The 56,539-nt window shown below is 63.9% G+C and carries 50 protein-coding genes, 1 other RNA gene and 1 pseudogene (2 of these 52 cut by a window edge); 36 read left to right on the top strand and 16 right to left on the bottom strand.

All coding sequences use genetic code 11. The features are described from left to right. The 8 genes and pseudogenes from AC06DU_RS02700 to glnE form a co-directional block, all read left to right on the top strand. Window positions 1–1,289: pseudogene (locus AC06DU_RS02700) on the top strand (hypothetical protein) (its annotated part extends 502 nt beyond the left edge of the window); the annotation flags it as partial. 419 nt (window positions 1,290–1,708) lie between these two features. Then, window positions 1,709–2,218 (top strand): sigma-70 family RNA polymerase sigma factor, encoded by a 510-nt coding sequence (locus tag AC06DU_RS02705; RefSeq protein WP_065032200.1) that lies wholly within the window; start codon window positions 1,709–1,711, stop codon window positions 2,216–2,218. A gap of 9 nt (window positions 2,219–2,227) precedes the next feature. Beyond that, window positions 2,228–3,277 carry a FecR domain-containing protein gene (locus AC06DU_RS02710; protein ID WP_478203476.1) on the top strand — a complete coding sequence of 350 codons (1,050 nt, stop codon included), beginning with the start codon at window positions 2,228–2,230 and terminating at the stop codon, window positions 3,275–3,277. A gap of 118 nt (window positions 3,278–3,395) precedes the next feature. After that, window positions 3,396–5,927, top strand: coding sequence for a TonB-dependent siderophore receptor (locus AC06DU_RS02715; RefSeq protein WP_478203477.1), 2,532 nt, complete (start codon window positions 3,396–3,398; stop codon window positions 5,925–5,927). Between the two features lie 64 nt (window positions 5,928–5,991). After that, complete coding sequence (locus AC06DU_RS02720; RefSeq protein WP_478203478.1) at window positions 5,992–7,590, top strand: PepSY-associated TM helix domain-containing protein; 1,599 nt, start codon at window positions 5,992–5,994, stop codon at window positions 7,588–7,590. After that, complete coding sequence (locus AC06DU_RS02725) at window positions 7,587–7,910, top strand: hypothetical protein (RefSeq protein ID WP_104646867.1); 324 nt, start codon at window positions 7,587–7,589, stop codon at window positions 7,908–7,910. The genes AC06DU_RS02720 and AC06DU_RS02725 overlap by 4 nt, the downstream gene beginning before the upstream one ends. After that, window positions 7,898–8,248 carry a DUF3325 domain-containing protein gene (locus AC06DU_RS02730; RefSeq protein WP_478203479.1) on the top strand — a complete coding sequence of 117 codons (351 nt, stop codon included), beginning with the start codon at window positions 7,898–7,900 and terminating at the stop codon, window positions 8,246–8,248. The genes AC06DU_RS02725 and AC06DU_RS02730 overlap by 13 nt, the downstream gene beginning before the upstream one ends. 1,036 nt (window positions 8,249–9,284) lie before the next feature. After that, a complete protein-coding gene (glnE, locus tag AC06DU_RS02735; RefSeq protein WP_478203481.1) occupies window positions 9,285–12,116 on the top strand; it encodes a bifunctional [glutamate--ammonia ligase]-adenylyl-L-tyrosine phosphorylase/[glutamate--ammonia-ligase] adenylyltransferase in 2,832 nt (943 codons plus the stop codon). Between the two features lie 135 nt (window positions 12,117–12,251). Here the strand turns inward: glnE and AC06DU_RS02740 are convergent, their stop codons facing one another. The 4 genes from AC06DU_RS02740 to AC06DU_RS02755 form a co-directional block, all read right to left on the bottom strand. Next, on the bottom strand, window positions 12,252–12,809 hold the full coding sequence (locus AC06DU_RS02740) for a VUT family protein (RefSeq protein ID WP_024937878.1): 558 nt from the start codon (window positions 12,807–12,809) through the stop codon (window positions 12,252–12,254). A 505-nt stretch (window positions 12,810–13,314) separates the two neighbouring features. Then, window positions 13,315–13,818, bottom strand: coding sequence for a hypothetical protein (locus tag AC06DU_RS02745; RefSeq protein ID WP_016902864.1), 504 nt, complete (start codon window positions 13,816–13,818; stop codon window positions 13,315–13,317). Continuing rightward, window positions 13,815–14,678 (bottom strand): DUF2145 domain-containing protein, encoded by an 864-nt coding sequence (locus tag AC06DU_RS02750; protein ID WP_478203482.1) that lies wholly within the window; start codon window positions 14,676–14,678, stop codon window positions 13,815–13,817. Before AC06DU_RS02750 ends, AC06DU_RS02745 begins: the two co-directional genes overlap by 4 nt. 50 nt (window positions 14,679–14,728) lie before the next feature. Next, window positions 14,729–15,676, bottom strand: coding sequence for a mitochondrial fission ELM1 family protein (locus AC06DU_RS02755; protein ID WP_228911817.1), 948 nt, complete (start codon window positions 15,674–15,676; stop codon window positions 14,729–14,731). A gap of 136 nt (window positions 15,677–15,812) precedes the next feature. Here AC06DU_RS02755 and AC06DU_RS02760 point away from each other — a divergent pair, with 136 nt between their 5' ends. Together AC06DU_RS02760 and AC06DU_RS02765 are read left to right on the top strand one after the other, a co-directional pair. Continuing rightward, a complete protein-coding gene (locus tag AC06DU_RS02760) occupies window positions 15,813–16,403 on the top strand; it encodes a malonic semialdehyde reductase (protein ID WP_478203483.1) in 591 nt (196 codons plus the stop codon). 229 nt (window positions 16,404–16,632) lie between these two features. After that, window positions 16,633–17,364, top strand: a complete 732-nt coding sequence (locus AC06DU_RS02765; protein WP_478203484.1) for a YceI family protein — start codon at window positions 16,633–16,635, stop codon at window positions 17,362–17,364. Window positions 17,365–17,532: 168 nt separating this feature from the next. Here AC06DU_RS02765 and AC06DU_RS02770 read toward each other — a convergent pair whose 3' ends face one another. After that, window positions 17,533–18,321 carry a siderophore-interacting protein gene (locus AC06DU_RS02770; protein WP_478203485.1) on the bottom strand — a complete coding sequence of 263 codons (789 nt, stop codon included), beginning with the start codon at window positions 18,319–18,321 and terminating at the stop codon, window positions 17,533–17,535. A gap of 358 nt (window positions 18,322–18,679) precedes the next feature. Continuing rightward, window positions 18,680–19,222 (bottom strand): PadR family transcriptional regulator, encoded by a 543-nt coding sequence (locus AC06DU_RS02775; RefSeq protein ID WP_102580392.1) that lies wholly within the window; start codon window positions 19,220–19,222, stop codon window positions 18,680–18,682. A gap of 193 nt (window positions 19,223–19,415) precedes the next feature. On the opposite strand from AC06DU_RS02775, the gene mdcA reads away from it, so the two are divergent. The 9 genes from mdcA (at window position 19,416) to AC06DU_RS02820 (ending at window position 28,256) form a co-directional block, all read left to right on the top strand. After that, window positions 19,416–21,062: a malonate decarboxylase subunit alpha gene (mdcA, locus tag AC06DU_RS02780; RefSeq protein WP_478203486.1), complete on the top strand. Its 1,647-nt coding sequence runs from the start codon at window positions 19,416–19,418 to the stop codon at window positions 21,060–21,062. A gap of 9 nt (window positions 21,063–21,071) precedes the next feature. Then, window positions 21,072–21,389: a malonate decarboxylase acyl carrier protein gene (mdcC, locus tag AC06DU_RS02785; protein ID WP_016902872.1), complete on the top strand. Its 318-nt coding sequence runs from the start codon at window positions 21,072–21,074 to the stop codon at window positions 21,387–21,389. Window positions 21,390–21,513: 124 nt separating this feature from the next. Further along, entirely contained in the window at window positions 21,514–22,416 is a 903-nt protein-coding gene (locus AC06DU_RS02790; RefSeq protein WP_478204352.1) for a biotin-independent malonate decarboxylase subunit beta, read from the top strand. Then, window positions 22,407–23,111, top strand: coding sequence for a biotin-independent malonate decarboxylase subunit gamma (gene mdcE / locus AC06DU_RS02795; protein WP_478203487.1), 705 nt, complete (start codon window positions 22,407–22,409; stop codon window positions 23,109–23,111). Before AC06DU_RS02790 ends, mdcE begins: the two co-directional genes overlap by 10 nt. 2 nt (window positions 23,112–23,113) lie before the next feature. After that, window positions 23,114–23,755: a malonate decarboxylase holo-[acyl-carrier-protein] synthase gene (gene mdcG, locus AC06DU_RS02800; protein ID WP_478203488.1), complete on the top strand. Its 642-nt coding sequence runs from the start codon at window positions 23,114–23,116 to the stop codon at window positions 23,753–23,755. 362 nt (window positions 23,756–24,117) lie between these two features. After that, window positions 24,118–24,918, top strand: a complete 801-nt coding sequence (mdcB, locus tag AC06DU_RS02805; protein WP_478204354.1) for a triphosphoribosyl-dephospho-CoA synthase MdcB — start codon at window positions 24,118–24,120, stop codon at window positions 24,916–24,918. Window positions 24,919–25,096: 178 nt separating this feature from the next. After that, window positions 25,097–26,017: a malonate decarboxylase subunit epsilon gene (mdcH, locus tag AC06DU_RS02810; protein WP_478203489.1), complete on the top strand. Its 921-nt coding sequence runs from the start codon at window positions 25,097–25,099 to the stop codon at window positions 26,015–26,017. 84 nt (window positions 26,018–26,101) lie between these two features. Continuing rightward, entirely contained in the window at window positions 26,102–27,457 is a 1,356-nt protein-coding gene (locus AC06DU_RS02815) for an SLC13 family permease (protein WP_024937865.1), read from the top strand. A gap of 79 nt (window positions 27,458–27,536) precedes the next feature. Next, complete coding sequence (locus tag AC06DU_RS02820) at window positions 27,537–28,256, top strand: GntR family transcriptional regulator (RefSeq protein ID WP_478203491.1); 720 nt, start codon at window positions 27,537–27,539, stop codon at window positions 28,254–28,256. Window positions 28,257–28,409: 153 nt separating this feature from the next. Here the strand turns inward: AC06DU_RS02820 and AC06DU_RS02825 are convergent, their stop codons facing one another. From AC06DU_RS02825 to AC06DU_RS02840, 4 genes are all read right to left on the bottom strand, one after another. Next, window positions 28,410–29,033, bottom strand: coding sequence for an HAD hydrolase-like protein (locus AC06DU_RS02825; RefSeq protein ID WP_478203493.1), 624 nt, complete (start codon window positions 29,031–29,033; stop codon window positions 28,410–28,412). 241 nt (window positions 29,034–29,274) lie between these two features. Then, window positions 29,275–29,694 (bottom strand): STAS domain-containing protein, encoded by a 420-nt coding sequence (locus AC06DU_RS02830; RefSeq protein ID WP_005923815.1) that lies wholly within the window; start codon window positions 29,692–29,694, stop codon window positions 29,275–29,277. Then, a complete protein-coding gene (locus tag AC06DU_RS02835; protein ID WP_039523217.1) occupies window positions 29,691–30,122 on the bottom strand; it encodes an ATP-binding protein in 432 nt (143 codons plus the stop codon). Before AC06DU_RS02835 ends, AC06DU_RS02830 begins: the two co-directional genes overlap by 4 nt. Further along, window positions 30,122–32,071 (bottom strand): SpoIIE family protein phosphatase, encoded by a 1,950-nt coding sequence (locus AC06DU_RS02840; protein WP_202397483.1) that lies wholly within the window; start codon window positions 32,069–32,071, stop codon window positions 30,122–30,124. The genes AC06DU_RS02835 and AC06DU_RS02840 overlap by 1 nt, the downstream gene beginning before the upstream one ends. Window positions 32,072–32,368: 297 nt before the next feature. On the opposite strand from AC06DU_RS02840, the gene AC06DU_RS02845 reads away from it, so the two are divergent. The 9 genes from AC06DU_RS02845 (at window position 32,369) to AC06DU_RS02885 (ending at window position 44,477) form a co-directional block, all read left to right on the top strand. Then, window positions 32,369–32,968, top strand: a complete 600-nt coding sequence (locus AC06DU_RS02845) for a hypothetical protein (RefSeq protein ID WP_047126145.1) — start codon at window positions 32,369–32,371, stop codon at window positions 32,966–32,968. Beyond that, a complete protein-coding gene (locus AC06DU_RS02850) occupies window positions 32,965–34,287 on the top strand; it encodes an XVIPCD domain-containing protein (RefSeq protein ID WP_226426903.1) in 1,323 nt (440 codons plus the stop codon). Before AC06DU_RS02845 ends, AC06DU_RS02850 begins: the two co-directional genes overlap by 4 nt. 85 nt (window positions 34,288–34,372) lie before the next feature. After that, window positions 34,373–34,448, top strand: a non-coding RNA gene (locus AC06DU_RS02855) — sX9 sRNA. A gap of 922 nt (window positions 34,449–35,370) precedes the next feature. Then, complete coding sequence (locus AC06DU_RS02860) at window positions 35,371–36,372, top strand: arabinogalactan endo-1,4-beta-galactosidase (RefSeq protein WP_024937856.1); 1,002 nt, start codon at window positions 35,371–35,373, stop codon at window positions 36,370–36,372. Between the two features lie 411 nt (window positions 36,373–36,783). Next, on the top strand, window positions 36,784–39,471 hold the full coding sequence (aceE, locus tag AC06DU_RS02865) for a pyruvate dehydrogenase (acetyl-transferring), homodimeric type (RefSeq protein WP_024937855.1): 2,688 nt from the start codon (window positions 36,784–36,786) through the stop codon (window positions 39,469–39,471). A 48-nt stretch (window positions 39,472–39,519) separates the two neighbouring features. Next, complete coding sequence (locus tag AC06DU_RS02870; RefSeq protein ID WP_478203495.1) at window positions 39,520–40,467, top strand: sce7726 family protein; 948 nt, start codon at window positions 39,520–39,522, stop codon at window positions 40,465–40,467. Further along, the gene (locus tag AC06DU_RS02875) at window positions 40,439–41,377 is read left to right on the top strand and encodes a sce7725 family protein (RefSeq protein WP_478203496.1); all 939 of its coding nucleotides are present in this window, start codon (window positions 40,439–40,441) and stop codon (window positions 41,375–41,377) included. Before AC06DU_RS02870 ends, AC06DU_RS02875 begins: the two co-directional genes overlap by 29 nt. Continuing rightward, window positions 41,370–42,389, top strand: a complete 1,020-nt coding sequence (locus AC06DU_RS02880; RefSeq protein ID WP_478203498.1) for an RES family NAD+ phosphorylase — start codon at window positions 41,370–41,372, stop codon at window positions 42,387–42,389. The genes AC06DU_RS02875 and AC06DU_RS02880 overlap by 8 nt, the downstream gene beginning before the upstream one ends. 819 nt (window positions 42,390–43,208) lie before the next feature. After that, a complete protein-coding gene (locus tag AC06DU_RS02885; RefSeq protein ID WP_478203500.1) occupies window positions 43,209–44,477 on the top strand; it encodes an HNH endonuclease in 1,269 nt (422 codons plus the stop codon). A 25-nt stretch (window positions 44,478–44,502) separates the two neighbouring features. Here AC06DU_RS02885 and AC06DU_RS02890 read toward each other — a convergent pair whose 3' ends face one another. Next, a complete protein-coding gene (locus tag AC06DU_RS02890) occupies window positions 44,503–45,201 on the bottom strand; it encodes a transposase (protein WP_478203502.1) in 699 nt (232 codons plus the stop codon). Window positions 45,202–45,580: 379 nt separating this feature from the next. Here AC06DU_RS02890 and AC06DU_RS02895 point away from each other — a divergent pair, with 379 nt between their 5' ends. The 3 genes from AC06DU_RS02895 to AC06DU_RS02905 all read left to right on the top strand — a co-directional run bounded on the left by AC06DU_RS02895 (window position 45,581) and on the right by AC06DU_RS02905 (window position 46,762). Next, window positions 45,581–46,060 (top strand): hypothetical protein, encoded by a 480-nt coding sequence (locus AC06DU_RS02895; RefSeq protein WP_478203503.1) that lies wholly within the window; start codon window positions 45,581–45,583, stop codon window positions 46,058–46,060. A gap of 9 nt (window positions 46,061–46,069) precedes the next feature. After that, window positions 46,070–46,255 (top strand): hypothetical protein, encoded by a 186-nt coding sequence (locus AC06DU_RS02900; RefSeq protein ID WP_478203505.1) that lies wholly within the window; start codon window positions 46,070–46,072, stop codon window positions 46,253–46,255. Window positions 46,256–46,360: 105 nt separating this feature from the next. Continuing rightward, window positions 46,361–46,762 (top strand): hypothetical protein, encoded by a 402-nt coding sequence (locus tag AC06DU_RS02905; protein WP_478203507.1) that lies wholly within the window; start codon window positions 46,361–46,363, stop codon window positions 46,760–46,762. 758 nt (window positions 46,763–47,520) lie between these two features. Here AC06DU_RS02905 and AC06DU_RS02910 read toward each other — a convergent pair. The 3 genes from AC06DU_RS02910 to AC06DU_RS02920 all read right to left on the bottom strand — a co-directional run bounded on the left by AC06DU_RS02910 (window position 47,521) and on the right by AC06DU_RS02920 (window position 50,524). Further along, window positions 47,521–47,829, bottom strand: coding sequence for a hypothetical protein (locus tag AC06DU_RS02910; RefSeq protein ID WP_478203509.1), 309 nt, complete (start codon window positions 47,827–47,829; stop codon window positions 47,521–47,523). A gap of 239 nt (window positions 47,830–48,068) precedes the next feature. Beyond that, entirely contained in the window at window positions 48,069–49,256 is a 1,188-nt protein-coding gene (locus AC06DU_RS02915) for an XVIPCD domain-containing protein (RefSeq protein ID WP_478203510.1), read from the bottom strand. 557 nt (window positions 49,257–49,813) lie between these two features. Next, the gene (locus tag AC06DU_RS02920; RefSeq protein ID WP_184457290.1) at window positions 49,814–50,524 is read right to left on the bottom strand and encodes a hypothetical protein; all 711 of its coding nucleotides are present in this window, start codon (window positions 50,522–50,524) and stop codon (window positions 49,814–49,816) included. A gap of 717 nt (window positions 50,525–51,241) precedes the next feature. On the opposite strand from AC06DU_RS02920, the gene AC06DU_RS02925 reads away from it, so the two are divergent. From AC06DU_RS02925 to AC06DU_RS02945, 5 genes are all read left to right on the top strand, one after another. Then, window positions 51,242–51,658: a SymE family type I addiction module toxin gene (locus tag AC06DU_RS02925; protein WP_184615809.1), complete on the top strand. Its 417-nt coding sequence runs from the start codon at window positions 51,242–51,244 to the stop codon at window positions 51,656–51,658. 86 nt (window positions 51,659–51,744) lie between these two features. Next, window positions 51,745–52,374 (top strand): hypothetical protein, encoded by a 630-nt coding sequence (locus tag AC06DU_RS02930; RefSeq protein ID WP_026007170.1) that lies wholly within the window; start codon window positions 51,745–51,747, stop codon window positions 52,372–52,374. Window positions 52,375–52,388: 14 nt separating this feature from the next. After that, entirely contained in the window at window positions 52,389–53,855 is a 1,467-nt protein-coding gene (locus tag AC06DU_RS02935; protein ID WP_478203512.1) for an XVIPCD domain-containing protein, read from the top strand. A 59-nt stretch (window positions 53,856–53,914) separates the two neighbouring features. After that, window positions 53,915–54,400 (top strand): hypothetical protein, encoded by a 486-nt coding sequence (locus AC06DU_RS02940; protein ID WP_311540098.1) that lies wholly within the window; start codon window positions 53,915–53,917, stop codon window positions 54,398–54,400. A gap of 217 nt (window positions 54,401–54,617) precedes the next feature. Continuing rightward, window positions 54,618–54,956 carry a hypothetical protein gene (locus AC06DU_RS02945; RefSeq protein WP_181142448.1) on the top strand — a complete coding sequence of 113 codons (339 nt, stop codon included), beginning with the start codon at window positions 54,618–54,620 and terminating at the stop codon, window positions 54,954–54,956. 110 nt (window positions 54,957–55,066) lie between these two features. Here AC06DU_RS02945 and AC06DU_RS02950 read toward each other — a convergent pair whose 3' ends face one another. Both AC06DU_RS02950 and AC06DU_RS02955 read right to left on the bottom strand, forming a co-directional pair. Then, the gene (locus tag AC06DU_RS02950; protein WP_478203514.1) at window positions 55,067–55,867 is read right to left on the bottom strand and encodes a hypothetical protein; all 801 of its coding nucleotides are present in this window, start codon (window positions 55,865–55,867) and stop codon (window positions 55,067–55,069) included. A 63-nt stretch (window positions 55,868–55,930) separates the two neighbouring features. Continuing rightward, window positions 55,931–56,539 carry the final stretch of an ankyrin repeat domain-containing protein gene (locus AC06DU_RS02955; RefSeq protein ID WP_184615807.1) on the bottom strand. 1,500 nt of this gene lie beyond the right edge of the window, so 609 of the gene's 2,109 nt are visible here — the last part of the coding sequence; the start codon falls outside the window, past its right edge; it ends in the stop codon at window positions 55,931–55,933.

Consider the following 56,539-nt stretch of genomic DNA (forward strand, 5'->3'; position numbering starts at 1 on the left):
AACTGCAGGTGGAGCAGGACATGCGCCTGCAGGTGAGCATGCCCGAGCCGGCCGATGCCGGGCTGACCCTGGATGCGGATCTGCGCGTGCAGGGCCGGCAGCTGCCGCTGCAATCGATGCGCAGCCTGCTGCCGCGCACCTCCGGGCATGCGCGCCTGCACTGGCAGCTGTCTTCGCTGAGCTGGATTCCTGCGCTGTTCCCGGACGTGGACTGGCTGACGCTGGACGGCGACGGACTGGTGGATGCGGATCTGCGCATCGATCGCGGCCAGCTCGGTGCCGGCAGTCGCCTGCAGGTGCCGCACGTGCGTGCGCATGTCGGCGTGATGGGGCATGCGATCGATGGGCAGGCCAGTGCCGACCTGCGGGTGAGCGCCGATGCGAGCGGGCAGCTGCTGCCGGCACTTGCCTTGCAGATGCAGCAGTTCTCCATTGCGCACAGCGATGCGCCCACGCGCCCGTTCGTGCAGGGCCGCGATCTGCGTCTGGATCTGCAGACGCGCGCCGATGCACGCAACCTGGCCACGCTGCGCGACGCCACGCGCGCGCATCTGGTGTTCGCCAATGCGCGCGTGCCGGATCTGCGTGCCTACAACCGCTATCTGCCGCAGCAGCAACTGCGTTTCGATGGCGGCAACGGTGTGCTCAGTGGCGATCTGCAGATCGAACCCGGCGGGCGTATCGGCAAGGGCGGCCTGCGTATCGGTGCGCGTGCGGCGCGGCTGCAGTTTGCCGGCCTGGCACTGCGTGGCGATGTGGATGCGGATCTGCGCTTGCAACGCGGCAATCTGCGTGCGGAAAACTTTCGCCTCGACGCCAGCACCATCCAGCTGCGCAATATCGGATTCACCGGGCCGGATGGTCAGCGGCGCGATGGCTGGTGGGCGCGCATCGTGCTGGAGGACACCCGCATGCAATGGCACCAGCCGGTTGGTGTGGATGGACGCGTGCGCATCCAGGTGCGCGATCTGGCGTTCCTGATGGCGCTGTACGCGCGCGACCGTTCGATTCCGAACTGGATGCTGCGGCTGGTGGATGCAGGCCAGGCGCAGGTGACCGGGCGCGTGCATTGGCAGGGCGACACCGTCATCGTCGATCGTTTGCAGGCGCGCAACCAACGCTTCCAGGTGGATGCGCGCCTGCGTTTGCAGGGCAGCCAACGCAGCGGCAGTCTGCTCGCGCGCTGGGGCATGTTGAGCGCAGCGGTGGGGTTGCGCGGCCAGACCCCGGAATGGCATCTGCTGCGTGCACCGGAGTGGTACCAGGCCCAGCCCGATCTGCTGCGCTGAGGTCGCCGCGCGCCAGTGCGGTGTGAAGGAAAAAGCGCCAGTTCTGTACTGCCTGGTGTTGTTTTGCAGTGCAGCGTGCAAGTGGCGTTCGGGGCGCGCACTATGATCCTGCATCCCGACGTGGGGGAGGGAGCAAAGCCCGCTGGCAGTTCGCTGCAAGCGGGCTTTTTTATTGCCTGAAGCCTGGCCAGTCAAGCCACTTGGCCTCCGCTCATCGCACGAAACACCCAGATATTGAAGGCTTGGCCAGGCCACTGCCGGGTCGCCGTGGGCGTCAACGCCCCCAAGTCCTCGACTTGCGCGACGGGAGTGGCCGGCGGCCGCGCCTGCATACGTCGCCGGCTTCCGCTAGAATGAGATCAATTCTCATTTATCGCCGGGCGCGTTTCCGCCTGGGTCCAGCCGTCCAGGAGGTCATCGTGTCGGTCACGCAAGGCGCGCTTCATCAGCAGGTGGAGCGCCTGTACACCGACCACCATGGCTGGCTGCAGGGCTGGCTGCGGCGCAAGCTGGGCGACGCGTTCGTGGCTGCCGACCTGGCGCAGGACACCTTCATCAGCGTGATCAGCGCGGGCGCCGCCGACGAGATCCGCGAGCCGCGCCCGTTCCTGGCCACCATCGCGCGCCGGCTGATGGCGCACCGGCAGCGGCGCAAGTTGCTGGAAACCAGCTACCTGGAACTGCTGGCTGCGCTGCCGGAGGAATTGGCGCCGTCGCCGGAGCTGCAAGTGCTGGCGCTGGAAGCGGTGCAGCAGGTGGACCAGGCGCTGGATGGCCTGCCGCCCAAGGTGAAGGAAGCCTTTTTGCTGGCGCATCTGCAGGAGCTGAGCTACGCGCAGATCGCGCAACGGCTGGGCGTGTCCAGCAGCTCGGTCAAGCAATACCTCACGCGTGCCAACCGGCATTGCCTGTTCGCCCTGTCGGCGTGAGCTGCACGGATGGCTGATGCCGCTTCACCTCGTGCGCGCACCGCTGCCGGCCAGCGCGCGCCGCTGGCCGGCGGGCAACCGATCAGCGCCGAGGTCGCCGACCAGGCCGCGCAATGGCTGACGGTGCTGATGTCCGGCACCGCGAGCCAGGCGCAGCTGCAGCGCTGGCAACAGTGGCGCGATGCGCATCCGGACCACGCGCGGGCGTGGGCGCATATCGAGGCGGTGACCGGGCGGCTGAAGACGCTGACCCCGCAGGCGGCCTATCGCAGCCTGTCGCCGTATGCGGGCAGCAACGGCCAGGCATCGCCTGGCCGGCGCAAGGCGCTGAATCTGCTGCTGTGGGGCGGGGTAGCCGGGGCCACCGGCGTGCTGGCCTCGCGCACCGAACGCTGGCAGCGCGCCACCGCCGATTACGCCACCGCGACCGGCCAGCGCCGCGAGGTGCAGTTGCAGGACGGCAGCCGCATCACCCTCAACACGCGCAGCGCCATCGATGTGCGGTTCGACGCACAGCAGCGGCTGCTGCAGCTGCTGGCCGGCGAGATCATGGTGACCACCGCGCATGCGCTGGGCGCGGATCACGACGCGCGCCCGCTGCTGGTGCGCACCGCGCAGGGCGATATCCGTGCATTGGGCACGCGCTTTTGCGTGCGCCAGGACGAACACGACACCCGGCTGAGCGTGCTGGAAAGCGCGGTGGAGGTGCGGCCACATGCGGCCGCGCAGGCCGTCGGGCGCGTGCAGGCAGGGGAGCAGTGTCGGTTTACGGCCGACGCGCTTGGTGCCATCGCGCCGGTCGATGCACAGGCCGCGGCCTGGGTACGCGGGCAGCTGATCGCCGACGAGTGGCGCCTGGATGCCTTCATCGCCGAACTCGACCGTTATCGCGCCGGGCTGCTGCGCTGCGACCCGCAGGTGGGCAGCCTGCGCGTCTCCGGCGTGTTCCCGCTGGACGACACCGACCGCATCCTGGCAATGCTGCCCAGCGTGCTGCCGGTGCGGGTGAGCCGGCGCAGCCGTTACTGGGTGACGGTGCAGGCGGCCGGGCAGGGTTGAGGCGCTGCCAGCCGGCACGTCGCCGAAAAAAGTTTGCATCCGGGCTGCCCGATCGCCGCAGTTGTGGCACCTCCCCAATGACGGTGTCAGTGCGACACCAAACCTTTGTGGGAACAGCATGTCGATCACTGCCCGCCGCCGCGGCCAACTTTCCTCTTCGTCGTTGCAGCGCAACGCCCTGGTGCAGGCCGTGCAGCGGCCGCTCGGCGCCGCCGTGGCGGTTGCGCTCTGCAGCCTGGGCGTGTGTGCGGGGATGCCCGACGCCATCGCCCAGACCACGCCTGCCACGCAGGATGCACGCCAGGCCTATCGCATCCCCGCCGGCCCGTTGGCGCCGGCGCTGCGTGAACTGGCCGGTTCGGCCAACCTGTTGCTGAGCTTCACCGCCGCGCAGACCGACGGCAAGACCACCGCCGGGCTGGATGGCAGCTACACCGCACCGGCCGCCCTGGCTGCGCTGCTGGCTGGCAGCGGCTTGCAGGCCGTGCCGTTGCAGACCGGCGGCTACGTGTTGCGCGCCGCGCCGCAGCTGAGCGCGAACAATAGCGAGGTGGACGCGTGGCTGCTGCCTACCGTCAAGGTCACCGCGCAGGCCAACCGCAGTGCGGCCACCAGCGGCACCGGCAGCTATACCGCGCGCGCGGTCAGCATCGGCCGCGGTGAGCAGGCGCTCAAGGACATCCCGCAGTCGATCAGCGTGGTCACCCGTCAGTTGATGGACGAGCAGAACATCACCTCGGTCTACGACGCGCTGGCCAGCACCACCGGCATCACCATCGTGCAGAGCCCGCAGGGCGGCAAGTACATCTATTCGCGCGGGTTCGACATCACCACGGTGCAGTACGACGGCGTGCCGCTCAATCGCGGCATGTATGGCCGGGCAAGCAACTACAGCGCCAACATGGGCATCTACGATCGCGCCGAAGTGCTGCGCGGTGCGGCCGGCCTGCTGCAGGGCGCAGGCAATCCCGGTGGCGCGGTGAACCTGGTGCGCAAGCGCCCGCTGGATGTGCCGGGCGTGAGCGTGATGGTCCAGGGCGGCAGCTGGGATCGCTACGGCGCGCTGATTGATGGCAGCGCCAACCTCAGCGCCGATGGCGCATTGCGCGCGCGCGGAGTGATCGACTACCAGGACCAGCGCTCGTTCGTCGATGGGGTCACGCGCCGCACGCCCACCTATTACGGCACGCTCGACTACACGTTCTCGCCGCAGACCCAGCTCAGCCTGGGCGTGAGCTACGAACAGGTGGAAGGCCGGCCGTTCTTCGGCGGTCTGCCCAGTTTCAGCGATGGCCGCGATATCGGCCTGCCGCGCCACACCAATCTGGGTGCGGCATGGAACCGGCAGTCCTCGTCCAATCGCGGGCTGTATCTGGACCTGGACCATCGCTTCAATGCCGACTGGGTGTTCAAGCTCAGTGCGGTGCAGGTGCGCGAGCTGCACGATCTGAAATACGCCAGCTCCAGCCGCGCGATCAATCCGGCCAACGGTACCGGCGCGCTGCTGGCCGCGCGGACCATTTTCGATGCGGATGCCTTCGGCTTCGACGCCAATGTGATCGGGCAGTTCAATGCATTGGGGCGAAGGCACGAGTTGGTGATCGGCAGCAACTTCGCCGAGACCACCGTGGATACGGTCTACGGCAACAAGAACAACTTCCAGACCTTCAATGTGTTCAATCTGCAGCGCAATGTGCGGGCGATCGGCGATGCGGAAATCTTCGCCAATGCACGCGAGGCCCGGCATGGCACCTCGCGCGAATTCGGCCTGTACGGCGCACTGCGCTGGCAGCTGACTGATCCGTTGAGGGCCATCGTCGGCACCCGCGTGAGCTGGCACGACACCCTGTGGAACACCACCACCACCGGACTGTCGCCATCGCAATCGATCGAGCACACCCGCGAGACCGGGCAGGTCACGCCGTATGCCGGCCTGTTGTACGCCTTGAGCCCGACCTGGTCAGCCTACGCCAGTTATGCGGACATCTTCCAGCCGCAGAACGCGCAGACCGAAGCCGGCGAGATGCTCAAGCCGATGACCGGTGCCAACTACGAGCTGGGCATCAAGGGGGAGTGGCTGGACAGGCGCATCAACAGCGCGTTTGCGCTGTTCCAGATCGAGCAGAAAAACCGTGCCCAGGCCGACCTGACCACCAGCCCCACCTGCCGCAACAACGATTTCTGCTACATCGACAGCGGCAAGGTGCGCAGCCGCGGGTTCGATGCCGAAGTCAGCGGCGAGGTGCTGCGCGACTGGAACGTGTTTGCCGGTTACACCTTCAACCGCACCACCTACCTGCAGGACGTCAGCAGCCAGGGCCAGACCTTCAACAGCTACACGCCCAAGCATTTGCTGCGGGTATGGACCACCTACCGTCTGCCGGGCGTGCTGCAGGACGTCACCGTCGGTGGCGGTGTCAGCGCGCAGAGCGCGGCGTATCGGCAGATCGGCACTGCCACCGCGCCGATCCAGGGGCGTGCGGTCTGGAATGCATTGGCGCGGTACCAGGTCAACCGGCAATGGTCGGTGGCGGTCAATCTCAACAACGTGTTCGACAAGCACTACTACAACACCTTGTCGAGCTTCGTTAACGGGCGCTATTACGGCGAACCGCGCAACGTGATGGTGACCCTGCGCGGCGCGCTGTGATGCGGGCACCAGCGCTGCGGTGGCGCATGGCGCGTGCCGGATGAAAGAAGGCTTTCGCCAAAGCATGGCCTGGCTGCACACCTGGTGCGGCCTGAGCTGTGGCTGGTTGCTGTGCGCGATCTTCCTGACCGGCACGCTCAGCGTATTCCGCGATCCGATCACCAGCTGGATGCAGGGCAAACCGGCCTTGCCGAGTGCGAGCACGCAGATTGTCCTGTCGGAAGCAGCGCTGGTGCCGCGTGCACTGGCGCAGCTGCATCAGCTTGCGCCACAGGCGCGCCTGTGGCGGATCACCTTGCCCGCGCATCCGGGTGAGGCGCTCACGCTGTTCTGGCGGACACCAGAGGGTCAGGATCCGGCAGCGCTGGACCCCGGGAGCGGCGAGTTGCTGCCGTCTCCGTGGGGCCGGCAGACCGAAGGCGGCCGGCATTTCATGAGCTTCCACTACACCTTGCATGGCGGCATTCCCGGCTATTGGCTGGTGGGCTGGGTGTCGCTGTGCGGGCTGATCGCGCTGGTATCCGGGGTGATCGTGCACAAGCGGATCTTTCTGGATTTCTTTACCTTCCGCCCGGGCAAGGGACAGCGCTCGTGGCTGGACGCGCACAACGCCACGGCGGTGCTGACGCTGCCCTTCCTGCTGATGATCGTCTACACCGGCCTGGCGTATTTCCACACCAGCTACATGCCCGCGCCGTTGCAGGCGCTGTACGGCAGCGACGAGGACGCCTACACGCGTTACGCCGATGACCTGTCGCCGGCAGTGCCTGCGGCCAGCACAGACGACGCCGCAGTCAACCGCGTGCCGGCCTATCTGCCGGAGCTGGTGCAGCGTGCAGATTCGCTCAACGCTGCGCCCGCGCAAACGCTGGTGATCGAGCGGCCCGATCAACCCGGCAGCAAGCTACGCGTGATCGCGCGCGTGGCCGCGACCGGTAGCTCGCGGCGCCTGCTCAACCCAGCCAATAGCGTGGTATTCGACGCGAACAGTGGCGCGCTGCTGGAGCGGCACGCGGATGCCGCACGCACGGACCTGCACGCGCAGGATGTGGAAGAGGTCATCAAGACCCTGCACGTGGCCGGGTTCGGCGGCTGGACCAGCAAATGGCTGTATTTCATCTGCGGCTTGGCCGGCACCTTGATGATGGCCACCGGCACCTTGCTGTTTTCGATCAAGCGGCGTCGGCGTAGCGAGCAGGAGTTCGGCGCGGCCACCGCCGGCATCTATCGGGTGGTGGAAGCGCTCAATGCCGCCGCGCTTGCGGGAACCGCCTTGGCGAGCATTGCGTATTTCTATGCCAACCGCCTGGTGCCGGCTGCGCAGGCCGGGCGCAGCCAGATCGAAATCCATGCATTCCTGTGGGTCTGGGCGGCCACGCTGCTGCATGCGCTGCTGCGCCCGCCCGCGCGCGCATGGGTGGAGCAACTGGCGATGACGGCGCTGCTATGTGTCGGCTTGCCGCTGCTCAATGCGGTCACCACCGGGCAGCATCTGGGCGTGTACCTGGCTGCGGGCGACCTGCAGCGCGCCGGGGTCGAACTGGTCTCGCTCGTCTTCGGCGTTGCATTTGCTTACGCGGCATATCGGGCCCATCGCAGCGCCGTGCGACCGGTGCCGACACGCGCCAGGCGCGGCGCCACTGCTGCGATGGATGTGTTGTGAAGCCTGCTTCGAGCACCGCATCGGTGACGCGCTACCGCTGGTCGGTTGCCGGTCGCGTGCTCGCTGCCAGCGTCGGCGGCTATGCGCTGACCTCCACCGGCTGCAGCGTGCTGGCGCAGCTGCTGTCGCGGTTTGCCGGCGTGTCGCCTGCGGTCTCGGTGCTGAGCATGACCTTGCTGAGTTTCGCCATCTACACCGTCGTCGTGCTGTGGATGTTTCGTGCGCGCAGTGCATTGCGCATGTGGGGCTGGCTGGGCGTGGGCATCGCCGTGCTGGGCGGTGCGAGCTGGTTGCTGGGACATCCGCCATGGATGGGCTGATCACCGCGCTGCTGGGCACCGCGCTCTGCCATGCCGCACTGATGGCCCTGGCCGTGGCGATGCATCGCCATTACGAGCAGCTCACCGGCCGCCGCACTGCGCCGGCCATGCAGCGATGGTTGCTGCGTGCGATGGCTGTCTGTCTGTTGATCGCCGCGCTGGTGCTGTGCGTGCTCGCTTGGGGCGGAGCGGTGGGCACCTTGTTGTGGCTGGGGTTTGCCAGCGTGGCCGCGCTGTGGGTGGCGCTGGGCCTGGCGTACGCGCCGCGCTGGAGTGCGTGGCTGGCAGTGCTGCTGGGCTGCGTCGCATGCGGGGTGGTGGGTTGGCACTTGCTGTAGTTTGCTGTTGTTTGAAGGCCACACACACCGACCAGTTTGACTGGTCCTTGCCCGTCCACCGTCGCGTAAGAGCCTACATGGGCGTACTTGCGGCATGTCCTGCGATGGTGGGCGGGAAAGGGCCCTGCACCAAGTCCACAGACCAATCGCCCCGCAACCGATCTATCCGCATTGCCAAGCGCTCAAGAAGCAACGCCTAAAGCAATCGAGATTTAGAACGGTGGCCTCTTTAACTGCGATCAAATGCCCGAGTCAAAAGCTCAGCTCGTCGAGTGCGCGGCGTCCTCACCGCTCGCGGGACACGCCGTGAACCCATCCCTGGGGGCTCGGTGGCGGCATCCATGCCGCCACACGGTCCCGCAACCGGCGAGGCCACCGCACCAGACAGTTGGTCGGCTGCTTTCCTGAAAGCGTGTGACTCGGCCTGCGTCGCAGACGAGACGCTTACAGGTTGCGTGTTGGAGGTTTGTCTGCCGCTCGGCTTGCGATGGAGAAATGATAAAAGCTGGGCGAACGCCGAGTGATCCAACCAGCGCACGTCGTGCACCGCATGCACCGTTTGCAACCATGCACACCGACCATCTCGCTAGGTCCTTGCCCGCCTACCGTCGCGGGACCTTACGCGGCATGGATGCCGCGTAAGAGCCTACACGGACGTACTTGCGGCGTGTCCTGCGATGGCGGGCGGGCAAGGGCCCTGCAAGGAAGCCTCAGATCACATGCTTCGCCTCTGCTTGACCGCCTCATCCGGCCTGAGCGCAAACAGCCGGCTTTCGAACTCTGACGCTGTTTCAACACGCGATACATTCACCACTTCCGGGACACGTCGTAAATCATCCGTGGAGTTCCATGGCTGCATCCATACGGCCAAGGAGCCCGCAGCCAGTGAGGACATCACGCCCGCCAACATGGCCGCGTGCCGATGGGGCCACACGCAGCGCGGCGGTGAACCCGGTAGTTGTGTTGCTGCCCCTAGACATCGCTAGATCGCCCGCATGCACGTGCCGCCATCGCGCAGGGATGCCAGAATCGGCGCATGTCGCTGCCTAACTCATCCGTGTCTCCTGCGCTCACCGCCCTGATCGAGCGGGCTGTGGCGCGTGTCCGTCATGCCGTGCCGGCCGACCAGCCCTGGCCGGGCGATGACTTCGCTCGGCAGCTCGAACAGGTTGCGCTCGCCAGCGAGTTTGCGCTCGATACCTTGGCGCGTCAGCCGGCATTGCTGCAGCACCTGGCGCAGCCGGATCCACCGCCGTTGCCACTACCGGTGCTCGACCCCGCACAGCCCCAGGCCTGGCCGGCGCAGTTGCGGCGCTACCGCAGTGGCGAATCCACGCGCCTGGTCTGGCGCGACGTGCTCGATCTGGACAGCGTCGATGCCACCCTGGCCGGTGCCACCCGCCTGGCCGAAACCTGCCTGCAATGTGGGCTGCAGGCATTGGAGCAGCAGTTCCGCGACCGCCACGGCCAGGTGATTGCCGAAGACGGCAGCGTGCAGCGGCTGGTGGTGTTCGGGCTGGGCAAGCTCGGTGGTGGCGAGCTGAATTTTTCCTCGGATGTGGATCTGGTCTATGCGTATCCGCAGGGCGGCCAGTCCGATGGTGCCCGCCCGTTGGCGGCGGAGGAATATTTTGCGCGGCTTGGCCAGCAGTTGGCCAAGCTGCTCGACGAGACCACCGCCGATGGATTCAGCCATCGCGTGGATCTGCGTCTGCGCCCGTTCGGTACCGCCGGGCGGGTGGCCTTGTCGTTCACCGGCATGGACCAGTACTTCCAGCGCGAAGGACGCGATTGGGAGCGCTATGCCTGGCTCAAGGCGCGCGCGGTGGCCGGCGATATCGACGCCGGCGAAGCCTGGCTGGAGACGCTGCGCCCCTTCGTCTACCGGCGCTATCTGGACTTCACCGCACTGGACGGCCTGCGCGAGATGAAGGCGGCGATCACTGCCGAAGTCGCCCGCCACGATCGTCTGGACGACATCAAGCGCGGGCCGGGCGGCATCCGCGAGATCGAGTTCCTGGCGCAATCGCTGCAGCTGATTCGCGGTGGGCGCGAGCCGAGCCTGCGCGAGCGTCGCCTGTTGCCTGCCTTGCAGGCGCTGGTGGAGGCCGGCCAGATCGATGCGGACAACGGGCATGCATTGACCGAGGCGTATCGCTTCTTGCGCCGGCTCGAAAATCGTCTGCAGATGTTGCGCGATGCACAGACCCATGCCTTGCCGCAGGCCCCGCTGGATCGCGAACGCATCGCGCTGGGCCTGGGTTATGCGGATTGGCCGGCACTGCTGCAGGCACTCACTCCGCAACGTGCGCGCGTTGCCGCCGAATTCGCCGAGCTGCTGGCACCGCGCGTGCGCGCCACCGCCCCCGACGCGCTTGCCGACTACTGGCGCGCACTGCCGGAAGGCGATGCCGCGCCGCTGGCCGGCATCGGATTGCACGATCCAGCCGGCGCGCATCAGGTGCTGGCCGATTTTGCGCAGTCCTCCGGCGTGCGTGCGCTCTCCGATACCGCAAGCGCGCGGCTGGACCGCGTCATGCCGGCGCTGCTGCATGCGGCCACCCGCGCCAGCCAGCCGGACGCCGCCGTGCGCCGCGTGCTCGGCCTGCTGCAATCCACCTTGCGCCGCACCAGTTACCTGGCCTTGCTGGACGAACAACCCAGCGCGCTCGCACGCCTGGTCGATGTGCTCTCGCGCAGTGCCTTGTTGGCCGAGCGCCTGGCTGCGCATCCGCTGTTGCTGGACGAACTGCTCGACACCCGCATCAGCGGTCCGTTGCCCGACCGCGACGCGTTGCACGCTGCATGCCTGGACACCTTGCAGATCGAGGACACCGAAGCGGCGCTGCGCGAACTCAACGAGCGGCGGCTCGCCTTGAGCTTCCGCATTGCGCTGGCCACGCTCGATGGCCGCCAGCAGGCGGTGGACAGCACCCAGCAACTGGCCTGGCTGGCCGAAGCGGTGGTGCAGACGGTGCTGCAGCTGGCGCGCCGCGAACTGATCGCCGCGCACGGGCAGGTGCCGGGCGGTGCGTTCGCCATCATCGGCTACGGCAGCCTGGGCGGCCTGGAGCTGGGCTTCGGCTCGGACCTGGATCTGGTGTTTCTCTACGACCATCCACGCGAGGTGGAAGCCTCCGATGGCAAGCGAGCGCTGGAAGCCGGGCGCTGGTTTGCGCGGCTGGCGCAGAAGGTGATGACACTGCTGGCCGCCGAAACCGGCGCCGGCCGTCTCTATGAGATCGACGTGCGGCTGCGCCCGGATGGTGGCAAGGGCGCATTGGTGTCATCGCTGGCCAGTTACCGCGACTACCAGCGCGAGCGCGCCTGGACCTGGGAGCATCAGGCGCTGGTGCGTGCACGTGCGGTGGCCGGCGATGCGGCGCTGTGCGCGGCCTTCGCGCAGGTACGTGCCGACACGCTGACACGTGTGCGCGACACCGCCGTGCTGCACGAGGACGTGCGCAAGATGCGCGCGCGCATGCGCAGCGAACTGGATCGCAGCGATGCGGGGCGGCTGGATCTCAAGCAGGGCGCCGGCGGCCTGGTCGATCTGGAATTCGTCCTGCAGGCCGGCGTACTCGGCCAGGCCGCACAGCATCCTGAGTTGCTGCTGGCCTGCGCCACGCCCGCCTTGATCGATGCATTAGTGCAGGTGCAATGGCTGCCGGCCGAGCGTGCCGCACCGCTGCACCAGGCGCATGCCACTTTGGTGGAAGCGGGCCTGAGTTGCACTCTGGATCGCCGGCCGCGGCTGATCCCACCAACGCCCGCCATCGAGCAGGCACGGCACAGCATCTTCACTACCGCGCACGCACAAGGGCTGGAGTTTCCGCTCGGCAAGGACGCGGCGACGCCACCGCCTTGAGTGGCCGGTAGCTGGCGTTGCAAGGTGAGACGCGTGCAGCGCACAGGTCGGGTTGGCAGAAGCGCGGGTGCGTTGAAATGGCATCCCTCCACCGCGCCTGGTGTTGGCCTGATTGCCGGTGCGCAGGCGAGCCGGTCAGCCCTGCGGGCGCGGCGCACTGCGCCACAGCAGTGCGCGGAACGGGCCGAGCAGGAACACGCCCATGCCCAGCTTCACCGCCAGGTCGCCGGCCGCCCAGCTGATCCATGGCAGGCCAGCGCCGGCAAAGGCGATGCTCCAGAAGATCGTCGTATCCAGCGTGGCGCTGCAGGTGGTGGCCACGATCGGTGCACGCCACCAATTGCCACTGCGCAGCCGGTCGAACACGCTGATATCCAGCAGCTGTGCAGCGATGAAGGCGGTGCACGAGGCCGCCGCGATGCGCGGGGTGGCCAGCCAGAGCGACAACACCACCGCCAGCGCAAACCCGCACCAGGCGACCTTGCGCGCCGCGCGCGGGCCGAAGCGGCGATTGATCAGGTTGCTCACCAGAAACGCCAGCGGATACGAGAACGCGCCCCAGGTCAGCCAATCGTTGATCGGGTACTGCACCAGGATGTTGGACAACAGCACCACCGCGCCCATGGCCAGGACCGCCCACGCCAATGCGCGCGCGGTGAGTGGGGCGAACGGCGTCGGCGCGGTGCTGGACATGACGGTGCTGCAGTGACGGGGCAATGCGGATTATCCGCGCGTTGGCGTATGTGGGCCAGTGCGCCAATGCGTATGCACGACACGGCCGCGTGCTGCTGGTTCAACCACCGTGCCGGTCAATGCATGGCCGCCAGCATTGGTGAGTGACGAGGTGCGGATCGCTCGTGCTCGCGCAACCGCGTGATGCGTGAGCACTCCGGCGTTGCGCTGTGCTGCCGTTTGAGCGCATGCCGGCGGGTCATCAGGCAATCTGCGTGTACAGCGTTGCCGATTACGGCGCGATCAGCGCGCTGGCAATTACCTGCGTGCGTGCCACGCATCGGCGCGCCAAGGTCCTGCAACGGCACGCGGCCGTACGCGTCAGTGATCAACAAACCATTGCGCAGGCAGTTCGGCAGACAGTGGAAGATGCCTCTGCGCGCACGGCACGCATCACCGTGTCCGCAAACGGTGCGTCAGTGACGCGCCATCCTGGCCGACAGCGTCGGCAAGCGGCTTTCCTGCATCACCAGGTGGTGCTGCTGTTCTGCGCGGCGGATTCCGCGGTCGGCACGAATGCCAGCGCCTGGCCTTGTGGCGATTGCACCGTCCAGCCCGCACCAGCCGGGCTCGGCTGGAAAGTCACCGTCTCGCCAACGCGAAAGCCCGCAGTCGGGTCGTCCTGGCGGGCCGGCCAGCGCAGCAGCGCGGTGTTCTCGGCGTTTGCCGGATCCTGCAACTGCACCTGGCAGCCGCCGTCAGTCTTTTTTTCCACCGACTTCACCCGCATCGGCGGCAATGGCCCGGCCGAGGCCTTGTGCGATGCGTCGCTGAGAGCTTCCGAGCCTGCGATCGCACTATGGCCCAGCGCCAACGACACAAAGTACGGCGCGGAGATCACCAGGATTGCCGACATCGCCGAGGCATCGCCACGGGTGATCGTGGTCAGGCCCGCATGGGCCTGCATCGGCTGGCCAAACGAGATGGCCAGCAGCAGCCCGAGGCCGGCAGATCGAAGAGGGATGTTCATGGAGATGCTCCGTGCGTGGTAGCGCTGTGTGGAATGGACTGGTCCTGCTGCAGCATCTGTTGCTGCTGCAGGAAATCGAACACCGACTCGACCGTGATCACCGAATAGTTGCCGGAGATGCGCTCGCCGGCGGGATGGTCGGTCACTGCGGCGTTGGCGACGAAGAAACGGGCGCCGATGCGCTTGCTCAGATCCAGATGCAGGCGGGTAGGTTGGTAGCCATTGCGCTTGAGCCAGGCTTGCGCGCTGCGTCGATCGCTCACCGGTGCAGCTGTCGCCTCTGCTGCGTTGGTCGCCGCCAATGCCGCCGCCAGCACTTCGAGCACCCACTGGTTGGAATTCTGATAATCGGTGGAGAACGGGTAGGCGATCATGCTGTAGCGCGCCTCGTGCAGCGCATGTGCCAGCGTGGCCGGATCCTGCAGCAACGTGCGCAGTTGCTGCTGCAGCATCGGTGCCGGCACGCCGACGCGCAGATCGGCAGTGAGGGCAGTTTCGCCGATGAAGTTGCTCAGGCCCTCGTGATACAGCGCGGAGTTGTCCGACTTGCAGTGATTGAGCAGGTGTTTCACCCGCCAGGTGCCGTCGTCTTCGCGCAGCGCGAAGGCCAGATGGCTGTGTTTCAAGCCATAGCGGCTCAGATCCTGACCGCCGCGTGCCAGCAGCACGACCTGCGCACCGTCCACTGCGTCCAGCGCCTGCTGGGTGGACCTGGCCATGTCGAACATCGCCGCCAGCGTGGCGGGCGTTGGATAGTGCGGGGTGCACACCGGCGCGGCGAAGGCGGGGAGTGCGCACGTCAGGGAGACGAGCAACAGCGCCGTTGCAGGCCAACCGGGCCGTTTGTGTGCAAGTTGCATGGGGAGTGCAGCGTCCTTGTGTCTGCCCGGTGGCATCGGCGGCGTCACCATCATACGTGCAGGCGCGCACGCACCAGTGCGGCGATGCGCTGGGTTTCGCGCAATGGATGCAGCTGCGGCGGCGTTGCGAAAACATCGCCGGCATCGCACAGACGGTCACGCGCCTGCAGTGCCCGCACATATGTCGCCACCCGGCCCTGTGCCTGTCCGGCAAACGCCGCTGCCACCGGTACCCGCGTGGCGCAGGCTTCGGAGAGCAGGTTGACCGAGTCGGCACTGGCCACGATTGCATCGGCCCAGCCCAGCAGGCCGGCGTACGGGTTGGGCCCGTCGCGCTCGTCGCACCACAGCAGGCCTGGCAGGCCTGCATGCAGCTTGCGCAGCGTTGCGATCGCCTCGTGCGGTGTACGCCGTGAGGTGGTGACCAGCAGGCTGCCGCCAGCGGCGAGCACCTGCGCGCGCAGGTGCGTGCACAGTGCCGCAAGCGCTTCGGTGGTCCAGGGCAGTTGCGCGGTGGGGCCGCCGATCAACAGCGCCAGGCGTGGGCCGGGCAGCGCGCCGAGCGCGGCGAAGGCGGCGCGCCCGGCGGCCAGCCAGGCATCGTCCACCGGGTGCAGGCTGCCGAGCAGGGTGAGCACGTTGGCGCCACGCAGCGCATCGTGCTCGGGCACGACCAGCAGATCCCAGTGGCGCGGGTCCAGGCGCGGATCCAGCAGTTGCACCACCCGGCTGCCGCGCGTGCGCAGCAGCCGGGTGGCCAGCGCGGCCTGGCGCCCGCAGCCGATCGCCAGCGCCGGCGGCTGCTGCAATTGCCGGGCAAAGCCGGATCCAAACGCCGCCTGCGCGCCCGGCAGCAGGCGCGGTGCGGCCCAACGCCACGGCGCGCGGGCCTGCAGATGCAACGCCGTGACCGGCGTGGAGTGCAGCGCCTGCGCCAAGGCCTCGGCCTGGCGTGCATTGCCGGCGCGGCCGTCGCTGACCGCCCAGGTCAGCGCCATCGTTTCAGATCCGACATAGATTTGTTTCAGATTGAGCGTGTGCTGCCGCAATCGCGTCACTCTACACTGCGGGTCTTCACGCTGGCGCCGGTGCTGCACCCTACTGTCGCCCATTCCCTTGCTTCCCGGAGTCTCCATGTCCGACTTGCTCGACGCTGCCGCGCTGGATCAGCTGTTTCGCACCGCCCGCACGCAAAACGCCTTTCTCGACAAGCCGGTGAGCGAGGCGCAGCTGCGCGAGCTCTACGATCTGCTGAAGTGGGGCCCGACCGCCGCCAACGGGTCGCCGGCGCGTTTCGTGTTCGTGACCACGCCGGAGGGCAAGCAGAAGCTCAAGCCGGCACTGTCCGAGGCCAATGCCACCAAGACGCTGGCCGCGCCGGTCACGGTGATCATCGGCTCCGATGAAGAGTTCCACGAAAAGTTGCCGTACCTGTTCCCGCATGCCGACGCCAAGAGCTGGTTCGAAGACTCGCGCGAGATGCGCGTATCCGGCGCGTTCCGTAACAGCTCGCTGCAGGGCGCCTACCTGATCCTGGCCGCGCGTGCGCTGGGTCTGGATGCCGGCCCGATGTCCGGCTTCGACAATGACAAGGTGGATGCGGCGTTCTTTGCCGGCACGCCGATCAAGTCCAACTTCCTGGTCAATCTGGGCTATGGCGATCCGGCCGGGCTGTTCCCGCGGCTACCGCGGCTGAGCTTCGACGAAGTCGCACGCATCGAGTAACAGCGGCTGGTACCGCGGCTGCGCGCACCGTCGGGCGGGTGCAGCCGGCGCTCCGGCACGCAGGAGCCACGTACACTCCGGCTTCGGGGCGCGCCACCCGCACCACCTGACGACCGCGCCTTGTGCAACCCGCCCCGGGCGCACGTTTCGATTTTCCTGCAGTCCTCGTCCGTCTGCGTCTGTTCCATCCGCGTTGATCCAATGCGGTCCCTCATCTCAAGGAGTTTCAATGAAGACCACCCACAAACTGTTGCTGCCGCTCGCCCTGACCCTGGCCATCGCCGCCTGCTCCAAGCCGGCCGACAACGCCGCCGCGCCGGCCGCTGAAAACCCGGCCGCCACCGCACCGGCCGATGCCGCTGCCACCACCCCGGCCCCGGCTGCTGCGCCGGCCGCCTCGACCGCGCCGGCCGTGGAAGTGGCCTCCGGCACCTACACGCTGGATCCGAGCCATACCGACGTGATCGCACAGTGGAGCCACTTCGGCTTCTCCAACCCGAGCGCGCATTTCGGCAATGTCGACGGCACCCTGGTGTACGACGCGGCCGACGTGACCAAGTCCACCGTGCAGGTCACCCTGCCGCTTTCGGGCCTGAATAGCTTCACCGCCAAGTTCGACGAGCACCTGAAGAGCGGTGACTTCTTCGACGCGGCCAAGTTCCCGACCGCCACCTTCAAGAGCACCAAGGTCGAAGCGGCCGGCCCCAACAAGCTGACCGTCACCGGCGATCTGACCATCAAGGATCAGACCAAGCCGGTCGTGCTGGACGTCACCCTCAACGGTGCCGGCGAGCACCCGATGAAGAAGGTGCCGGCAGCCGGTTTCGACGCCACCACCACCATCAAGCGCACCGACTTCGGCGTGGGCCAGTACGCCCCGAACGTCAGCGACGAAGTGAAGATCCGCATCACCACCGAAGCCCTGCAGGCCAAGGCCGGCGACGCTGCTGCTGCCAAGTAAGTCGCAGCGCAGTCAATGCATCGGTGCGAGTGATCGCACCGATGTGCGGAACGCAAAAGCCCGCCAATCGGCGGGCTTTTGCTTGAGCGTAACCGCCCGGCTTTTGTAGGAGCGGCCCAGGCCGCGACAGCTCCACCCTCCGCCCGCCACAAGGCGCACGCCAACGCCTCACTCCGCAGCAGGGTTCGCCTTCCAGTAGCCCTTCGCGCGCACCGAGTCCTTGTCCACGCCCATGTGCTCTTCGAGAAACTTGCGCATCGCACGCGCGCGCATGGATTCGGTGCCGATCCAGTAGAACGTGTCGCCGTCGTGCGGCTCGTAATCGCGCAGGCTGTCTTCCAGCAACGTGCTGCTGGCGGCATCGAAGCCATTGCGTTCCAGCCAGTACACGTCCACCTCGGCGGCGCTGAGCAGCTCCTGGCGCTCGGCCGCATCGGCGATTTCGATAAAGACCTCTGCATGCATGTCGGCGGGCATCGCTTCCAGCCAGCGGCCGATCGCGGGCAGCGCGGTTTCATCGCCGATCAGCACGTAGTGGTCGTAGTCGTCGGCAACCAGGAACGAGCCGCGCGGGCCGCCGATCTTCAGCGTATCGCCGGGCTGTGCCTGCGCCGCCCAGCTGGAGGCCACGCCGTCGCCGTGTAGCACGAAGTCGATGCTCAGCTCGCCGCTTTGCGGATCGAATGCGCGCGGGGTGTAATCGCGGCCGGACGAGGGCAGCGCGCCTTCGGCATAGCGCGGGCCGTCCGGCGTCATCGTCGGCAGCACGAAGGCGCCATCGGCATTGGGGAAGAACAGCTTGACGTGATCGTCCGGTGCCTCGCTCTGAAAACCGGCAAGCTCGCTGCCGCCAAACACGATGCGGCGCATCTGCGGCGTCAGCGATTCGCAGCGCACCACCTGCACGGAGCGCAGGCGCGGATCGCGGCGGAGTTGGGTGTGGGTGTGGATGGCCATGTAGTGCGATTCCTGGATGTGGCGCGCAGATGCGCGGCGGGTGAGTGACTGCAAACGGTGATGTGACGATCTGACCAGCGAGCTGGCAAAGAACAGCGGTTGTTGCTCACCCTTCTCCCATCGGGAGAAGGTGCCCCGCAGGGGCGGATGCGGGTACGGGCGAAGCCGCGTGCATCTGCCAACCAAGCAAGGTCGATGTCGTGCAGCGACACGCTGATCAAATCGCAGAACAGCGCAGGGACAGCAATGCATGCATGCCACTGACGCCGCGCAACGCAAACACCGCGATGGCACGGCACTGCCGCAAGGCGCAATCAAACTGGCATCGGTTGGCTTCGGATCACGGCGATAGACGCACTCAGCCGTCGTCGCGCTCCATGCCGTCAGCGGCGGCGTTGAGTAGCGCGGCAATGCGTGTGGTTTCTGCATCCGTCCATTGCCCGTGCCGCGCAAACAGGCCGTGCTTGATGCGGTGGATGGCCTCGCGAATCGGCGCCGGGGTCTGTGCCTTGATCAGCTCGCGCGCGCGGCGGTGGGTGCGGGCCAGTGCCGCATCCAGCGCGTCACGGTGCTGCGCCGCATACGTACGGCCAGAGGCGGTGACCTGATAGCGCTTGCGTCCTTCGTCCAGCGCGGTCTGCACCCAGCCATCGGCTTCGAGCTGCGCCAGTGCCGGATAGATGGCGCCCGCACTGGGCGTGTACAGGCCTTTGAACAGCGCAGTGATCTGCCGCATCAATTCGTAGCCATGGCGCGGCTGTTGCTCGATCAGCGCCAGCAGCAGCAAGCGCAGGTCGCCATGTTCCAGAGGCCGTGCGCGCCCGGCGCCACCGCGACGCGTCGCACTGGGCGCTGCGGATGGATCGAGCTCACTCGGCAGGTCGTCGTGGTGGGAGCGCATCGTAATTCGATATATCGAAGTATGGCGAAAAGATATATCGAAGTGTGCTGGTCCGCAAGCGCCTGCCTGTCGCCCGGCTGTCCGGCCTGGACATCCCTGCCGCCCATGCTGCAACGCGGCTAGACACAGCCGGCCTCCATAATTACGATGTAATTACTTCGACATTACGGGCTTGGCCCGGTGAGGCAGACGCATGAGTCGACAGTGGGACACCCAGGCCGAAAGCCGGCGCCAGCGCCTGCAGCGCGCCGCAGCCCTGGCGCCGCAGGGGCGCGTGGTGGCCCCCAACGACGTGGTGGCGCTGCTGGAGGCGGTGATCGAACCCGGCGACCGCGTCTGCCTGGAAGGCAACAACCAGAAGCAGGCCGACTTCCTGGCGCGCTGCCTCACCGAGGTGGACCCGGCGCGCGTGCACGACCTGCATATGGTGCAATCGGTGTTGTCGCTGCCCGCGCATCTGGACGTGTTCGAGCGCGGCATCGCCAAGCGGCTGGACTTCTCGTTCTCCGGCCCGCAGGCCGCGCGCCTGGCCGGGCTGGTCGGCGAGGGCCGCATCGAGATCGGTGCCATCCACACCTACCTGGAATTGTTCGGCCGCTATTTCATCGACCTGACCCCGCGCATCGCGCTGGTCACCGCGCAGGCCGCCGACCGCCACGGCAATCTCTACACCGGCCCGAATACCGAAGACACCCCGGTGATCGTGGAGGCCACCGCGTTCAAGGGCGGCATCGTGATTGCGCAGGTCAACGAGATCGTCGACACGCTGCCGCGCGTGGACATCCCGGCCGACTGGGTGGACTTCGTCACCCAGGCGCCCAGGCCCAACTACATCGAACCGCTGTTCACCCGCGACCCGGCGCAGATCTCCGAGATCCAGGTGCTGATGGCGATGATGGCGATCAAGGGCATCTACGCCGAATACGGCGTGGACCGGCTCAACCACGGCATCGGCTTCGACACCGCCGCGATCGAATTGTTGCTGCCTACCTATGCCGAATCGCTGGGGCTGAAGGGCAAGATCTGCCGGCACTGGGCGCTCAATCCGCATCCGGCGCTGATCCCGGCGATCGAATCGGGCTTCGTGCACTCGGTGCATTCGTTCGGTTCGGAACTGGGCATGGAGGCCTACATCGCCGCGCGCCCGGACATCTTCTTTACCGGTGCCGACGGCAGCATGCGCTCCAATCGGGCGTTGTCGCAGACCGCCGGCTTGTATGCCTGCGACATGTTCATCGGCTCCACCCTGCAGATCGATCTGCAGGGCAACAGCTCCACCGCCACGCGCGACCGCATCGCCGGTTTCGGCGGCGCGCCCAACATGGGCTCGGACGCGCGCGGCCGCCGGCACGCCAGCGACGCCTGGCTCAAGGCCGGGCGCGAGGCGGCGCGTCCCGGCGAGATGCCGCGCGGACGCAAGCTGGTGGTGCAGATGGTGGAAACCTTCCGCGAACACATGGCGCCGGCCTTCGTCGACAGGCTCGATGCCTGGGAGCTGGCCGAGCGCGCCAACATGCCGCTGCCACCGGTGATGATCTACGGCGACGACGTCAGTCACGTGCTGACCGAGGAAGGCATCGCCAACCTGTTGCTGTGCCGCAGCGCCGAAGAGCGCGAACAGGCCATCCGTGGCGTGTCCGGTTACACCGCCGTCGGCCTGGGCCGCGACAAGCGCGCGGTGGAAAACCTGCGCGATCGCGGCGTCATCAAGCGGCCGGAAGACTTAGGGATTCGTCCACGCGATGCCACGCGCGACCTGCTCGCCGCGCGCACGGTCAAGGACCTGGTGCGCTGGTCCGGTGGGTTGTACGACCCGCCGAAACGTTTTCGCAACTGGTAGGGGCACAGCATGGAAACCCTGCGGTATCGCTTCGATGGTCAGCATGGCGCACGCGCCGGGCTGGACCATGCGCTGGTCGGCGTGGTCGCCTCCGGCAACCTGGAAGTGCTGGTCGAGCGCGTGCCGCTGGACGGCGCGATGGAGATCGAGATCCTCACCGCCGCGCGCGGGTTCGGCACTATCTGGCAGGCAGTGCTGGACGATTTCGCCGCGCGCCATCCGCTGCGCGATGTGCGCATCAGCATCAACGATGTCGGCGCCACGCCGGCGGTAGTGAGCCTGCGCCTGGAGCAGGCGCTGGACGTCCTGCAGGGAGCCGCCGCATGAGCCACCCCTCTCATCCCGTAGGAGCGCACCAGGGCGCGACGGGCGTTTCCGGTAACGCTGCAGTCGCGCCCGGGTGCGCTCCTACGCTTGTCGTTGGGAGATACGTATGAGCACCACCATTCCCATGGCCGAGCGCAGCTATTACGAAGCCGATGCGCGCGAGCGCATCGATGGCGTGCTGGATGCCGGCAGCTTCCACGAATTCGTCGGTCCGCGCCGTCGCCTGATCAGCCCGCATCTGGCCCAGCTGGACACGCCCGGCGCCTTCGATGACGGCATCGTCGTCGGTGAAGGCACACTGCGTGGGCGCAACGTGCTGATCGCCGCGCAGCAAGGCGCCTTCATGGGCGGCGGCGTCGGCGAGGTGCACGGTGCCAAGCTCACCGGCCTGCTCGAGCGCGCCGCTGCCACGCAGCCGGCGGCGGTGCTGTTGCTGCTCGACACCGGCGGCGTGCGCCTGCACGAAGCCAACGCCGGCCTGATCGCCATCTCCGAAATCATGCGCGCCACCTTGAACACGCGCGCCGCCGGCGTGCCGGTGCTGGCCTTGATCGGCAGCGGTAACGGCGCCTTCGGCGGCATGGGCATCGTGGCGCGCTGCTGCAGTGCGGTGATCATGTCCGAAGAAGGCCGCCTGTCGCTGTCCGGCCCGGACGTGATCGAAACCGTGCGCGGTGTGGAGGAGTTCGACGCGCGCGATCGCGCCCTGGTGTGGCGCGTCACCGGCGGCAAGCACCGCTATCTGCTGGGCGAGGCGCAGACGCTGGTGGCCGACCGCATCGCCGCATTCGCCGAGGCCGCCGTGCAGGCGCTGGACAAGCTGGCAGAGCCGGAAGGCGAGGCCGCATTGCAGGCGCTGGAACTTGCACAGCAACAGTTGGCCACGCGCATCGCCGCCTACGGCGATTGCCGCGACGGTCTGGAGATCTGGCAGCGCCAGGGCATCGTCGATGCGCAGCGTTTGCCGTTGCTGGAGACGGAAGCGTTCCTCGCTGCCACCGCCGACCGGAGCACTCCATGGAACTGAGCCAACTGCTGGATCAACTATTCCCGCTCGGTCACACCATCGCCCGCAATGACGATGTGCTGACCGGCAGCGCGATGACCGCTGCAGGCGAGGTCACCGTGATCGGCACCGCTAACAAACTGGAAGTCGGCGTAGACCACGCACTGGCATTGGCCGCCACCGTGTTGGCCAGCACGCGCGCGCATCCCCAGCGGCCGATCGTGATGTTGGCCGACACCGCCGGGCAGCGGCTCGCGCGCCGCGACGAACTGCTCGGGATCAACGGCTATTTCGCGCATCTGGCACGCTCGCTGGATCTGGCCCGCAAGCGCGGCGCGCGGCTGGTCACGCTGGTGTATGGCGAATCGGTCAGCGGCGGCTTTCTGTCGTTCGGTCTGATGGCCGATCACATCCACGCATTGCCGGATGCGCAGATCCGGGTGATGGATCTGCGCGCGATGGCGCGCGTCACCAAGCAGAGCGTGGACACCTTACAGGCACTGAGCAAGAGCTCGCCGGTGTTTGCGCCTGGCGTGGAGAACTATGTGCGCATGGGCGCGGTGGAATCGCTCTGGGACGGCGATCTGGCGCAGGCGCTGCTCGATGCCCTGTCCGCGCCCAGCGATGGCGATCAACGCCGGGCACGTGGCGCGCAGCGTGGCGGGCGCACCCTGGCGCGCGATGTCGCTGCGGCCGTGGCCGCGGGCGAGGCCTGAGCATGCCCGGCCGCCACGCACTGGCGTGGTTGCATCCCGGCGCGCGCTGGCAAGCGCTGACGCCGGGTGCGCAGCCACGGCTGCAGCAGTGGTTTGCCGCGGGTCTGCCGGCAGTGGTGGCGCGTGGCGATGGTAGCGAGGCACCCGGCAGCCTGCGGCTGGGCGTGCCACTGCCGCCAGACGAAGGCAAGCAACGCCTGGCATTGAGCGCCGGCCTGGACGAGGTCGCGCGCAGCACCGCGCCATTGGCGCTGGACGCGGTGATCGCAGCCGCACCCGCCGCGATGCAGCCTGCACTGCAGGCCTTGCTGATCGAGTGCAATGCCAACGCCCTGCAGCCGCGCGTCTTCGGCAGCTTCGCATGGCAGGCCCTGACCGGGCTTGCGTATGTGCATGCGCAATCGGATCTGGACCTGTTGTGGTCCATCGCCACACCCGAGCAGGCGCAGGCCGTGGTGACAGTGCTGCAGCGCTGGGAACAGCGCCACGGGCTGCGCGCAGACGGCGAACTGCTGCTGCCCGACGACACCGCGGTGAACTGGCGCGAGTACGCCGGCAGCGCGCAACAGGTCTTGGTGAAGTCCGCCAACGGCTGCCGCTTGCTGCCGCGCAGCGCGCTGTTTCCGGTGTGGAGCGCGGCATGAGCACGCTGGTCGAACGCACTGCCGATGCCAGGCGTTCCGTGACGCCTTGCAACGCGGTGGAGCGGCGGCGGCCAGTGACAGGAGCCAAGCAAACGGGCATCGCACCATCCCTGGTTGATGCGGCCAGCCAGTCGACGCACCTGATTCGTGCCGATCACGAATCGACGCTCGCACCGACACCGGCAGCAGCGCACGACGTACCGCCGCAGCCGCGACTGCACCTTGCCCCCGCAGGCGCTGGTTCGAACCGCGTGCATGCGCCATCGCGCGTTGCATGCACGCATGGCGAGCTGCAAGACAGTGCAGCCCGGCAACACGCATCGCATCCTGAAGCCGGCACCGCCAGCGCGCTAGCGCACCGGCTGGGGCGGCTGGCGGTCGCCGCCCTGCATGCAGAACTCGGCTGCGCGCCCAAACCCGGCCTGGTCACGCCGTTCGACAGCGGCAGCCATGCCGATATGGACGCGTCGACATTCCTGCGCAGCCTGTTCGCCCTGCGCGGCTACTTCGTCGCGATTGCACAGGCCGGTATCGACAACGCGCCGTTCGAGCAATTGCGCCAGCTCGGCATCGCGGCCGAAGCGGCGATGCTGCGCGCCACCGGCGGCATCAATACCCACCGCGGTGCGATCTTCAGCCTGGGCCTGCTCACTGCGCAGGCGGCGCGCTTGCGTGCCGTGCATGGGCATGTCCCTACCGGCGAAGCAGTCTGCAGCGCGGTGCAGGTCTGGCGCGATGCATTGCGGGCCGCGCCGCTGGATCCACACAGCAATGGCCAGCGCGTACGCGCGGCGTTCCGGATCAGTGGCGTGCGCGAACAGGCCGCAGCCGGGTATCCATTGCTGCGCGAGATCGCATTGCCGTCACTACGCAGTGCATTGCGCAGCGGCGCCACGCGCGAGGCCGTACTGGCGCAGACCTTGATGCGCCTGGTTGCCGAGGTCGACGATCTCAACCTGCTGCATCGCGGCGGGCAAGACGGGCTGGCTTACGCAAAGGCGCAGGCGCATGCGTTTCTGGCCGATGGCGGCATCGCGCATCCGCAGTGGCGCGCATGCTTGCACACCATCGGCAGGCAATTCGTCGCGCGTCGCCTGAGCCCAGGCGGCAGCGCCGATCTGCTGGCCTGCGCCTGGTTCCTGCACTGTCAGGAGACGGCATGAGCCTGTGTCGACCACTGGCAGCTGCCAAGGCGACGTCCATGCAGGCGTGTGGCGGCGCTGCCCTTCGCACTGCCTCAGTGAACGGCGTGCTTGTCCTGGTCACGGAACAAAACGCCCACAGTGCGAATGAAGGCGACGCTCGCACAAGGCACAGCATTTTCTGCAAGCAGGCCACCGCATGAGCCTGGCCGTGCTCTGTCCCGGCCAGGGTGGGCAACACGCCGCGATGTTCGCGCGGGTTGCCGATGCGCCTGCCGCGGCCGAGGTAATCGCTGCCGCGAGCGAGCTGCTTGGCGCCTCGGCGCAAACGCTGGCCGCAGACAACTCCCGCTACACCAATGCCATTGCACAGCCGCTGGTCTGCGCCGGCACGCTGGCGCACTGGCAGGTGCTGCGTGCGCAGCTGCCCACGCCGGTGTTGGTGCTGGGCTACAGCGTCGGCGAGCTGGCCGCGCATGCGGTTGCCGGCAGCATGGAGATCGCCACCTGCTTGCAGCTGGCTGCCACCCGCGCGCGCCTGATGGATGCGGCCAGCCCGCAACATGCCGGCTTGATGGCGGTACTCGGCCTGCCGCTGCGTACGCTGGAGGTGCTGTGCCGGACGCATGGCGCGGCCATCGCCATCGTCAATGGCGACGACCACGCCGTGCTCGGTGGGCCGCAGGCGGCGCTGCAGGCACTGGGCGATGCAGCGCAGGCGCAGGGCGCACGTGTCACGCCGTTGCCGGTGAGCGTGCCGGCGCATACGCCGTGGTTGCGGGCGGCTGCCGACGCCTTCGCCGTCGAATTGAACAATGCGGCCGTGCAGGCGCCCAGGCTGCGTGTGCTGGCCGGCATCGATGCGCGTGCCGTCACCACGCAGGCCCTGGTGGTGGACACGCTGGCCGCACAGATCGCGCAGACCGTGCGCTGGTCCGAGGTGCTGGTGCAGGCTGCCGAACGCGGCGCGCGGGTGTTTCTCGAACTGGGGCCCGGTAGCGCACTGGCGCGCATGGCGCGCGAGCGCGTGCCGGGCTGCGAAGCGCGATCGGTCGACGAATTCCAGAGTGCCCACGGGGTGGTCGAGTGGGTCAATGCCGCATGCGAGCGCGCGGCATGACGGTCGAGGTGGTGCACACGGCGTAACCCTTGGGTGGCGGGTGGCCATCCGTGCTGTACGCGTATCAGGTGTCTGGGAGGGCGCATGACCCCGCAAATTGCAACGATTCTTGGCTTGGTGATCATGTTCATCGTCGCCACCGCATTGCCCATCAACATGGGCGCGGTGGCCTTCGCGCTGGCCTTCATCATCGGTGGCGTGTGGGTGGGGCTGGACGGCAAGGAGGTGCTGGCCGGCTTTCCGGGCGACCTGTTCCTGACCCTGGTCGGCATCACCTATCTGTTCGCCATCGCGCAGAAGAACGGCACCATCGATCTGCTGGTGCACTGGGCGGTGCGTGCGGTGCGCGGGCGCATCGTCGCCATTCCCTGGGTGATGTTCGTCATCACCGGCCTGCTCACCGCCTTCGGTGCGCTCGGGCCGGCGGCGGTAGCCATCATCGGCCCGGTGGCGCTGCGCTTTGCCAAGCAGTACCGCATCAATCCCTTGATGATGGGCCTGCTGGTGATCCATGGTGCGCAGGGCGGCGGCTTTTCGCCGATCAGCGTGTATGGCGGCATCACCAACAAGGTGGTGGAAAAGGCCGGGCTGGACGTCACCGAGATGGCGGTGTTCCTCACCAGCCTGGGCTTCAACCTGATGATGGCGATCATCTGCTTCTGCGCCTTTGGTGGGCTCAAGCTGATGCGTCGGCAGGAGGTGTCGCTGGCCGATGCGCAGTATGTGGCGGTGGCCGACGACCAGGCCTCCAAGCGCCCGTTCGCGATCGAAGGGCATGGTTCGCTGGTGGCTGCCGGTGGCGGCACCTTGTCGACCAATCCGCTGGCGCTGGAAGCGGTCGCCATCACGCGCGATCGGGTGATCACGCTGGTCGGCCTGCTCGGTCTGGGCATCGCCGCGCTGGTCTACAACCTCAACGTCGGCTTGGTCTCGATCACCGTGGCGGTGGCGCTGGCGTTGATCTCGCCCAGCGCGCAGAAGGGCGCGGTGGACGGCATCAGCTGGTCCACGGTGCTGTTGATCAGCGGCGTGGTCACCTATGTGGCGGTGCTTGAAAAGGCCGGCGCGGTGGACTACATCGGCACTGGCGTGTCGCATATCGGCATGCCGCTGCTGGGGGCGCTGCTGGTCTGCTACGTCGGCGGCATCGTTTCCGCATTCGCCTCGTCGGCGGCGGTGCTGGGCGCCACCATCCCGCTGGCGGTGCCGTTCCTGATGCAGGGCCAGCTCGGTGCGGCCGGGGTGATCTGCGCGCTGGCGGTGTCGTCCACCATCGTCGATGTCAGCCCGTTCTCCACCAACGGTGCGTTGGTGGTGGCCTCGGCCGCCAAGGAAGAGCGCGACGCGCTGTTCCGCCGCTTCCTGGTCTACAGCGGGCTGGTGGTGTTGCTGGGGCCGCTGGTGGCCTGGCTGCTGTTCGTGGTGCCGGGCTGGCTGTGATCCGGCCCGTGTCCGGCAGGGCATTGGGGCGCCCCGGTAGAATGGGCGCCCCCACGCCAGCATCGACGACCCGCCTGCCATGACCCTCGCCCCTGATTCGCGCAACGCCAAGAAGCGCGTACCGCTGTACGAGGAAGTGGCCGAGCGTCTGCGCCAGAAGATCTACGACTACGCGCTGCCGCCGGGCGAATGGATCGACGAACCGGCGCTGGCCGAGGAACTCGGCATCAGCCGCACCCCGCTGCGCGAGAGCCTCAAGCTGCTCGCCGCCGAAGGCCTGGTGCAGCTGGACGCCGGCCGCGGCAGCCGGGTCACGCGGCTGACCCTGGAAGACCTCAACCAGTTGTTCCCGGTGATGGCGATGCTGGAAGGCCGCTGCGCCCACGATGCGGTCAAGCGCATCGACGCAGCCGGCGTGCAACGCCTGGAAGAGCTGCACGCGGCAATGGAAGTTGCCGCCACCGCTGGCGACCTGGCCGAGTACTACCGCAACAATTACCTGATCCACGAGACCGTGCAGCAGTACGCCGGCAATCCGTGGTTGATCCGCGTCACCCACGATCTGCACCGCATCCTCAAGATGCACCGCGGCCGGCAGCTGTTGACGCCCGGGCGCATGGCGCAGTCGCTGGCCGAGCACCGCGAGCTGATGGCGTGCGTACGCCGCGGCGACGCCGAAGGCGCAGAGCGCACGATGCACGGGCATCTGTTGAGCCAGGGCCAGGCCCTGGCGGCGTACGTGGCAGCGGGCGGCATGTTGAACGTGCCGGCGCCATTACCGAGGATGGGTGGGGTCTAGCAGTCGGCGCTGTCCGGGCGTATCCCCCCGCGCGCCGAGATCGCACCTTCCTTCTCCCACCGGGAGAAGGTGCCCGAAGGGCGGATGAGGGTACGCACGCAGCACCGGAAAGCTTCTCGCTCCTGCGAATCCTCCAATCCCAATCCCCGCCGCCTACTCCCCGCCCAACGCAAGCAAGTCATCCACGCGTTCGATCACCCGCGTCTCAGCCAAGCCGACAAACACGTCCGGATGCGCATAGCCCCACGCAACTGCAGCAAACGATAAGCCCACCGCTTGCGCCGCCTCCCAGTCGGCGACCTGGTCGCCCACGTACACCGCCTGCGCTGCGGTGTGCCCGGTGCTGCGCAACACGCGACGCAAGGCGCGCTGTTTGCCCAGCAGATGCGCACCGCCGTCGATCACTGCGAACTTCGCGCTCAGCTCCTCGCCCAGCGCGCGCTGCACATTTTCCACCGAGTTGGACGACACCAGGGCCAGGCAGATGCCGCGGGCGTGCAGGGCCTGCAGCACCCCGGCAATGCCGTCGAACAAGGCCATCGGCGGGGCGGCACGCATCAGGCGGATGAAGTCGGCGGCCACCAGCGGGATACGCCAGCTGCTCAGGCCCGATTGCTTGAGCAGTTGGCGGGTGCTCAAGCGGCGTGCGGCGTCCACTTCATGCGCTTGCGCGGCGCGGAAGCCGTGCCGCTCGGCCAGTACGCGCTGCGTGCTCAGAAAGAAACCGAACGAGTCGGCCAGGGTGCCGTCGAAATCGAAGATGATCAGCTTGGGCATCGCAACGCAGGGATCAGGGCGTCATAGCCTAACCACTGCTGCGCACACGCCGTACGCAGACACGCCACCCATGTGCGTGCAGGCGAGGCGATACCGCAACGCGATCGGCACAACCGCTGCACGCATCGCCAGGCAGGCGGGCGTCCGATGCCGGGGATCGGCATGTACCACGCGTATCCTTCTACCGAGCGCGCTGCTTACATCCAGCCGGTGTTGGTTAGCGGTGCGGCGCTGGCCGCACTCAGGCCTCGGCGAAATGCGGCACGATCGGCGTATCGCCTTGCGCATGCTGTTCGATGACCTTGCGCTGCATCGCCGCCAGGTAGGCATCCAGCTCTTCGGTGGAGGCGAAGACATCGCTCAGCGGCACTGCCTTGACCATGTCGAAGACCTTGCGGATCTGCGGCTGCGGGTTGGTCACCAGCACCTTGCCCTGGCGCGTGGCCAGTGCCTTGCGCGCCTTGAAGATGCAGCGGATGCCGGCGCTGGAGATGTATTCCAGCGCGGTCAGGTCCAGCACCAGCGTGGTGATCAGGGTGCCCAGCAGCGGCGACAGCGCCGCGTCCAGATCCTGGTAGGTGTGGGTGTCCAGGCGCCCGGTCAGGATGACGCGTTGACGGGTGTCCTGCGGCGGGTCGATCTGAATGGCGAGCGTGGTCATGACAGTGCCTCGGGGACGGGGGCGTACGGGTGGAGCAGGGTGACGCGCACCACGTTGTATGCACCATCGCGGCGGTAGTCGATGTGATCGGCGAACTGATGCACCAGGAACAGCCCCAGCCCGCCGATCGCGCGCTCGTCGAGCTCGGCACTCAGGTCCGGCATCGCGGCGGTGCTGGGGTCGAAGGCACTGCCGGGGTCGTGCATCTCCAGCACCAGCGCCTGCGGGTCCAGCTGCAGTTGCAGGCGCAGCGGCTGCTCGGCGCACTGGCCGTGGGTGAGCGCATTGCAGCCGAGCTCTTCCACGATCAGCCGCACCTGGCCGATGCGCTCGGCGTGCAGGCCTTCCAGCGTGAGCGAGTGTTCCAGCGCGTCGTTGGCGCCGGCCAGCTGGGCCAGTGAGGGCGCGATGGCCAGGTCGAGCTTCATCAGGTCGTTGCCTTTCCGGGTGCGTCCCGGCCAGCGTCTGCGACCCGCCCAGCATGCTCCTGGCGCAGCCGGATCGCCAGCAGGGTGATGTCGTCGTACGGGTCGGCCTGGCCGGTGAAGTGGGCGATGTTGGCGATCACCGCCTTGCACTGCGCCGCCGCGCTGCGGCGTGGCCGCAAGGCGCCGAGCAGGCGCTCCAGCCCATAGCTGGCCCCTTGCTCGTCCATCGCCTCGGTCACCCCGTCGGTATAGCCCAGCAGCGTCTGCCCGGCGCTCATGCGGCCCTGCAGCACCGGGTAGGCCACCTGCGGCTCGATCCCCAGCGGCGCGCCGGTGTCCAGCGGCAACGGCCGCGCGCTGCCGTCGATGTCGATCAGCACCGGCGGCTCGTGGCCGGCACTGGCCAGCCAGTAGTCGCCGCTCACCACGTTGATCACCCCGCACAGCACCGTGGCGAACATGCAGGTGTCGTTGTTTTCGGCCAGCCGCGTGGAGGCGGCGATCAGGATGCTGTCCGGGCGCGTATGCCGGCGCGCGGCGATTTCCAGCACGCTCACCGCGCGCGCCATGAACAAGGCGGCCGGCACGCCCTTGTCGGACACATCGCCCACCACAAACCACAGCAGCCCCGGCTCGGTCTCGACGAAGTGGTAGAAGTCGCCGCCCACCGCCTTGGCCGGCTCCAGCCAGGCGCAGGTTTCCAGATGCGAACTGGCGCGGTCGAAGGTGCGCCCGGAGGGCAGCATCGCCTGCTGGATCTCGCGCGCAATCTGCAGCTCGCTGTGCATGCGCTCGCGCGCGGCGGTCATCTCGCCGATCTGCGCGATGTGGTCGCGGATCGCATCGCGCGCGCTGTCGAACGCACGCGCCATCACGCCCACCTCGTCGCGGCGTTCGATGTGCTGCAGCGGGTATGCGAATTCGCCACGGCGAAAGTGCTCGGCAGTATCGGTCAATTCCTCGATCGGGCGCGTCAGCTTGCGCGTGATCCGCCCCATCAGCCACCACCACACCACCGCGCCCAGCAACGCCGCCAGCGCCACCCACGCGGCCAGCCAGTTCAGGCCCGCCAGCACATAGCCCTCCGAGGCGGACAGCACGAAGGTCCAGCCGCTGCGCCCCACCGCCGCGCTATGGGTCAAAAAGCGCTCGCCATCGGGCGCGGTGTGCGCGAACGAGATCGGCTGGCCCGCCGCCACCGCGCGCTGCAACGGCAGCAGGTCGGGCCGCGAATGCGCCACGTAACGCTCCAGGGTGTAACGCAGGTTGAGCGCCGGGTCGGGGCTGAACACCAGCATGCCTTCGGGCGACAGCAGCATCGGCTGGATGCCGATGTCGCGCGGCAGCTGGTCGATGATCTCGCGCAGGTGCTGCAGCGGCAGGTCCACGCTGACCATGCCCACCGGCGCGGCATCCACCGCATCGCCCGGCCGGCGCAACGGCAGGTTGTAGCTGGTGTACAGCGCGTTGCCGCCATTGGCGTTGAGATACGGCTCTGACCACCACGCGCGGCCTTCGCGCTGGGTGCGCAGATACCACGGCATCGCGCGGTAGTCGTAGCCCAGGTCCTGCACCGATTTCTCCAGCACGCGCGTGCCGTCGCGATGCACGTACCAGACAAACCCGGTGTCGCGCGCTTTCTGCGTGCGCGGCTCGATGATCAACCGCGCCGCACCGATATCCGGATCGCCGCTGAGCGTGGCCAGCAGCAGCGCGCGCAGATTGAATGGCTGCAGCCCCACCGCGCTGCTGCTGGCCGCCAGCGTGCGGCCGCTCACCTGCACCGAGTCCAGCATCGCCGCCAGGCTGCGCGCGGTCTGCTCGGTCAGGCCATCCACCTCGGTGCGCGCCGCCTCCACCAGCTCGGCGCGTGCGCCCAGGTAGAACACCGTGCCCAGCAACGCCAGCAACACCACCAGCACCGCGGTGGCGGCCAGCAACACGCGCATGCGCAGGCTGTGCCGCCAGTGCACCCGCGGGGTGACGGCCACGCTGTCGGCTGGCGATGTGGGACCCGTGGCGATGGCGCGCTTCCGTGGCGGCGGATGGCCCCGATCATGGCAGTTTTGCGGCCGCCGGCAACCGGCTCACGGCCGCCTCATCCTCAGCTGCCGTAAATTGACCCCGGCGGGTCAAGCAAACTAGATTGACTCCCCCTATCGCCATGGAGGCCGGCCTTGCGCCAGATTCTGACCCCGAGCCTGCTGGCCCTTTTGCTTACGGCCTGTAACGCCCCGGAGACCAGCATGACCCAGACCCAATCCCCCGCAACCGAGGCCGCCGCAGAAGCCGACGTCGAGGCCGGTGGCCGCGGCCTTGCCAAGTTGAATCCCAACCCGCGCAAGGCCTACGAGGTCACGCTGACGCTGGACAAGGCGCCCGGCGCCTTCGGCCTGGTGCAGGGCGCGGCGCAGTACGACGTCAGCAACGAAGCCGAATGCGGCAAGATCCAGCCCGAAACCGGCACCGCCGGGCGCATCACCAGCCAGGAAGACTTCGCACTCAAGAAGATCTCCGACACCGAGTACCGCGGCACCGTCTATCTGGACCTGATGCAGGACGAGGACTATTACGGTCGCGGCGTCTGCCACTGGGAATTCAGCGGTGCCAGCGTGCTGCTGAAGGCCACCGGTGCAGAGGAAGAGACCCGCTTCCTGTCGTTTATCGAAGGCAAGACGGTGACTGCGCAGCAGCCACAGACGAAGTACTACTGGAAGGAAGGGTATCCGCGCTCGGAGTCCAAGAGCTTTCCGGACACCGGTGAGCTGAGCCCGGACAAGTTCAAGCCGGAAATCCGCGACAATCTCTTCACCATCACATTGGCTGCCAAGGAAGTTGCGCCATGAGCATCCCATCGCCGCACTATGCGGGCTTGTCGGAAGATGTCTACAAGGATCGCGCCGTCGGCCGGCGCGCGCCAGGTCAGGAAGAAATCGTCGTGGTCGAGGGGCAGCGTTATGCGGTTCTCGACCACGTCAACAACAAGGCCACCGGCTATCAAGGCACCATCTACCGGCGTGAAGGCAGCGGCGACATCGTGGTCGCCCATCGCGGCACCGAGGGCGCGGTCAAGGACATTCTCACCGATGCGACCATGGTCACCTCGCGGACCAATCCGCAGGCAGCCGACGCGCTCGCGCTGACCAAAAACGCGATGGACATTGCCAAGGACGTCGGCAAGCGAACCGGGCACCAACCCGAAGTCACCGTCACCGGCCACTCCCTGGGCGGTGCGCTTGCGCAGGTCTCCGCGCACCACTACGACCTCAAGGGCGAAACCTTCAACGCCTACGGTGCAGCCAGCCTGAGTTACCGCATTCCCGAAGGCGGCAACAGCGTGATCAACCACGTGATGGCGTCGGACCCGGTCAGCGCGGCCTCGCCGCATTTCGGGCAGGTGCGCATCTACGCCAAGCCGGATGAAATCGCCACGTTGAGCGGCGCCGGTTACAGCAACAGCAAGGCCAATTTCCTGATTCCCGACTACCCGCTGGTGGCGGCCGGCGGTTCGCTGGGCGCGCACAAGCTGGGCAACTTCCTGGGCGAACATTCGGCGCTCACCGACCCCAACGCGCGTCCGCTTGCCGAAAAGAACGCGCGCATGATCGACGAATACCGCAACGATGTGGACGGGCTGCGCACCGGCACCACCATCCTGACGCGCAGCGCGCGCGGCCTCGGCCAGGACGCCATCGACGCCATCCGCGGCCCGCTCGCTCCGGGCGAGCCTGCCAAGCGCGACGCGCGCGAGCACGGCAACGAGCACACCTCGCTGCGTATCGACCAACCGGGGCATGTGGGCAACGCCCTGTTCCAGGACGCGCAGCGTGGCGTGCACGCGCAGGACGCACGTGCAGGGCGCGCGCCCGACCAGCAAAGCGCCCAGTTGTCCGGCTCGCTCGCCTCGGAAATGCACGCCGCCGGCGGCCAGCGCATCGACGCGGTGATGATGAGCCCCGATGCCGCACGCACCTTCGCCGTGCAGGGCCGTGTGGACGACCCCGCGCAGCTGCGTGTCAGCGTGGAGACCATGACCGCGATGAACACCCCGCTGGAGCAGAGCAGCCAGCGCGTGGCCGACAACGCCGCACGCCAAGCGGTGGCGCTGGAGCAGCAGCAAACCCAGACCCAGCAACAACAGCAGGGCGCACGCGCGCTGGGCTGAGCGCGCTCATGCATGCGTGGCGTTGGGCAGCCGACAAAACGGCTGCGCAGCCGTCAGGTGGGCGCGGTCGCTGCCCGGAATCGGCATGGACCAAGGGTTCACTGCAGTGCCGGGCGCGCCAGCCGCACCATCTGACGGCCGCTCGCTACGCGCTGGGAGTCGCGCTTGATGCGGTGACTGCGCCAGGCCTGACGCGGCGACGCTTCGATCCGCCAACTGCCGCCATCGCATGGTGCACAGAAAAAACGCCGGCTTGCCCGGCGTTTTTCGTTTCGGTCGCTGCCCATCCATGGACGCGAGCGTGTCGAGTGCGCCGAGCGGGCAGGGCAGTAGGAAGGCGGGCGGTCTTCACCCGTCGGGCTGCTGCGGTCGAGCTGGAATCGCAGCTTGCCGCGTAGCGCCGGTGACGGTGATCGAGCCAGGGTGGTCGTTCCAGAATCAGCTGTCAGCCACAGCCACAGCCACAGCCACAGCCACAGCCACAGTCACAGTCACAGCCACAGTCACAGTCACAGCCACAGTCACAGTCACAGCCGCAGCCGCAGCCGCAGCCGCAGCCGCAGCCGCAGTCACGCAGCCGCAGTCACGCAGCCGCAGTCACAGCACGGCCGCTGCGCGCGGTGAGCGGTGAGCGGCGTACGTACGGCGAGGGTGTGCGCTTCCAGCAACGCGCCCCGGTGCCGGGAGGCCCATAGCACGTCGCCGCACCGCATCGCATCGAGCCCAGGTCTACTTGTGCTGCCCTGACAGTCGACCACGCCTGTCACCTCAGCGACCGATGTCCAATCGCAGACTCGCTGCGCACTATCGCGGCGGTTTTCTGTTGCACCCGCACAACAATGCGCTGGCGAAAATATCGCCAGTTCGCTGGCGCAAGGTGTTTGCCGCCGCGAGATATGCCGCAACCACGCAGCAGCTATAGCGAGCGCGACCGCATTGCGCCGCCGTGCTGCAATCGCCACCGTTTCGCGGCGTGTCTGGCCGCTGCGGGCAGCGCCGCATCACCACAGGCACGCGGCGAGTTCAGGGGGATCAGGCAGGGCGCCATGTGGCGCGACATCCATCGATCAAGGGAGAGGGTTCATGCACGTTTTTCGCAAGGGGTACCACCGTTTGCTGCTGGTGCTGTTGCTGGGTGGCCTCAGCGCCGGCGCCGGCGCGCAGGGCATCGCCAAGGGCGCCGATGTCAGCTGGCTCAACCAGCAGGCCGCGGCCAACCCGCCGCAGGTGTTTCGCGATGCTTCCGGCAACACCACCGACTTCATCAAGCTGTTCAAGGATGTGGGCGGCAACGCCATCCGCCTGCGCGTGTGGGTCAACCCGTCCGGCGGCTGGAACGATGGCCGCGACACCCTGGACAAGGCCAAGCGCGCCGCCGCGCAGGGCATGCGCATCATGATCGACTTCCACTACAGCGACAGCTGGGCCGACCCCGGCAAGCAGACCAAGCCGGCCGCCTGGGCGGGCCACTCCGTCGCCCAGCTCAATACCGATGTCTACAGCCACACCCAGGGCATCCTCAAATACCTCAAGGACAACGGCATCACCGTCAGCTGGGTGCAGGTGGGCAACGAGATCAACAGCGGCATGCTGTGGAACGAGGGCAAGACGCCCAACTTCGCCACGCTGGGCCAGTTCATCAACAGCGGCTACAACGCCACCAAGGCGGTGTACCCCAACGCCAAGGTCATCGTGCACCTGGCCAACGGCTACGACAACGCCAACTTCCGCTGGTTCTTCGACAACCTGCGCTCGGCCGGCGGCAAGTGGGACGTCATCGGCATGTCGCATTACCCGCCGGTCGGCAGCTGGCAGGACTACAACAACCGCCTGGACACCAACATGCGCGACATGATCTCCCGCTACGGCAGCGACGTGATCGTGGCCGAGGTCGGTATGGACTGGCAGCAGGCCGCCACCACCCGCGCCATGCTCACCAACCTGCTCAGCCGCAGCAGCGCCATCGGATCGCGCGTGCTCGGCATCTTCTACTGGGAGCCCAACGCCTACCCCGGCTGGCAGGGCTACACCATGGGCGCGGTCAACAACAACGGCCAGCTGACCGAAGCGCTACAAGCGTTCTGACCCCCCCCAACCACCGTAGGAGCGCACCCGGGCGCGAGATGCTTCACCGGTAACGCCCCTCGCGCCCAGGTGCGCTCCTACAGGGCGCCAGGCGCACCCCCCAGGCGTAGGAGCGCACCCGGGCGCGACCGGGCTTTGCCGGTGACGCCCGTCGCGCCCGGGTGCGCTCCTACGGGGCAGGCGTGTCGGTCCTTTCCGGCCGGCGGCCCTTATCCTTTGGTCGTATACCGGCAGCGCCCGCTGCACCGGATCGTCGTCCCAGCCGGCATCGTTACCCCACCCACGCACGACACCGTCCCATTCCATACGCACCCGTAGCGAGGAATGGCAACAGGTGCGTGCGGTACACTTGGGGGTTCACGAATTCACGATGTCGACACACCCGCGGGGTGTGTCCCCCCGGGAGCGCTAATGAACTGGTTGAACGAAGTGCTGCACAACGATCCGAACCCGCTTGAGACGCAGGAGTGGCTCGAATCGATCAAGGCCGTCATCGACGTCGAAGGCCCGGAGCGCGCCCATCAGCTGCTGGAAGGCATGGTCGAACAGACCCGCCGCGCCGGCGCTTACCTGCCGTTCTCGCCCACCACCGAGTACGTCAACACCATCGCACCGGCCAACGAGGCCAAGAACCCTGGCGACTCCGCGTTGGAGTGGAAGATCCGCTCGATCATCCGCTGGAACGCCATGGCCACCGTCGTGCGGGCCAACCGCAAGCCGGGCGACCTGGGCGGCCACATCGCCTCGTTCGCCTCCAGCGCCACGCTGTACGACGTGGGTTTCAACCACTTCTGGCGCGCGCCCAGCGACCAGCACCCGGGCGATCTGCTGTTCATCCAGGGCCATAGCGCCCCGGGCGTCTACGCCCGCGCCTTCCTGGAAGGCCGCATCAGCGAAGCCCAGCTGGACAACTTCCGCATGGAAGTGGACGGCCAGGGCATCTCCTCCTACCCGCACCCGTGGCTGATGCCCGAGTTCTGGCAGACCCCCACCGTGTCGATGGGCCTGGGCCCGCTGGCCGCCATCTACCAGGCGCAGTTCATGCGCTACCTGGAAAACCGCGGCCTGATCGAGAAGTCCGACCGCAAGGTGTGGTGCTTCATCGGCGACGGCGAGAGCGACGAGCCGGAAACCCTCGGCGCCATCGCGCTGGCCGGACGCGAAGGCCTGGACAACCTGATCTTCGTGGTCAACTGCAACCTGCAGCGCCTGGACGGCCCGGTGCGCGGCAACGGCAAGATCATCCAGGAGCTGGAAGGCGTGTTCCGTGGCGGCGGTTGGAACGTCATCAAGCTGCTCTGGGGCGGCTACTGGGACGCGCTGCTGGCCAAGGACACCGACGGTGTGCTGCGCAAGCTGATGATGGAAACCGTCGACGGCGAATACCAGAACTGCAAGGCCTTCGGCGGCGCCTACACGCGCGCCAACTTCTTCGGCAAGTACCCGGAGACCGCGGCCATGGTCGCCGGCCTGTCCGACGACGACATCTGGCGCCTGAACCGTGGCGGCCACGACCCGCACAAGGTGTACGCCGCCTACCACCAGGCCGTGAACACCAAGGGCATGCCCACCGTGATCCTGGCCAAGACGGTCAAGGGCTACGGCATGGGCTCGGCCGGTGAGGCGCTCAACCCCACCCACCAGACCAAGAAGCTGGACGACGCGGCGGTCAAGCACTTCCGCGACCGCTTCAACATTCCGGTGACCGACGCCCAGCTGGAAGATGGCCAGGTGCCGTTCTACCACCCCGGCGAAGATTCCCCGGAAGTGCAGTACCTCAAGGAGCGCCGCAACGTGCTGGGCGGCTTCCTGCCGTCGCGCCGTCCCAAGGCCAGCAAGTCGTTCGTCGCGCCCACGCTCGACAAGTTCGAGCGCCTGCTCAAGGACAGCGGCGAGCGCAGCTATTCCACCACCATGTCGTTCGTGCAGAGCCTCAACATCGCCCTGCGCGACAAGGAACTGGGCCCGCGCATCGTGCCGATCGTGGCCGATGAGGCGCGCACCTTCGGCATGGAAGGCATGTTCCGCCAGATCGGCATCTATGCCCCGTTCGGCCAGAAGTACAAGCCGGTCGATGCCGATCAGCTGATGTACTACCGCGAAGACCAGACCGGCCAGGTGCTGCAGCAGGGCATCAGCGAGCCGGGCGCCATCGCCTCGTGGATGGCCGCCGGCACCAGCTACTCGGTCTCCGACGTGCCGATGCTGCCGTTCTACATCTACTACTCCATGTTCGGCTTCCAGCGCGTGGGCGACATCGCTTGGCAGGCAGCGGACATGCGCACGCGTGGCTTCCTGCTCGGCGGTACCGCCGGCCGCACCACGCTCAACGGCGAAGGCCTGCAGCACGAAGACGGCTTCAGCCAGGTCATCGCCGGCTCCATCCCGAACGTGCGTAGCTACGACCCGACCTTCGGCTTCGAAGTCACCGTCATCATGCAGCACGGCATGAAGGCGATGATGGAAGACCAGATCGACGAGTACTACTACATCACCCTGATGAACGAGAACTACGCCCACCCCGGCATGCCGGACGGCGCAGCCGAGGGCATCATCAAGGGCATGTACCTGCTCAAGGACGCCGGCAAGCCCAAGAAGGGCGAGCTGCGCGTGCAGCTGCTGGGCAGCGGCACCATCCTGCGCGAGGCCATTGCCGCGGCCGAGCTGCTGGACAAGGACTTCGGCGTCACCGCCGACATCTGGTCCTGCCCCAGCCTCAACGAAGTGCGCCGCGACGGCTACGCCGTGGAACGCTGGAACCGCCTGCACCCGGAAGCCGAACAGCGCAAGCCCTACGTCACCCAGCTGCTGGAAGGCCGCCAGGGCCCGGCCATCGCTGCAACCGACTACGTGCGCGCCTTCGCCGACCAGATCCGCGCCTTCGTGCCGATGACCTACACCGTCCTCGGCACGGATGGGTTCGGTCGTTCGGATACGCGTGCCAACCTGCGCCGCTTCTTCGAGGTCGACCGTTACTACATTGCGCATGCGGCGATTGCCGCGCTGGCGAAGGATGGCAAGATGACGGGCAAGGATGTGGCCCGGGCGATCAAGCAGTACAAGATCGATCCTGAGAAGGCGAATCCTGTTGGGGTTTGATGGAAATAGGGGGGGGGGGCTTCGGCCCCTCTTCTTTTTGGTGTACTGATGAAACAAAAAGAGGAGATGAATAATCCGGCTCGAGCATGTAGTCGCATTGATTTTTCGTGTGCAGACGTAATGCTTGTTCGCCGGATTTTCTCGAGCAGAGTTCTTAAGGAGCTGGCCAATGGATGGCTACCAATGGAGCTTTCGGCCGTTCTTAGGTCTTTGGAGTCAAATGGGCACTTGAATGAAGGTGCGACACTTTCCAACATCTATGAGCATGCGTTCAAGTACTGTTTCAAGAATCAACGCGTCGAATACTTCTACAAGAACGCAATAATTCAGAAGTTGGTCCTAGGTAGGAGTTCACTGGCTGCGACAGCTGCGTTTCTTGAGGTCAGAATCGCCGGCGCAAAGTTAGATGTTCTTCTCGCGAAAGACTGTATAAATGCATTTGAAATAAAGACTGATTTTGATGAATTGGCGCGACTTCCCTCCCAGGTAAGTGCCTATCAGCATGCCTGCCGGGAGGTGTCTGTTGTCACCAGCGATCGCTATGCTTCTGCAGTTGAGAGGTCAACTGGAAGAGAAATTGGAATCTATGTTCTTACGGATAGGTATCAATTGCATACGATCCGCGCGCCGGAAAAGTTCGATTCCTGTCTCGTACGATCCGATATGCTCGCGCTCCTGCGGCGTAGAGAGTTAGTCGAGTTGATCGATGCGTATGGTCGAACATCTGCGGGTATACCTAATACAAGGCTATACCAGGAGGCTCTCGCTGCTTCCCAGGGCGTTGGGCTCATCGAGCTGAATTCGTTCGTGGCGAATCGACTGCGTCGGCGATCTGCCAAGAAGGGGAGCCTCGTGAGCGGGCTGCCCGTGTCTCTCGCCGCCTCAGCGATGGCTCAAGACTTGACACGCACTCAGATCGCAAGGTTAATTAGGTTGTTCGAAATGGACGTCACAGGGGGAATTCAGAATGAGCTATCACCCGTATTTCCGAGGTAAGCAGTACGAGCTAATCTGCGTCAAAGAGAATGCGGAGCTTCTAGCCAGAGCAGGGTTTTGCCCCGTCATTGAACCGGTAAAGAATGATGCCGGCTCAATGCTCCGTTGCCTCTCAGAAGTGAAAGATAAGGGGGGGCGGGCGTACATTGTTGCGAATCCCGGGTGCGGAATGCTGAAGGGCGGCCTCCCGGAAGATTTTATGAGTAGCATCTCGGCGCTTATTAGTAGCTATGAAGGGCTGTCTTGGATCTACCGAGCTCAAGGGGTCGAAGATCAATCAGTAGAGCTATCAGCGGCTAAGCTACCTTTGCTCCATGATCGTTCGACCGATGCTTCGATTATGCGTGCGAGAGCGGAGGCGGCTGGGGCGAGCTTCGACCCCAACGTGTTCGTTGATACAAAGGACTCCGGCCCTCTCTATCGTAGGAATTTCAAAGGCGCGGATAGAATTCTGATTCGAGATGGATTTCGAAAAAAGAAGAACTCGGATTACCTAGATCCGAACATTGAGCATTTTTCTGATCTCCATATAACTTACCAGGATGATGGGATGCAGGGGTTCGGGGACTTTCTCACTGTAGGTGATGAGTATTCGGAGGGAGGTGGGCCTGCATATGCGGTAGCAATTCACCTGACTTTTGTGGATGAGGATAATGACTCGTCAATGTTTATTCGCCACTTTGTTTCTGATTCAAATTTGACGCCTGCGGATCCTGCCGGAAAATTCAGTGAGGCGTTGGGGAAGCTTGCAAAAGCAGTTCGCAAAGTCAATTCAAAAATCATGAAGACTAAAGCGGTTCTTGAGTTCTTAGACCTTCATGATCGGGGGCACTACCCTGGATTGGGTTATGTCAAGAAGCTCAGCATGCAACACCATATCGAGCTGATGATGGATGTTGTCCATGGCTAAGTGCTGCATGCTTTGCTTCCAGGATTCGGCTATTTCCCAGAAAATTGCAAGGCAGAGTACAGAGCTGGGTTACTGCGAAAGATGCACTACACAGCGTGCAATTCTTGTTGAGTGTTCAGAGCTGAGTAGTGATTTTTCCATCCTCCTCTCGCTATATCAGGAGTCCGCAGATGGGGAGCACCTCCTGGAGCTACTCGAGCGAGACTGGGACATATTCTCTTCCAAGGTTTCCGACAAGCGCTCGCTTCTTGATGCACTACTTCCGGAGACTGTTGGAACGAGATACATTGCCATCCAATCGGTTGCAGATACTGCTCAGAATCGATGGATTGCACTCAAGGATGAGCTGAAGTATAAAAATAGATTCTTCCCGGAGTCCGCGCCCAACCAAAAGGAGCTTGCTGAACTTCTTGGCCTTTTGGTTATATCTCAAAATGACCTGCCTAGGAATTTTTTTAGGGCAAGAGTTCAGAGGGGCGAGGAAGCATTTAGTTTGATTGATTTGATGGCGCCACCAGTCGGAGTGGCTCAAGCAGGGCGAGCAAATCCTCCGGGGTTGTCCTATCTCTACGTAGCAAGCGATCGAGACACGGCGCTTGCTGAGGTGCGACCCACAGTTGCGGATGTAGTCTCCGTTGCTCAGTTTGAGGCTACGCGAAATTTCAAGCTCGTCGATTTGTCCGATCCTCGTTCTCAGATATCTCCATTTCGGCTTGGAATAGAGACTCTGAGCAATGTTAGGGCTGAGATGGCGTTTCTTTCAATGCTCAGTGAGGACTTAACGAGGCCGACGCCTGTTCATAAGGCTCCATTCGATTACTTGGCCACACAGTATCTCTGTGAATTGATAAAGCGAATTGGATACGATGGTGTCAGATACAGAAGTTCACTCAAATCTGGCGGTTATAACTTTGCTTTCTTCGACGTGGAAGCGTTGCGCCCAGTCACTCTTCACGATCCACTGGTAGTTGCTGGCGTGACACTGAACACGATTGCTTTTTGCAACTCTTGATGCGCGCTTCAACAAGCCATATCCGATTTCCCTCTGCGAGCTAAAGTAGTGAGGCACACCTAGGTCTAGGTCCAGGGCGCTGCGAGTGCCAGGCAAGGGAATGAGGGCTCGCGGCCATGTCTGCAGAAACCGGCGATATCAGCGCGGAACCATCGGAATAACGGGTCAGGTTCACTTATCAATCGACGGTGCTTGATTTGCGTGGCCAATGAGCTGGCCTGATGCCCGCTGGGTAACGGGGGCAGGATCACTTATCAGTCGATGGCGCTCTGCTTGCGTTGCCGATGAGCGGGCCTGATACCTTCAAGGCGGCGGGCCTTGGCTTCGACCATCGCACGGAAGGAATTGTGGGGTAGAGCTCGCTGCTGTTGTAGGTGAAGGCGGATGCTAGCAAGCGGGTCTTCGGACAGGGCCTGATCGAGCCGGGCGCGGTAAGCGTTGCATCGCTCAACTGGGTCGTTGCCAAGCGCAAGCCAGCAGGGACGTAGCGTGAGGAGCAAGGCACATAGTTAGCACTGTCTACAAGATGTGCTTTCTAGCAGCCTTCCTATAGCGTACCGATTCGCCCGCGGCAACTATCGAATATAGCGAAACGTGCCACCGCAAGTGGCCACTTTTGTCGCTCTGCACGATATGCTGTAGTTTGCGGGCAAGTTCTATGGTCGCATGTCCAAATTGGGCTTCGGCAGACAATGCTTATACAGCTACAGGCTAATGAAGGCCTTAGACCGTAGCTAAGCTTAAGTCAGGAAGTTAGCACGATCTGGTCAGCGAATAAGCTATAGAAGTCGTAACCATCTATGATTTTGGGGCGTCTGAATGGACAGCCGAGAAAATGAGGAGTTCACTGCCCTACTGAGGGAGGCCGTTAGTGAAGCCGAGAAGCTGAAGTATCGACCGACGACCTTCAAACGAATGCTCGACGAGTATGGTGGTTTCGAAACGGTCAACCGGGTTTTAAGTAGCGGAAAGCCATCGGATGGCTTCACAAAGCTGTGGGAGTTGGGTCGCCTCAATCTCACATGTGAGGCCATTATTGTGGAAACAAAATGGGGCCGATATTTCGATGCAAATGTTTTGGCGAAAGCCGAGAAGCTACTGAGCGAAATGCGCTATCCCTACCAGCGTTACGAGGAATTGATTGAGACGGCGGTGCAAGCTGGTCAAACAATCCAGACACGCGCAAGTACGGAGACTCGGAGTCCGAACCTGGAGAACTTGGTTCCTGAGCCATTGCTCGGCTATAACATGCCCATCAATGACTTCTTCAGAGAGGTTTTGAACGCTCCATTCGCTAACATGCGATGGTCGTGGGGAGCGGTTGACGAACGCTCACGACGTGTCTTCTTCCGCCTCTGGCGGATGGATATTGTCAACTGGGAATGGGGGCAGTCCATTCGTGTGCTTGATACTCGAAACACCAACCTTCCTGGCTGGAAAGAGCGTGCACAGCATATTGAGTTGATCAAAAGCGGCTACAGCGCGTATGGAGTTATCTGTGACAAGGACAGTCCACAAGCTGCTGTTATTCGTGACTTCGATCGTGACAACATCTTGCACCTCGGGCGTGTTAGCAATCGGGACGGGGTGGTCTACCTAGAGATTGCTAGGGTCGGTCCTGTCAACCTCGTTGCAGTGGCGAACGACTCTCCACGCATGATCGCATCCGACCTACGTAATCTAGAAGAGGCAGAGATTAGCGCGACGACACGCGCATCGCTCGTTGATGCCCGCCTCGGACAAGGACGATTTCGTCGCGAACTATTGCGCCGCTGGGGCGGCGCATGTGCTGTTACCGGCTGCTGTGTAGGAGCGGTTCTCCGCGCGTCGCATTGCAAGCCGTGGCGCAAGTCGAATAACCATGAGCGTTTAGACTCGAATAATGGTCTGATTCTGTCGGCAAATCTTGACGCCCTATTCGACGCCGGCCTCATCAGCTTTTGTGACGCCGGTGAAATGATTGTTTCCGCTGTGCTTTCGGCCCGAGAGCAAAGCGAGCTGGGAGTGCCAGCAAGGCTTCTGCGAACTCCAAACGCGTCGCTTGCCGAATACTTGAATTACCACAGGCGCCACGTCTTTAAAGGATAACGAATAGAGGGGTCAGGTTAACTTATCAGTCGGCGGTGTTCGGTTTGCGTGGCCGATGAGCTGGCCTGACGCCTGCAAAGCGGTTGGTCTTGGCTTCGACCATTGCGCGGAAGGCGTCGTGGGCCAGGGCTCGCTGCTGCTGCAGATGAAGACGAATGCTGGTAAGCAGTTCGTCGGAGAGGGCTTCATCGAGCAGAGCACGGTAGGCGTTGGATCGCTCGATCGGGTCGCTGCCAAGCGCAAGCCAACAGGGATGTGGTGTCAGTGCGGAGTGCTTGCGCTGGCCTAGGTTGGCTAGGCAGCTGGACCAACGATACGCTGCTGGTTTGTCGGTCAGGCGAGCACGCACCGGATTAAGCTCAATGTAGCGATAGCAGCGAAGGACGTAGTCCGCACTGTCCACAAGACACGCTTTGTGCCGCCCTTCCCATAGCGTACCAGTGCGCCCGTGGCAGCCATTGAACAATGCTACGTAGTTTCGCCCAAGCCTCTGCATCAGTTGCCCGATCCGTCCCGCATCAGATGGCGTGACTAGCAAGTGCACATGGTTGTCCATCAAGACGTAAGCGTGCAACTGGCAGCCTGTGGCGTGCAAGGCCTCATGCATCAGGTGCAGATAGCGCAATCGATCGCCATCATCCAGAAAGCAGGGCAAGCGGTTGTTCCCGCGCTGCACGATGTGCTGCGGGATGCCGGGAAGGTCGATGCGTGGAAGTCTAGCCATTGCACAAGACTCGCAGCCAGGCGTTGGTGCTGATAGCGAGGAAGCCCTCTCGAAAGCTGAAGCTGTAGCCTGAAATTTAGGTAGGAAGTGAACCTGACCCCGTTAGCGCCGGTCCCTTTAGATGGTGTAGGAGCTAAACCTGACCGCTGTTAGCGGTGTATAAATAAGCAGGGCCATAGACGCGCGGCTTGGCAGTCTCGCTTAACGTGAAGGGATACACATGCAACGATACGGGCAACTACTGCTATGGGTTCTAGTCTGCTCAGGCATCTCACTGCTGACAAGTTGCCAGGCACAGACAACCCAAACGCAGGACGTGCCAACGCGCGTTGCGGCTGATGGGCAGGTCCCCATCGTACGACCGCTGCAGTTGACGGCGATGACCAGTCCGATGGTGGTCGAATTCAACGTGCAGCCTCCTGGCAAGAGCGCGACTGGCACACTGTTCCTGGGTATCCGCGTCGGTGACGAGGATGCTCTGAAGTCGCTTGAAGCTGCTCAAGCGCTCCGCAGATCCAGCCTGCACGCTGAGCTTGTTCTGAAACGGCTTGAACCAAGCAGCGCAGTCAACATCCCATTGGTGCGCGTTGAATCGCAGGCAGGCGTCCCCGCTCGGACCATCGCTGTGAGTGCAGACGGGCGTGTTCCAGGCGTGTGGCTGGACGAGGTGGATGGCTCGTCCCTTCAATCTGCGGGTCTGGAATCTCCAGAGCGTCGTTACACACAGCTTGCCTTCGCATGGGCGCAAGGAATTCAGCCTGGCAGGTATCAGCTGAGCATCAGGCTGCTTGGCCAGCCGCCGCAATTGGCATCGATCGAATCCGAGTTGCTGGTCGCTTACCGGCACAAATCAAAGTAGGAAAACCTCATGGACGATAAATACGCTGTCACCCTCTACGTTGCCGCGCCGGGGACACCGCTTCTTGACGGTGGAACATCGGCAGCAGGGCGCATGTACTACACAGTCACGCACGGGAACGAACAAACCAACTTCGGGTTTGCGCCCCATCGAACACGGCGTGATGTCAGGGCCTGGAAAGGTCTACAACAATGACGCCGATGGAGTAACGGGGTCAGGTTGACTTACTTGATTGATGGCGTCCATATGTCCAGTCCTTTAATTATTATGGGGCACTAGCTTAAAGTGATGGAGGTGGCGATGAGCAGGGTTTCTGTTGAAATTGCGAAAGATGATCAGCTTGTAAAACAAGGTAGTTTTGTAGAAGCGACGCTTGAGTTGGGACGAAATCTTGTAACTACGGCCGTGATGGCCGCAGCAAGTGCGAAAGTTATGGGCGATGAAATAGGTGCTGTGCTTCAGCCCTTTGTTTCGTTGGCTGTAGCACCATCTGTTCAGGCTGTGATGGCTATTTTCTTGCTTTCAATGTCCTTATTTTGGTTGATCCTATCGGGTATGCGCTATTTTAAGTACTTCGAGAGCAACTTTAGGAAAAAGGGGGGAATTATCAAATTTTCTGCTGCTGCGTCCTTGACGATCTTAGCTGGCGTTGCGCTGGTGGTCCTTACCTTTGGTGTCGCTGCAATTGGGGTCAAGAAATAAATAGGAAATAACAGGGTCAGGTTAATTTATCAGTCGGCGGTGTTCGGTTTGCGTGGCCGATGAGCGGGCCTGACGCTCGCAAAGCGGTGGGTCTTGGCTTCGACCATTGCGCGGAAGGCGTCGTGGCCCAGGGTAGGAAGTGAACCTGACCCCGTTAGCGCCACCCCGTTAGCGCCCGATACCTTGATCGCTGCGTTGCCGGCGTCGACGACATGTCCACCAGTCGTCTATCCGGTGGGAGCATGGGGCTGCGGTAAGAATAGGCAAGGATTGGGAGCGCTATGGAGTAGCTTTGTAGCGGCAAGGCCGGCAGAGATTGCAAGAGCAATCATTAGCACTGCGGCGTACTGGGGACGTGATCCAGGATTCACTGACGCGGGTGCCTCTTTGTGCTGCGTCCTCCTGGTAAGCATGTCGAGCTGTCGGGCTGCACTGTCCCAATCATTGCTCTGAACCAAAACCTGATGCACTTCATCGCCATCATTTATCTGCACTCTGTAAAAGCGCCTGCTAGTCTCGTACTCGATTCGAGATTCAGTGAGCATCAAAGTGAGCGAGTCGCAAAGTATCTTGTCCGTACCCGAGTAGAGGATTTCCATGGAGTGAACGCTCCCATTGGGCCGTGCAGAAAAACGCTGGCGGCTTGAGTGAATAGTGAGATAGGTAGCTGCATGACCGACTGAATGTTGCGGTTATGCATTTTACTGCTAAGACTAACGCGGTCAGGTTGACCTGGCCCGCTAGCACAGACTTTAAAACTAAGGCGAAAATTTTTCTTCTGTATCCACGTAAACCACCAATACCTCTTCGCCCGCATAGGGCACGGTGACTTTCGGCGTCCAAGGCTCGGCTGGTGGTATGACAGCTTTCGCCATGACGTCGCACCTATCACTAATGCCACATCTCCGGATGGCAATGCGCAAGACGCCGCGGGCACTTAAAAAATCAACGCCGGGAGAATAAAATTTGCTTTCCGCCGGCATGTGATAGGTGATTTGGAGCGAGTTGGATCCTGCCGTTGCAACTTTGACCGGCTGCACATCACTCTTCCTGTAATCGGAGCGCATGCTTACTTCTGCAGACGCAGTCGAGATTGATAGCGAAAGGAATGCTGTCCCAAAAATGAGCCTAATATTCATGTCTAAGTTCATGCTAAGGTTTGGGATCCGTCTAGAAACGTTAGCACCTGCCACCTCGGCAAGCCAAAAGCTACCGCAAACGCCGGAAGCGAGCTACTTGCCAAGTGTCTGAATACTTACGTGTTGTCTCTGCTTGGCTGGTCGAAAGGCTGCTATGACCACGTCAATCAGACTTGCAGCCTTGGTGCATCTTGCTTTTGACTCTGCTCCTGAGTTTCAGCACTCATCGCGAGTGCACGTGTCTGTTCGGCAGACTGCACGCGTTCTTGACTCTGCTCAACTGACCTTTCCACCGCATCTGCCGTGCGCATTTGCTCCCGGTGATATACCGAAGTGGTGGGATCTCCCTGGACCAGGAAGACGTACTCTCCCGCGGCTGCACGGGTGCCTGCTTGGCCAAGCACTACGTTGTCCACGCGTTCGAGTCCCTGCTCTTTGGCAAGGGCATACAGGCTCCAGGTCATACGGTCACTTGCCGCATCGGGAACACGATTCAGCGAATGATCGATCCGATGTACGCCATCCTGGATTTGAGCAAACATGGGATCGCTAGGCGATGGAGCCTGCGCGCTGAGCTTGAAACCATCCGATGATCCACGCGACGGCGCGGCCGGATCCTGAGGTACCAATGGCTGCCCACTCGTAGGAGGAGCGATTCTACGATCGTCCGCATCGAACCACTGCTTGCCGTCAAACCTGTATCCGCTGCGTACCGATGCCGCGCCGACGTCTTGATAAAGGTCTTCCCCAAAATCCGGTGCGTTGACTGTCTCACCTTGTGCGTTCTTCGGCAGAACAGGTTGAACGCCGCTGGCCTTCAGCAAGTTGCTGACAACACCGTTGCTGTTGTTGTACAGCGGAGAATATTCCAGTTGTGCCTGATTGATCTGGTCCCCAGCCCTCAGGGCAGACTCAAGTTTTGTGGATAATTCCTGGTCAGAACCGCTCCAGGCAACGATGCGCTCGTGGCGCTCGCCCGGTGCGGGCCAGTCTGGTGCGGTGACCGTCGCTTTCACGATGTTGCCCTTGGCATCCCTCGCAAGAGCCGGCTCGGAAGGATCCAACTGGTTCAAAGGCACTGGCTCGTAGTTGCCGTCTTGTTTGAGCCGGTACCCAATTTCATAAGGGGCAATGTAAGGGGCTGCTTCAACTCGAATGTGGCCAAACTTCTCCGAGCCAAGAACTGTGCTCTCGGCAAAGTTCGCCAGGTCATTCCCTTCGGCCCTGGTGTCTGGTCCCCCGCGTACTACAGTCTGGCTGCCATCAGAGTTCTGAAAGAGCAGGTAAAGATGGCGGCGGTCACCAGCAACCTCGCTTGCCCCCACCCAAATTGTTGCCTTCTTCTGCTCATCCATGACTTATTCTCCAATATCCTGCGGAGCTCGATTCACTACCAGTTTGCTCAAGTAGATTCCGTCAGTAGAGTGAAAGCCCACCATCCAGGTAACCGGCACAGCTGGCGCTGTCACCGATGGCTGCGCCTCTTTCACGACAGGGGAAAGCGTGCACATCATTGACGCTTTGTAACCTGCGCCAGGAGAGTTCAGCGCTTGGCAGCGAAATCCAAGATCCTCAAGGTTCTTCTGCGCAGTCGTAAGCGGTGACCCGATAGGATTAGCGGCCTGAAGCTCTTGCCTCGCCTTGGCGGCAGACTGCTGAGTATTAAAGCCGGGCCGTGAGTCTTGCTGCATGGCAGAGCACCCTGATATGAAGAAGAGACTAGCAACTGCTAGCAATGCTAAAGAGCTAAGGTTGGCGTGAGGATTCGTTTGCATGACTTGACAGCTCCAACGCAATCACACAGATGGTCATCCATGCGTAGTTCGGTTGCAAGTATGCGCCCCAAGAGATAGCGGAGCTATGAAGTTACAGGGGCAGGGTGACCTGGCCTGACCTCGACTGGCCCCCAATCTTATGCGTCAGCTGCTGCTGCGCCTTTCTCTTTGCCCTTTAGCGCCATGTCGAGCAAGTACTCATAGGTCTGCAGTTTACCCCTGGCCGACGTGGCAACCCAGCAGATCATCCAGAAGAACAACAGGAAAATACCCACCATTGCTGTCAACGGAGACATCGCCAGAGGATTGCCACCAGCGCGCAGAACCAGGAAGAGCGATGCCGCAACCGGCAGAAGGCCTAGCTTGTCGATGCTTCCAGCCAATAGCGCAATGCGGCCCGCACGGCGTGTATGGCTGTAGCGAGCGTGGTCCAGCATTATTTGCAGGGTTGCTGCTGGATACCTTTTCAGCCAACTCACCTCCTGCATAAATTGCTCTAGCTGATGATCAGTGCGCATTGCTTGATCTACTGTCCATCGACGTAGATCACTCACAATCCCATAGATGCTAATTAGCATCAGGATGCCTGGCGCTACCAGCGCAACCCAGAAGCCAGCCGTTGCTGCCTTCTTGAGCAACTGGGGAGGAACATTGGTAAAGCTTAGGAACGAAGCAATGAGGGTCAGGGCGATTCCCAATGCCATAACGATGGCGGCGCCGCGCACGAGGCGGCTTGGGCTGGCAGTGTCGGCCGGAAACTCTGGTAGCGCGCGCAGGCGTTCTTCTAATGCCTTGAAGGTCAAGGGCACGATCGGTACTACATCGCTACTTTCCATGATGCTTGTCATCGTTGAGTGTTGCAGAAAGATTAGAGGTATCGGATCTACACGGCCAGATGGAAATGTTGGGACGGCACGGAAGCCATTTTTTCTTGATGCGCTTGGTCAACATCGGCGCCTGTGATCTCCAGATATCTGAGCGCGCAGGTTGTGTGTCGGTGCATTTTTAGGCTCCGTTTTAAGAAGAGATGATCATGGTTGACATCGCGATCCGTGCGTTGCAATCTCCAACTTAAGGAGCGTCGAAACTCCTCTAAGAGCGGTACCCACCTCCGTCAAACCGGTGGGTTTTTTGTGCCTGCATCCTGCAGGGACAAGCCGATGCGATGCCTGCGTCGGGAGGGCGGCTAATACAACACCCGCAAGGGGAATACGCCCGCCGGCTCTTAGCGGTTTCGAACCTCCCGACATCCCGTCGCCGTTGGCGGTGGTTCTTGGGTTGTTCCAGGAGGGCGTTGCCATGTCTACCGCACCATCCACGCCGGCATCTGTGCCGGTTGATCTGTTGCCAGCTTCCGCTCACCGCCTGCTTTGGGATGTGGGCGAAGTGCTGCGTCGGCTGGACGCACGCACTGCTGCTAAGCAGGCGAGCGACCGTCCTGCGCATCCGCTGAGTCGCCAGCTCACAGTGTCGCCGCACACTTCGTGCCGCTGGTTCGCACGCAGAGCCGTGGCGTTGCAGCAGTGCGTCGCTGCAACCATAACCGGCCACCACCCGGAGGCGCCATGACACGCCGCCGCCCACCCACGGCATCTGCCAGCGCACGGCCCACCCGCACGCGTACGCGCCCCGCGCCGCCCAAGCGGGTGCAGTGGGTTGTTGTGGAACCCGACCGCAGCAAGCTGCCACCGATGCTGCCTCCCGACCCGGACGCCTCCCCGCAAGGTCCCGGCACGCTGCGCGCACCCCGCCGCGCCCGCCGCCCGCGCCAATGCACCGTCAGCTACACCCATTACCCCGGCGCCCACGACCACGCCGGCGACCAGCACGTGCCCCACGTCCGCCTCAGCGGCCTATGGCTGGAACAACTGGGCTTTGCCATCGGCACCAAGCTGCGCATCACCGCCAGCGAAGGGCAGCTGCTGATGGAGGTATTGCCGCCGGTGGAGGTGCCGGCCAAGGTGCGCAGCGTGCGGCGATGATGCTGCGGCTGCCAGACCCCTTGCGATTGACCTCGGTGCCGGATGCCACTAGCGTCGCAGCCACACCAGCGCACAACGGACGCTTCATGATCGCGCGCCCCCTCTACGCCTTGCTCGCCACCCTCGCTCTGGGCGCATGCGCCCACACGGCGGCCACCCCAGCCCCGGCAACCGTCACGGAGACATCTGCCATGAGTTCCTCAGCCGATCACGTACCTGCAGATCCTTCCAAAGGTGGACCACGTACCGCGCAGGAAGCATTGGAGCGGGTACTGGAGCTGATTCGCACAAGCACCAGTATTGAATCGTTCACTGCCGACCATGTGTCTCGAGCAATGGGCCAGTCGGTACAGCACCGCGGTGATGGTTCCGGGCGGTTCGGTGCCAGCGGAGTGCTGACCCGAGACTGGAACTACGGGTTTGGTGTCAACAAAACTGAAATAAAGGGTGCATGGTTCGAGTTCCTGTTCCTGCCTAATCCGCCAGAAGTGTCTCCGTCTATGTCGGATATCTGCCAGATCGACTTCGAGGCATTTGCGGCGCACCTCGAAAAAATGGGTTTCTCGCGACAACGCAATCTTGTCGAAGATGGGCGATGGATGAGCGATATTTTTCAACGCCCAGGGATGCGCGTAGAGCTCTTCCCGCGTGGCGAGGCTGACGAACCTTTAGCGCGCACTACTCATCAGTGCGTCGAGTGGGTTCAAATTCGCTAGTCCAAGGAGCGGACATGTTGAGCCAGGAAGCAAGTGCCGTGGTGGCGTCATTTGGTCAGCAACCAGGTGTCACACGTGAGCATCTGGACAACTTCAACCGGGTCCTAAACGATTCACCCGAGTTGACCCGCCAGATCAACGAGGCGGTGCAGAAAAAGGTGCTGAAAGGCTTCGCGCCGTTAAACGATCCGCATGCGGGAGGCACCTATGATCCACGCGATCAGGAAATTCACCTGCCGCTTGCAGCGCTGGTGAATGATGCCAACGGCAAGCATGCAGCAGCAGGCGATTTGACTTTCGTCTTGGGACATGAAATTCAGCATAGCCTTTACAGTCCCACTGCTGCGCTTGCGCGGGAACAGTTCAAAACAGAGGCAATAAAAATTGCCCGTAGCACGCACGATTACACTGCTGCTGGCGAGAAGGTGCTGGCCAGTAACCGTGCGGACGAAGCAACGGCCGAAATAGCCGGGTGGAACGCTATCGTGAGCGCGGTCAAGAGTCGTAACCCTAATCCTACGCTTGAAGATGTGTACCTATTTGCGGATGGTCGGGCCAGAGATTTCGTCACGCGCAGCGGTTATCCAAGTGTCTACACGCCGAAGGCAAACCTGACGTTCAATAGCGACCTGACGTTGTCGCCCACGGCGGGTAATGTCGAGGCAATGGGAGTGAATTACTTCGACAAGTCGGTCAAGGACACCCGTATCGGTCATGCGGGCCAGTCCGACTACGTCAACCATTACGGTCCGTGGGTGGTCGGCACAGCCGCCATCTACGAGCGACACTACAACAAGTCAAAGCCCGGCGAGCCGGAGCGGCCAATGATCCTGGACATGCAACGCCTGGGATTCAACGAAGAAATTTTGGAGCACAACGGCATTGACCTGGGCAGCGACACCCGCCCCATGCCATACCTGGACAGTAGTAAGCAGCCGCCAACCCCTGGGCTCTTCCAGCACAGCAAGGACACTCACCTGCACGTCTCGCCGATTTCTGCCCAGGCGCTGGAGCAGGAGCTGCGAGAGCGCGAACCACAATCGCAACGTCCCCCAGCGCAGACGCCCTCACAGCCAGGCCACCCGGACCACGCGCTGTATCAGCAGATCAAAAGTGGTGTGATGCAGCTCGATGCCCAGCACGGCAAAGAGTGGGACGGGGCAAGCCAGAGCATGACCGCCAGCCTGCTTGCGTTGGCCAAAGAGGAAGGCTTGTCGCGGGCGGATCATGTAGTGCTCAACAACCCAACAGGTCAGCTGGCCGGCGGCGAGAAGGTCTTTGTCGTCCAGGGCGCCCTCAACGACCCGGCACACCAGCGCGCACACATGCCGACGGTGGACGCCGTGCAGGCACCAGAGAACCAGTCGTTCGATCGCCTGCAGGCAATTAACCAGACTCAGGCCCAGGCGCGTGAACAGCAGCAGGCGCTGGAGCAGTCGCAGCAAGCCGTTACCCAGACAGGACCATCAATAGCGCGCTGAGATATTCCATGTCGTCGGTACCGGCTGTCACTGAGTGCGACGAAGGCTGAGAGGTGCCTGTGAAAAATTCGCTGATCTACGTCGTGTTCTGTTTTCTCGTTACAACGGGTTGCACCTGGAGATTCGCTCAATATGGGATGGATAAGCCCTCCGGCCCCTCACTCTGTGCAGAGGTTCTGGACTGGGAGAGCACAAGCGCACCTCAGGCGCTGCGAATGACGCCGCAGATCGTCGAGGACGAGAACGGCCGGTCTTATCATTTTGATCTCGGTGGACGAAAGGGGCTGCGCTATCTGGATGCGAGTTGTGGAATCGGTGTTTATGCTGAATGCGGATTTGACGCCACCTATTCGAATGGAAATGTCTTTCGATTTGCTGAGCTTTCGACATTTAGCCTCTGGAGAAGTCGAGAGGAGTTCTATCTCGTCTATCATATCGTTGCCCCTAAAGGAGAGTTCGATAAGGGATTGCGAAGGGTCGTCAAGTTGGATGATCCACCCTCAGAGATCTGCAATCAGATCGGTGACTACTCAAATTTAATGTAGTTGCCCGATCAGGATGTCAACGACTTGCTTAGTTGCCTGGGTCCGGAATTTATCAGGAGGGCAAATCGCTACTCATGCCAAGATGCGCGTGCATTGCGCTTCTGGTTAAACATCGCTCTACCGCAGGAAGGGGCCGCGCCGTATGTCATTCGCTATCTTCCGTTCTTACGTTTCGGCATCGGTCGCAGTGGTCGTTGCCGCCTTGGCAGGATGTGCCATGACCGAGCCACCGATCTCAAAGAAACAGTTTTCCGAACATGTTGTGGCGCTGCTGGCCGGCAAGGACTCGGCTGTGGTTGAAGCCGGCAAGCTGACAACTTTTGCTTGGAAGCGGCTTTGCTTCGAGCGTGAGGACAGCCTGTTGCTGAAGTTCGACCGCAACGGAGAGACATCCGTGCTGCCGTTGCCCTATGAAGAGTTCTTCGTGGATGAGGCACATGTGAGCAATTCCCTTGAGGGCAGCTGTGTCACGCCATCCGATCGCATCCTGATCAAGAAGAAGTCTCCGGGCTATCAAGGGCCCATCGCGTTTCAAAAGGCAGCGCAGGTGGGCTGAGCCGTGGTCGACTTTGCGAATCTGCGCAAGCCAGGCATGAGGTTCTGCAGGTGTATGCTGGTATCGCGACGAGCTGAGCCTCACGCCACGTGTGACCGGTTGAAAATGCTCTAGTTCCTTTGATTGGCCAGCCCTTTCCTGCATAACGCAAGATTGGTTCGCGCTGCGCGTACGATCGCCAGATAGCGATCCGCAAGGACCGGTGGCCAGTTCTCCATCACTGCGTCGTCGTCTGCCGCCGCGTCTTCGGCGTAGGCATTCAAGGTTTCCAGACACTGCGCATATAGCGCGTTCTTGTATTGAGTGATTGCCAGGTCATTGCGGAGATCTCCCTCCTTTCCCCATTCCAGTGTTGGCGCGCACTGCGCCAGTACCGGGGACAGGGTGGTCAATGCCGTCTTGTAGTCCTTGCGGTCGTAGTGCTGCTGAAATGCCGCGCGCGTGCGCGCAAGGGCGTTGCGGCTGCAACCATCCTTGGGCCGCAGGTAGGGTGCTTCGAAACTGCTGTTGTAGCCGCACAAGGACTTGCACTCGACCGGCGTGGTGGTGGTCACGTTGACACCTTCGGCGGTGTTCGCGAATTGCACTTGGCACTCCGTGAGGCCCGTCTCGCTTGTGGCAATGCCTTGTCTTCCGTCAATCACGCCTTCCAGGAAGCACATGGCTTGGCCAGTGGTGCTTTCCAAAGAGAATCGTAGCGATTGCTTGTGCCTGGTCAGTAGTAGATGCCCCCATCCCTTTTCGGTGATGTATTCGCCGGGCACCAGGGCGACGCTTGCTGCGGGGTCGTCCAAGGTTGGTGCGAATTCGGGCGCGCCGGCAGGCGGCTGCGCGAGGCATGGCGTAGTGGCAAGTGCCATAGATGCCAGGCAGGCCAGCGTCAGAAGGGGGATTTTGTTTTTCCTGTCCATGCGTCTGCTGTGGTGTCCCGGAGATGATGGAGCGATGGACATCGACATCACCCTTGATGCGCATCACCGCAATGCCGCCCGCACCGTCTGCAACGAGGCGGCAAACAGGTCGACGGCGCGCTTGCCATCGTTGTCCTTGATGGTTTTGTCGGCACCCCGGGCCAGGACGAGGGCGTAGTTGGGCGCGCTCTCATCGTTGCTTTCCTGTTCGGCGGCGTAGTGCAGCAGGGTGCGGCCCCTGGCGTCGCGCGCGTTGATGTCGATCCCCAGGCTCAGCAGAAAATCGAGAAAGGCCACTTCCTTCGGGAACGTGTGGCGCGGGAGCCAGTGACGGGCGGTGAGGTTATGCAGCAGGGTTTGCTGGCCCGGTTGCAGGGCCAGCGGGTCCAGCCCCTTGCTCATGATCAGGCGCACCAGGTCCGGCTGGAAGCAATAGGCCAGCGACGAACGGCCATCGGCGTCGGTGCGGGTGGCGTCCGCGCCCAGTTCCAGCAGCGCGGTGATGGGGCTGTCGCCATCGAGCGTGTGGGAGAGCAGCGCCGACTGCAGCGGTGTGTAGTGCTGCGAGTCGTCGGTGTTCTGTGCGATGGCCTGCGCGTTGATGTCGGCGCCGCCGGCGACCAGCACGCGCACCTTTTCGCCGGTGCTGGCGGTGTGCAGCGGCGTGGTGCC

The sequence above is a fragment of the Xanthomonas sp. NCPPB 3200 genome (assembly GCF_056393585.1).

What these genes read in the sequence shown, in the direction of transcription:
- AC06DU_RS02710 (WP_478203476.1), top strand. Translation starts at nt 2,228, where the DNA reads ATGGCTGATGCCGCTTCACCTCGTGCGCGCACCGCTGCCGGCCAGCGC.
- AC06DU_RS02715 (WP_478203477.1), top strand. Translation starts at nt 3,396, where the DNA reads ATGTCGATCACTGCCCGCCGCCGCGGCCAACTTTCCTCTTCGTCGTTG.
- AC06DU_RS02720 (WP_478203478.1), top strand. Translation starts at nt 5,992, where the DNA reads ATGGCCTGGCTGCACACCTGGTGCGGCCTGAGCTGTGGCTGGTTGCTG.
- AC06DU_RS02730 (WP_478203479.1), top strand. Translation starts at nt 7,898, where the DNA reads ATGGATGGGCTGATCACCGCGCTGCTGGGCACCGCGCTCTGCCATGCC.
- glnE (WP_478203481.1), top strand. Translation starts at nt 9,285, where the DNA reads ATGTCGCTGCCTAACTCATCCGTGTCTCCTGCGCTCACCGCCCTGATC.
- AC06DU_RS02740 (WP_024937878.1), bottom strand. Translation starts at nt 12,809, where the DNA reads ATGTCCAGCACCGCGCCGACGCCGTTCGCCCCACTCACCGCGCGCGCA.
- AC06DU_RS02745 (WP_016902864.1), bottom strand. Translation starts at nt 13,818, where the DNA reads ATGAACATCCCTCTTCGATCTGCCGGCCTCGGGCTGCTGCTGGCCATC.
- AC06DU_RS02750 (WP_478203482.1), bottom strand. Translation starts at nt 14,678, where the DNA reads ATGCAACTTGCACACAAACGGCCCGGTTGGCCTGCAACGGCGCTGTTG.
- AC06DU_RS02755 (WP_228911817.1), bottom strand. Translation starts at nt 15,676, where the DNA reads ATGGCGCTGACCTGGGCGGTCAGCGACGGCCGCGCCGGCAATGCACGC.
- AC06DU_RS02760 (WP_478203483.1), top strand. Translation starts at nt 15,813, where the DNA reads ATGTCCGACTTGCTCGACGCTGCCGCGCTGGATCAGCTGTTTCGCACC.
- AC06DU_RS02765 (WP_478203484.1), top strand. Translation starts at nt 16,633, where the DNA reads ATGAAGACCACCCACAAACTGTTGCTGCCGCTCGCCCTGACCCTGGCC.
- AC06DU_RS02770 (WP_478203485.1), bottom strand. Translation starts at nt 18,321, where the DNA reads ATGGCCATCCACACCCACACCCAACTCCGCCGCGATCCGCGCCTGCGC.
- AC06DU_RS02775 (WP_102580392.1), bottom strand. Translation starts at nt 19,222, where the DNA reads ATGCGCTCCCACCACGACGACCTGCCGAGTGAGCTCGATCCATCCGCA.
- mdcA (WP_478203486.1), top strand. Translation starts at nt 19,416, where the DNA reads ATGAGTCGACAGTGGGACACCCAGGCCGAAAGCCGGCGCCAGCGCCTG.
- mdcC (WP_016902872.1), top strand. Translation starts at nt 21,072, where the DNA reads ATGGAAACCCTGCGGTATCGCTTCGATGGTCAGCATGGCGCACGCGCC.
- AC06DU_RS02790 (WP_478204352.1), top strand. Translation starts at nt 21,514, where the DNA reads ATGGCCGAGCGCAGCTATTACGAAGCCGATGCGCGCGAGCGCATCGAT.
- mdcE (WP_478203487.1), top strand. Translation starts at nt 22,407, where the DNA reads ATGGAACTGAGCCAACTGCTGGATCAACTATTCCCGCTCGGTCACACC.
- mdcG (WP_478203488.1), top strand. Translation starts at nt 23,114, where the DNA reads ATGCCCGGCCGCCACGCACTGGCGTGGTTGCATCCCGGCGCGCGCTGG.
- mdcH (WP_478203489.1), top strand. Translation starts at nt 25,097, where the DNA reads ATGAGCCTGGCCGTGCTCTGTCCCGGCCAGGGTGGGCAACACGCCGCG.
- AC06DU_RS02815 (WP_024937865.1), top strand. Translation starts at nt 26,102, where the DNA reads ATGACCCCGCAAATTGCAACGATTCTTGGCTTGGTGATCATGTTCATC.
- AC06DU_RS02820 (WP_478203491.1), top strand. Translation starts at nt 27,537, where the DNA reads ATGACCCTCGCCCCTGATTCGCGCAACGCCAAGAAGCGCGTACCGCTG.
- AC06DU_RS02825 (WP_478203493.1), bottom strand. Translation starts at nt 29,033, where the DNA reads ATGCCCAAGCTGATCATCTTCGATTTCGACGGCACCCTGGCCGACTCG.
- AC06DU_RS02830 (WP_005923815.1), bottom strand. Translation starts at nt 29,694, where the DNA reads ATGACCACGCTCGCCATTCAGATCGACCCGCCGCAGGACACCCGTCAA.
- AC06DU_RS02835 (WP_039523217.1), bottom strand. Translation starts at nt 30,122, where the DNA reads ATGAAGCTCGACCTGGCCATCGCGCCCTCACTGGCCCAGCTGGCCGGC.
- AC06DU_RS02840 (WP_202397483.1), bottom strand. Translation starts at nt 32,071, where the DNA reads ATGCGCGTGTTGCTGGCCGCCACCGCGGTGCTGGTGGTGTTGCTGGCG.
- AC06DU_RS02845 (WP_047126145.1), top strand. Translation starts at nt 32,369, where the DNA reads ATGACCCAGACCCAATCCCCCGCAACCGAGGCCGCCGCAGAAGCCGAC.
- AC06DU_RS02850 (WP_226426903.1), top strand. Translation starts at nt 32,965, where the DNA reads ATGAGCATCCCATCGCCGCACTATGCGGGCTTGTCGGAAGATGTCTAC.
- AC06DU_RS02860 (WP_024937856.1), top strand. Translation starts at nt 35,371, where the DNA reads ATGCACGTTTTTCGCAAGGGGTACCACCGTTTGCTGCTGGTGCTGTTG.
- aceE (WP_024937855.1), top strand. Translation starts at nt 36,784, where the DNA reads ATGAACTGGTTGAACGAAGTGCTGCACAACGATCCGAACCCGCTTGAG.
- AC06DU_RS02870 (WP_478203495.1), top strand. Translation starts at nt 39,520, where the DNA reads ATGAAACAAAAAGAGGAGATGAATAATCCGGCTCGAGCATGTAGTCGC.
- AC06DU_RS02875 (WP_478203496.1), top strand. Translation starts at nt 40,439, where the DNA reads ATGAGCTATCACCCGTATTTCCGAGGTAAGCAGTACGAGCTAATCTGC.
- AC06DU_RS02880 (WP_478203498.1), top strand. Translation starts at nt 41,370, where the DNA reads ATGGCTAAGTGCTGCATGCTTTGCTTCCAGGATTCGGCTATTTCCCAG.
- AC06DU_RS02885 (WP_478203500.1), top strand. Translation starts at nt 43,209, where the DNA reads ATGGACAGCCGAGAAAATGAGGAGTTCACTGCCCTACTGAGGGAGGCC.
- AC06DU_RS02890 (WP_478203502.1), bottom strand. Translation starts at nt 45,201, where the DNA reads ATGGCTAGACTTCCACGCATCGACCTTCCCGGCATCCCGCAGCACATC.
- AC06DU_RS02895 (WP_478203503.1), top strand. Translation starts at nt 45,581, where the DNA reads ATGACCAGTCCGATGGTGGTCGAATTCAACGTGCAGCCTCCTGGCAAG.
- AC06DU_RS02900 (WP_478203505.1), top strand. Translation starts at nt 46,070, where the DNA reads ATGGACGATAAATACGCTGTCACCCTCTACGTTGCCGCGCCGGGGACA.
- AC06DU_RS02905 (WP_478203507.1), top strand. Translation starts at nt 46,361, where the DNA reads ATGAGCAGGGTTTCTGTTGAAATTGCGAAAGATGATCAGCTTGTAAAA.
- AC06DU_RS02910 (WP_478203509.1), bottom strand. Translation starts at nt 47,829, where the DNA reads ATGCGCTCCGATTACAGGAAGAGTGATGTGCAGCCGGTCAAAGTTGCA.
- AC06DU_RS02915 (WP_478203510.1), bottom strand. Translation starts at nt 49,256, where the DNA reads ATGGATGAGCAGAAGAAGGCAACAATTTGGGTGGGGGCAAGCGAGGTT.
- AC06DU_RS02920 (WP_184457290.1), bottom strand. Translation starts at nt 50,524, where the DNA reads ATGACAAGCATCATGGAAAGTAGCGATGTAGTACCGATCGTGCCCTTG.
- AC06DU_RS02925 (WP_184615809.1), top strand. Translation starts at nt 51,242, where the DNA reads ATGACACGCCGCCGCCCACCCACGGCATCTGCCAGCGCACGGCCCACC.
- AC06DU_RS02930 (WP_026007170.1), top strand. Translation starts at nt 51,745, where the DNA reads ATGATCGCGCGCCCCCTCTACGCCTTGCTCGCCACCCTCGCTCTGGGC.
- AC06DU_RS02935 (WP_478203512.1), top strand. Translation starts at nt 52,389, where the DNA reads ATGTTGAGCCAGGAAGCAAGTGCCGTGGTGGCGTCATTTGGTCAGCAA.
- AC06DU_RS02945 (WP_181142448.1), top strand. Translation starts at nt 54,618, where the DNA reads ATGACCGAGCCACCGATCTCAAAGAAACAGTTTTCCGAACATGTTGTG.
- AC06DU_RS02950 (WP_478203514.1), bottom strand. Translation starts at nt 55,867, where the DNA reads ATGGACAGGAAAAACAAAATCCCCCTTCTGACGCTGGCCTGCCTGGCA.